Here is a 56,507-nt window from a genome sequence, read left to right as displayed (position 1 = left end):
GAGTAACGCAATGATTCAGACAGAAAGTATGCTGGAAGTTGCAGACAACAGCGGTGCAAGACGTGTTCAGTGCATTAAAGTACTGGGCGGGTCGCATCGTCGTTATGCATCAGTTGGCGATATCATTAAAGTAACCGTAAAAGAAGCCATTCCTCGCGGCCGTGTCAAAAAAGGCGACGTGATGAATGCAGTAGTCGTCCGTACCAAAAAAGGCGTGCGCCGTCCTGACGGTTCAGTTCTTCGTTTTGATGACAATGCAGCTGTTTTGCTGAACCAAAACAAAGCGCCGATTGCAACTCGTATTTTTGGACCGGTAACTCGTGAACTACGTGGTGATCAGTTTATGAAAATTGTATCACTCGCACCAGAAGTACTGTAGAGGTAACCCATGGCAAAATTACGTAAAGGCGACTCGGTCATTGTTATTGCTGGTAAAGACAAAGGCAAGCAAGGTACCGTTCAAGCCGTAAAAGGTGATCGCATTAAAGTTGAAGGTATTAACATTGTCACTAAGCACCAAAAGCCAAATCAGGCTGCTGGTACTGAAGGCGGCATCGTTAAGCAAGAAGCTTTTCTGCATATTTCTAACGTCGCAATTTATAATGCGCAAACCCAAAAAGCAGATCGTATTGCTTACCAGATCGGCGAAGACGGCACTAAAAACCGTGTTTACCGCTCAAATGGTGAAGTAGTGGCGACTGCGTAAGACACTAAGGGTGTAATGGTAATGGCAAGATTAAAATCTCAATACAACGACAAACTTAAGCAGCAAATTCAGCAAGAGCTTGGTTTAGAAAACGTAATGGAAGTGCCTAAAATCACTAAAATTACATTAAACATGGGCGTTGGCGGCGCATCTCAAGACAAGAAATTGCTTGAAGGCGCAGTAGCTGACATGACTGCAATTGCCGGTCAGAAGCCTGTCGTAACTAAAGCTCGCAAATCTGTTGCTGCATTTAAGATTCGTGAAGAATGGCCAATTGGCTGTAAAGTAACGCTACGCGGTGAGCAGATGTACGAATTTTTAGATCGTCTCATTGCCATTGCGATTCCACGTATCCGTGATTTCCGTGGTTTTTCACCTAAAGCATTTGATGGCCGTGGTAACTACTCATTAGGGATCAAAGAACAGATCGTATTCCCTGAAGTAGATTTTGACAAGATTGATCGTATTCGCGGTCTTGATGTCACCATCACCACCACAGCAAAAACTGATGAGCAAGGTCGTGCGTTACTTAAAGCATTCGGCTTCCCATTTAAATAAGGTAAAGACGTTATGGCAAAAAAGAGCATGATTAATCGCGAATTAAAGCGCGAGAAAATGGTTGCTAAGTATGCTGAAAAGCGTGCGAAGCTAAAAAGCATCATCAGTGACATGAGTGCAAGTGACGAAGAGCGTATGGATGCGATGTTAGAGCTACAAGCTCTACCACGTAACTCATCACCAGTTCGTCTACGCAATCGCTGTGCAATCACTGGTCGTCCTCATGGCTATTTCCGCAAGTTTGGCTTATCACGTAATATGCTACGTGAACGTGTCATGCAAGGCGATGTGCCTGGTGTTCGTAAAGCTAGCTGGTAAGGAGTAACTACATGAGTATGCAAGATACAGTGGCGGATATGCTAACGCGCATCCGTAACGCCCAAATGGCAAATAAAGTCTCAGTTGATATGCCAAGCTCTAACTTACGTAAGTCAATCGCTGACTTATTAGTAAGCGAAGGTTTTGTGACTTCTGCTTCTGTAACAGAAGAAGATAATAACAAGGCAACATTATCAATCGAGCTTAAGTACTATCAAGGCAAGCCGGTTATTGAAAGCATTCAACGCTATAGCCGCCCAGGTCTTCGTCAGTACCGCGGTAAAGATGCGATCCCAACGGTAAAACAAGGTATGGGTGTGGCTATTGTCTCAACCAGCCAAGGTATTATGAGTGATCGTGCAGCACGCGCAGCTGGCATCGGCGGCGAAATCATTGCGTTTGTAGCGTAAGCTGCATAATTTAATTCTAACAACATCATCAATTAGATGTTGTTAGAATAGAAGTCTGTTTTCCGGATTCACCATTAGTAAAATTCTGATAAATCCGGTCAATTATGCTAAACTAGCAGGCTTTTCGCTTGTTAGTTTTTTCGCAAATTTATAGTTGTTAATTTTTTAAGGAATACTCCTATGTCTCGTGTGGCTAAAGCCCCAGTAGCGCTCCCTAAGGGTACTAGCGTTACTTTGAACGATCGGCAGGTCGAAGTTAAAGGCAAGAATGGTACTTTGTCTTTACGCCTGCATGATTTGGTCGAGCTGAATCAGGAAGATGATACATTGCTTCTCTCACCTGCCGTAGATTCTAAAGAAGCTATGATGCACACTGGTACTGTTCGTTCTTTATTGAACAACATGGTCCACGGTGTGTCTGAAGGCTTCGAGAGACGTCTACAGCTCATCGGCGTCGGTTACCGTGCTCAAGTAGCAGGTAACAAAGTGAACTTAAATGTGGGTTATTCACATCCTGTTGAATACATCCTACCTGAAGGTGTGACTGCTGAAACGCCAAGCCAAACTGAAATTATCTTGAAGTCTAGCGACAAGCAAAAGCTAGGCCAGGCAGCGGCTAAGATCCGTAGTTTCCGTCCACCAGAGCCTTATAAAGGCAAAGGTATTCGCTATAGCGACGAACATGTGGTTCGTAAAGAAGCTAAGAAAAAATAAGGTGAGATGACATGTTTGATAAAAAAGCAGCTCGTCTGCGTCGAGCTAAGAAAACCCGTGCCCATATCCGTCATTTGGGCGTTCATCGCTTGACGGTTAACCGCACCCCTAAGCACATGTATGCTCAGATTATCTCTCCAACAGGTGGTGAAGTGATCGCTCAAGCATCTACATTAGATGACTCATTGCGCTCAGGTGCCACTGGTAATATTGAAGCAGCTACTTCAGTAGGTGCATTAATCGCTGAACGTGCTAAAGCAGCTGGTATTACTAAAGTTGCCTTTGATCGTAGCGGTTTTAAATATCATGGTCGAGTAAAAGCCTTAGCAGATGCTGCTCGCGAAAATGGATTGGAGTTTTAATCATGGCTAAAATTGAACAATCAGACGGTTTAGTAGAACGCTTGGTTTCTGTTGACCGTGTTGCAAAAGTTGTTAAAGGTGGTCGAATCTTCTCTTTCACTGCACTTACTGTCGTGGGTGATGGTAATGGTCGCGTTGGTTTTGGTCGTGGTAAAGCACGTGAAGTGCCTGCGGCGATTCAAAAAGCTCTAGAAGCTGCCAAGCGTAATATGATTACGGTTGAGCTTAATGATGCGACTTTGTTTCACCCAATCAAAGCCCGTCATGGCGCTAGTAAAGTTTACATGCAGCCTGCTTCTGAAGGTACTGGCGTTATCGCTGGTGGCGCAATGCGTGCTGTATTAGAAGTTGCTGGCGTTAAAGACGTATTGACTAAATGTTATGGTTCTACCAATACTGCTAACGTTGTTCGCGCAACGTTTAACGGTTTACGTGATATGTCTACTCCTGAAAAGATGGCAGCAAAACGTGGTAAATCTGTAGACGAAATTTTGGGCTAGCCTTTTTTAAACAGTTAAGCAGGTGAGTATTGATGAAAACTATGAAAGTTACTCAGATTAAATCAGGTGCCCATCGCCTTAAGAGCCACAAAGCGTGCTTGAAAGGTCTGGGACTACGCCGAATCAGACATACTGTAGAAGTTGAAGACACCCCTTCGACCCGTGGTATGGTTAATCGCATCAACTACATGGTCAAAGTGGAGGAAGCGTAATGGGTCTTAAATTAAACGAATTAGCACCAGCACCAGGTTCTAAGAAAACTGCTCAGCGTCGTGGACGTGGTATCGGTTCAGGCCTTGGTAAAACTGGTGGTCGTGGTGTAAAAGGTCAGAAGTCGCGTTCAGGCTCTAGCATTCGTAGCGGATTTGAAGGTGGTCAAATGCCTTTGTACCGTCGTGTGCCTAAGTTTGGTTTTACCAGTCAAATGGCAATGACTACTGCAGAAGTTCGTCTGTCTGAATTGAACAAAATTGACGGCGACGTGGTCAGTGTTGAGACACTAAAAGCAGCTAACATTATCCGTAATGATATGAAGCGTGCTCGTATTATCTTGTCTGGTAACGTTACTAAAGCTTTTACCTTTAAAGGCGTAAAAGTAACTAAAGGCGCTAAAGAAGCGATCGAAGCTGCCGGTGGTAGCGTCGAGGAGCTAACGGGCGAGGAGTAAGACTGTGGCTAAACAATCAATGACCCAAGCGGGAATTCCACTCAATCCCATTGCTTTTATCCGCAAGTATGATGAGCTTTGGAGTCGACTGCTGTTTTTAATCGGTGCATTGGTTGTTTATCGCCTAGGCTCTCATATCCCAGTACCTGGTATTAATCCCGTTAATCTTGCTGATCTATTTTCTCGAAATGAGAATACGATTTTAAGCATGTTTAATATGTTCTCTGGCGGGGCACTTGAGCGTATGTCGATAATGGCGTTAGGCATTATGCCATATATCTCAGCGTCCATTATTGTACAAATGATGTCGGCAGTACTGCCGTCTCTTGAGGCTCTCAAAAAAGAGGGTGAAGCTGGACGCCGTAAGCTCAATAAGTACACCCGTCAAGGAACTTTGGCATTAGCCCTAGTACAGTCTTTTGGCATGTGCGCGGGGCTGATTAGTCAGAATTTGACGTTATCAACGGGACTTACATTCTACATTCCCGCAGTGACTTCTTTAGTTGCTGGGGCGATGTTCTTAATGTGGCTCGGTGAGCAGATTACTGAGCGCGGTGTGGGTAATGGCATTTCAATGTTAATTTTTGCCAGTATCGTCGCCGGTATGCCAGGTATGATTTCGCAATCTATTGAACAAGTCAATCAGGGTCAGATGAACCTGATTGTGCTATTTATCTTTGTAGTATTAGGGATAGCGGTTACCGCTGGTATCGTCTATATCGAACGGGCGCAGCGCCGAGTACCGGTTAACTATGCACAAAAGCAGCAACAAGGTCGTAAGATCTATGCTCAGCAACAATCGCATTTGCCACTCAAGATTAATATGGCAGGGGTTATCCCAGCGATTTTTGCCAGCTCTTTGCTGTTATTCCCCGCGAGTTTGGGCCAGTGGGTAGGGCACTCAAGTGATCCTACTTTTATCCAAAAAATACTACAAAATATAGCGCTTGTATTGTCACCAGGCCAACCACTTTATCTGGTATTGTTTGGGGCAATGATTATATTTTTCTGTTATTTTTATACCGCATTGGTCTTTAGTCCACGTGAGGTAGCAGAGAATTTAAAACGTAGTGGGGCGTACATCCCGGGCATTCGTCCAGGTCAACAAACCCAGCGCTATTTAGATCATGTACTGAATCGGTTGACCTTTATTGGTGCTATTTATATGACAGTGATCTGTCTAATGCCAATGATTATTCAATCGTCTTTTGGGGTGCCTTTCCACTTAGGCGGTACGTCATTACTTATTATGGTCGTCGTCGTGATGGATTTTATTTCTCAGATGCAAGCGCATCTTATGACCCATCAATATCATGACCAGACGTTAATTCAGTCACCTGCGCGATAGTTAACCTTAGGTTAATAGCGCGTGACTTTTTAAGGAGTATGCTATGAAAGTTCAAGCATCAGTTAAGAAAATTTGTGGCAGCTGCAAAGTAGTTCGCCGTAAAGGCAAGGTTCATGTTATCTGTAAAGCTGAGCCTCGTCACAAGCAACGTCAAGGCTAATCGTTAACGCTACGATTTAGCACTTGATATTTAATGGCGGATGCGATATCATCCGCCACTTGCCGTGGTTTGTACATTTTAGTATAGCGATTAGTCGCTTACAGTGTATTAACAGCAACAAATCTGAAAGATAATTAATGTCAGGGGTCTGTAATGGACTTATCTGTCATTTTATTTTTCATCAATGGAGAGAAATCAATGGCTCGTATTGCCGGTGTCAACATTCCGGATAATAAGCATGCTGTGATTTCACTAACTTACATTTTTGGTATCGGCCGTACAACTGCTAAGCAAATCTTAGAAGCAGTGGGTATTGCTCCTACTACCAAAATCAGTCAGTTAGATGATTCACAACTGGATGCTATCCGTGCACAAGTTGCAAACTATACGACAGAAGGCGATCTTCGTCGTGAAGTTTCAATGAATATTAAGCGTTTGGTTGATCTTGGTAGTTACCGTGGTATTCGCCATCGTCGTAACCTACCGGTAAGAGGTCAGAACACCAAGAACAACGCTCGTACTCGTAAGGGTCCGACACGCCCTCTCAAAAGATAATTAACTTAGGAAGCTAAAAGATGGCAAAAGACACTCGTAGTCGCAAAAAGGTGACTCGTCGTTCAGTATCGGAGGGCGTTGCCCATATCCATGCGTCTTTTAATAACACCATTGTAACTATTACCGATCGTCAAGGTAATGCATTGGCTTGGGCCACCGCTGGTGGACAAGGCTTCCGTGGTTCACGAAAATCTACACCATTCGCCGCTCAGGTAGCAGCTGAAGTTGCTGGTAAAGCAGCTCAAGAATATGGTGTTAAGAATGTCGACGTTTTGGTCAAAGGACCAGGACCGGGTCGTGAGTCTGCGGTAAGAGCACTAGGTGCATTGGGTTATAAAATTAACAGCATCTCTGATGTTACCCCAATTCCACACAATGGTTGCCGTGCGCCCAAAAAGCGCCGCGTCTAATATTAAAGACGAAGCTTTTATACGATTTATATTTTTATACTATCGATGTATAGAAAGCTGAAGGAGACAGTTACATGGCCCGTTATATTGGACCAAAATTAAAGCTATCACGTCGTGAAGGCACAGACCTAGGTCTTAAGTCTGGCGTGAAACCGTACGATGTAAAAACGAAGAAAGCAGCTCGTCCACCAGGTCAGCATGGCGTTAGCCGTAATAAGACCTCTGAATACGCGCTTCAGCTTCGTGAAAAACAAAAAGTTAAGCGTATGTATGGCGTGCTAGAGCGTCAATTCGCCAACTATTATAAAGAAGCAGCACGTATGCGCGGCGCTACAGGTGAGAACCTGCTAGTGATGCTAGAGCGTCGTTTGGATAATGTTGTTTATCGAATGGGATTTGGCTCAACTCGTGCAGAAGCACGTCAGTTGGTCAGTCACCGCGCTGTTATGGTCAAAAAAGCTGGCCGTGATGAGTTCGTTCGTGTGAATATTCCTTCTATTCAACTACAAGATGGTGATGTCATCGCTATCCACGAAAAAGCCAAAGAGCAGCTGCGTATTAAGAATGCTATCGAGCTTGCTACTCAGCGTGGTATTCCTGAATGGCTAGACGTTGATCACAGCAAACTTGAAGGCTCGTTTAAGCAAGCACCAGATCGTATTGATCTTCCTGCTGAAATTAACGAAAGCTTAATCGTTGAGCTGTATTCTAAATAATTGCTGCTAATATTATTAGTTAACTATATCGAGGTGACATCATGATGCTAAATGCAACTGAGTTTCTAACGCCGAATGCCATTAACGTGGATACGGTAAATGAAACAATTGCGAAAGTCACGCTCGAACCGTTAGAACGCGGCTTTGGTCATACCTTAGGGAATGCCCTTCGCCGTATCTTATTATCTTCATTACCTGGTGCGGCAGTTATTGAAGCTGAGATTGATGGCGTGGATCATGAATACTCAACTTTAGAAGGCCTACAAGAGGATGTGCTTGATCTACTTCTTAACTTGAAGGGATTGGCCATTACTCTACATGACCAAAATGAAGTGTTTTTGACCTTGGATAAACAAGGTCCAGGTACTATTACTGCCGCAGACATCGAACTACCTCACAATGTAGATATTATCAACCCTGAGTTGGTTTTGGGTACATTAAGTGATCGTGGTCATCTAAAAATGCGTCTGCGTGTGGTGATGGGTCGTGGCTATGAGCCTGCTAATCAACGTCGTGAAGATGGTGATACCAAAGCTATTGGCCGTCTAAAGCTGGATGCCAGTTTTAGCCCAGTACTTCGTGTTGCCTATCAAGTTGAAAATGCGCGTGTTGAGCAACGTACTGATCTTGACAGATTGATTGTCGAGCTTGAAACCAACGGTACTATCGATCCAGAAGAAGCAATTCGTAAAGCGGCTACTATCCTACAACAACAGATTTCTATCTTTGTTGATTTAGAAGCCGAAGAAGCGCCTGAGCCTGTAAAAGAAAAAGAAGAGGTTGACCCTGTGCTACTACGCCCAGTGGATGACCTTGAACTAACGGTTCGCTCAGCCAACTGTTTAAAAGCTGAAAACATTTACTATATCGGTGATTTGGTACAGCGTTCAGAGACTGAACTGCTAAAAACCCCAAATCTTGGTAAGAAATCATTAACGGAAATCAAAGACGTTCTTGCGTCTAAAGATTTAGAGCTGGGAATGCGCCTTGATAACTGGCCACCAGCTGACTTACGTGTTGATGATCGTTTCTCTTATCGTAGCCGTTAAACTTTAAGGATATTTGACCATGCGACATCGTAAGAGTGGAGTCAAGCTGGGTCGTACCGGCAGTCATCGCAAAGCAATGTTTCAGAACATGACCAATTCATTATTTGAGCATGAACTGATCAAAACTACATTGCCAAAAGCTAAAGAGCTACGCCGCGTTGCTGAGCCTTTAATTACTTTGGCTAAAGAAGACTCAGTGGCTAATCGCCGCCTAGCGTTCAGCCGTATGCGTAATAAAGAAATGGTAGGTAAACTATTCGGAACGTTAGCTCCGCGCTATCAAGACCGTCCAGGTGGCTACCTTCGAATCATCAAGTGCGGTAACCGCGATGGTGATAATGCGCCAATGGCTTATGTAGAATTAGTTGATCGTGACTAATTTTACCGCTTAATTTATACAATCAAAAAATCCCCAATCTAATATTGGGGATTTTTTATTGGTTGTGTTAAATGCTTCCCTAAGTCTCTCTTTGAAAGAGGGAGCTTTCTTCTTCCCTTTCTTAAAGGGACAAATATAGTGTATTGTTGCTTGTTTTAAATTTATACCAATTCGCTAACGTCCGCAGCACCCTGACGAATAATTTCAGCGCGGCTGCTGGTCATATCCACGATGGTCGTCAGCTTAGTCGTTTTGATGCCGGCATTGATCAGGCCATCGACCAAGCTACCGAGACGCTCTTCGATCTCGAATGGATCGTCCATTACTAGCTCTTCATCAGGTAATATTAATGAGCTGGTTAATATAGGCTCATCCATTTTCGCTAGTAGTGCTTGAGCGATAGGGTTACTCGGCACACGGATACCAATGGTTTTTTTCTTAGGATGGGCCAAGCGCTTAGGCACATCCTTGGTTGCGGGTAAAATGAAGGTAATTGGTGCTGGAGTATAGGCTTTCAATTGTTTGAACTGCGTATTATCGACAGTAGCATAAGTGGCAATTTCACTTAGATCGCGGCATAACAAAGTAAACTGGTGTTTGTCATCGAGCTGACGGATAAGCTTAAGTTGGGCAAGAGCGTCTTTGGCCCCTAAGCGGCAGCCAAAGGCATAGCTGGTATCAGTGGGGTAGATGAGTAGCTTATCATTGGCTAGCATTTGTACCGCTTGCTCAATTAGCCTAGGCTGTGGGTTTTCCGGATGGATATAAAATACTTGCATGATGCCTCCTTACTTATTAGAAATATATTTTGAATCAAGGTTTTTATAAATTTAGGCTTATGTCTTGACGGTAGTGGCTGAGACTAAGCTTGTTACTTCTAGAAGTCAAAGCAACATACCATGACTGCTCGCGGTGTTATGTACGGAGGTGATTCTAAGTTTATTATAAAGTTATCTATTACTGACTGCTCAATATTTCTGGTGGCTATTTGCAAATCTTAAGTAAGATGGCAAGTAGATATTTTGCATCCCTTGGTATTTGTTGAGGGTCTGCAATATAGTGCTGCACTTGGGTATAGACATCGTGCTCAAAGGTACTGTTGCTAGTATCAAAGGTGGCAAATAGATTGTCTTGCGATACTCGAAAAGGCTGATGACAAGCTAGGCTAAATAAGCACTCAAGAGCCTGCGGCTTGATTTCTACTTGCTCAAATGCTTTTTGCTGCGCCTCGGAGCGCCCATCAGCAGCATACCAATAGCCATAGTCAAGTAGCTGGCGGCGGCGTTTACCAGCGATGCACCAGTGGCTTACTTCGTGCAAAGCGCTAGCTAAGTAGCCATGGGCAAATACAATCTGTGCTGCTGAATTTTCACTCGCTGGGAAGTATTCAGGTTCATCGTCACCGCGCACTAACCGTACATTCAATGGTGAAAAAACACTGTTAAATAAGTCGATAAACCAATTAGTAATCTGGTAGTCGAAGTCAGGGTCATTATTGGCGGTCATGATATTTGGAGTAGCTCGAAGTTGTCGCGACTTAATTTGCTGCCATTGGTCTGCAAAACGCTGCAGTCGACTTGGAGGTATTGAAGCGATGGACAAGTCGTTGTCACCCTTATCACCATAAGATTTAAGCGTGGCATATAGTTGCTGCCGAATGTCAAGGGTAAGTAAGCTTGCAAAAGATGCAGAGGTAGAATAAGACGTAGTATAAGTCATGCAGTGCAATAGTAATGTGGTTAAGACGGTTAAGATTAAGAGCCAGTGCGCTCCAATAAGATGTTGGTAATAGTAACACGGTACAGCTAGAGCGCGAGCCTATACTTCGGTATAGTTAGGCCATAATTTAATCTATATAAAAAGCACGAATATCAGTTGCTCGCTCTATGGGCTGACTCGGCTTAGTTTACTATGGTTTATTTCGACCGGTTACATTGCCATACGTTTGGTTTATTTAAGGCATTGTTTTTTAGGTACTGTTTTACAAGGCGCTGTTTTGTTAAAGCACTATAGTATCGCAAGATAAAAGTTTTTCAATTACTAGTAAGTAGAAAAGGGGCAAATCATGTCAACTCAAAATATTCAGTCCTCACCATCGCGCACAGTAGATGCTAAGGCTGCAACCACATCACAGCTGCCAGCTAGAGTATCGCTTGATAAATGGGCGGATGCTGGGTTTACTTGGTCAGGTCAGGTGCTGCCGAGTGACTTTACACGGCTAGAGAGTTTGTTGACACCAGAGCATGAGCAATCAGTCATCGGGGTCGAGACGACCTTGTCTAAAACCAGTAATGTGTTAGGGCTGGACTTTGCTTTAGATGGCGAGGTTTGGTTCACTTGCCAACGCTGTCTGCAACCGGTCGCTGTCGATCTAAGCGGCGCGCATCACATTGATTTATTGGAGGATGAAGTCCAAGCTAAAATGCTCGATGATGACGATGAGTATCTATTACTAGAAGAAGTGGCGCAGAATGATGGTCCAGAGAGCTTTTTGCCTTTGGCTCGATTAATAGAAGATGAGATTCTCCTTAAAGCACCATTATCGCCTAAGCACGATGACTGTGAGATGATCATAGATCAAGTAGGAGAGATAGAGGAAGTGGAAGAAGAAAGTCCATTTGCTGCTTTAGCAGCTTTAAAGGGTAAACTGTCTTAACCTCTTACCTAAGCTGCTTTGTTAAACGCTTACGAGTCCCATTGTAATTGGGCTTAAGCTTTATACAAAATACTGGTATCTTTTCAAGATATGCGTGCAGATTGGTCTTTATTAATTTGACAAATATGCGTATAATGGCGGGTTTATTGCATTCCGGAAAGCGCGTTGTCGCTTTATTAAGTAGGTTATACCGCCTATTTATTTTTATTTTTCAGTAATGCGTCCGTGGGTAGGCAGGTGTCTAGCCATCGAATTTAGGTCAGGCTAAGGTTTTTATTGTCTGGGCTAATGACGTATCACTTATCGTACAGGAGCTATCTCATGGCTGTTCAAAAAAGTCGTAAAAGCCGTTCACGTCGTGACATGCGTCGTTCACATCATCACATGGACGTAGCAGAGCTAAGCATTGATAGTACTACTGGTGAAAAGCATCGTCGTCATCACCTGACTAAAGATGGTTTTTATCGTGGTCGTCAACTGTTCAAAGTTAGTCAAGACGACTAATCACTTAGATTTGGAGTTAACACTTATTATTGCTTAATAGTGAGCGTTTATTATCTAGATCTTGTGTTTATTAGACACTGATCGTTATTTAAAGTTGTTTATTATTCGGAGCTATGGACTTAAGATATTAATTCAAGATTGGTATCTTTATAGGCTCAAAAAGTAGTTTAATTGGTTATCAGCTAGAGTTAGTCTTGCTAATTCTACTTCTTCATTACGATGCTTTATCTGATGTTGTTACATCTTCTTAAGCGAGTTAAGTATGTTGGTCATTTTTACGGCCTTTTTGACGCCTAATACGCCCCATAGTTCCCCTTGAAGCCAAGTTGCTGAGATGTCGTTTGTTACGATGCTCTAGAGCTTGGCTTTTTTGTTATGCTGTCGATAGCTATCTTAACGGATTCGTATAATAATAGAAGACAGGCATACAGACTTACTATTAACTAGTCACGTTAGCCATAAATGGATATAGAATGCTGACAGTCATGATCAAGACTGCTGATTAGCATATAGGGATATAAATTTATCAACCCCCTCTTCTAAATTTAACTGCTGATTAGCTCATCGAGCGTTTAATCAGTGACTATTTAATATGGAATTAAATATACCAACTAGGCAATAAGAGAGACAGCTTATGGCGTCGGCAGCAGAAATGACAATGCACCCTAGAACCGCAGTTATTTTCCCTGGTCAAGGCTCACAAGCGCTAGGCATGTTACAAGAGCTTGCGCAGCAGTATCAGCAAATTGAACAAACCTTTTCAGAAGCCAGTGCGACAATTGATGTCGATCTATGGGCGGTTTGTCAGGATGAGCAGCGTCTGAGTATGACCCAATTTACGCAGCCTGCATTACTGACTGCTAGTATAGCAATCTGGCGTATTTTAGAGACCAAGCTTGCCAAGCCGCCCTGCTATCTAGCAGGACATTCATTGGGCGAGTATAGCGCGCTATGTGCCGCTGGGGTTATACCATTTGCAGATGCTGTGCCTTTGGTCTATCAGCGTGGTCAGCTAATGCAGGAAGCGGTAGAAGGTATACCGACTGCTATGGCCGCAGTTTTAGGCTTAGAGGATCAATGCGTGGTTACTTTATGTGAGCAAGCTTGTGAGCTAGTAGATGGAGCAGTGGTCAACGCGGCTAATTTTAATAGTCCTGGCCAAGTCGTGGTATCGGGAAATCAGCTGGGCGTCGACAAGGTCATTGATAGTGTTCAGAGTACCGGCAAAAAAGCCATTGCTCTAAAAGTGAGCGTGCCATCTCATTGTTCGCTAATGCAGCCTGCGAGTGATGCCTTGGCTCAAACTCTTGCTAAAATCAGCTTTTCGCTCCCCAATATTCCAGTTATCCAAAACCGTCATGCACGCGTTGAGCATAGTATCAATGACATCAAGCAGGCGCTAACGGAGCAGTTATGCGAGCCGGTATTGTGGTCGCAGACGATGCAGGCATTGGCAAGCAAGCAGATTACCAGTCTGATTGAATGTGGTAATGGTAATGTGCTGAGTAATCTGGCTAAGCGTCAGGCTCAGCCTATTCCAAGTTATCCAGTGGACAAGCCAACGCGCTTAGAAAAACTACTTAAGGAGCTGTCATGAGTCGAACAATTACACTAGTTACTGGGGCGAGCCGCGGTATTGGTAAAGCCATCGCTAAGCGCTTTGCTAAGCAAGGGCATTTTGTCATTGGGACTGCCACGACGGATAAGGGTGCTGAAGCTATTGATGAGTACCTTCATGATTCGGGTGGTATCGGCCGAGTGCTTGATGTCCGTGATCAAGAGCAGATCGACAAGCTATTTGAAGAGATTGAGAGCGTTTACGGCGCCGTGCAGGTGTTAGTTAACAATGCTGGCATGACTCAAGATGGTCTGTTAATGCGCATGAAAGATGAGGACTGGGACAGTGTGCTAGATACCAACCTTAGCTCTATTTACCGCATGAGTAAGCGTGCTGTACGCGGTATGATGAAGGCACGGCGGGGTCGTATCATTAATATCACCTCAGTCGTGGCGCAAATGGGCAATGCAGGTCAATCGAACTATGCGGCTAGTAAAGCCGGAGTTGAAGGATTTAGTCGAACTTTGGCGCGCGAAATTGGCTCACGGCAAGTCACGATTAACTGCGTCGCTCCTGGTCTTATCGAGACAGATATGACAGATGAGCTAGACGAGCGTCTATTAAACTCTATGCTAGATGCGGTGCCTATCGGTCGACTGGGCCAGCCGGAAGATATTGCAGCAGCGGTGTCTTTCTTGGCCAGCGATGAAGCCAGCTATATTACTGGCGCTGTAATCGCGGTCAATGGTGGTATGTATATGTAACTTCGTATATAATATTTGCGTGTACAAGTGTAAACTATTCAATTTAATGCTATAATTTAATTATAGTAAAATGCGTTAAAGATACGGCATTTTAATTTCCATAACTATTATCTACACGAAGGGAGTTGTCAATATGAGCAATGATATTGAGTTGAGAGTAAAAACTGCAGTAGCAGAACAGCTAGGCGTAAATGTTGAAGAGATCAACAATGAAGCGTCTTTTATGGAAGACTTGGGGGCTGACTCTCTTGATCTTGTTGAATTGGTTATGTCATTTGAGAGTGATTTTGGAATTACCATTCCTGATGAAGATTCAGCTGAGCTAACGACAGTTCAAAAAGCTATCGATTATGTTAAAGGCCACATCTAAAGCGATATAACTTATTGCAGGCTCATGGCTTTTGCGCCATAAAGTATTGTTAATTAAACCGCTATCCATTGATTGGCGGTTTTTTTATGGCCGTTCATACGGTTAGAATAATATTAAGAAGAATACCAATGGGGAAAAGCCTTAGCTCTTAACTTGGCCCTTAGCTAAATACCGGTGAACGTGTTTCAGATTAGGTCGGGTCTACAATCAAATAAATAGCTGTAAAATCAAGTAACAATATTCAACATACCACTGCTAGTCTAGGCAGGCAACTTTGTTATACTGAGTCGAGTCAACTAGATGAAAGTCAGTAATAGCGGTGGATAGTATCGACCAATATTTACTTTAATTACTGATAGTTAGCTCTACCAGATGTCTTAATAGATTTATCATAGCTGTCTTTGTAGTTAGGCTTGAAACAATAATATTTATTAAGCAAAACTGGTTGGTAAATGCTCGAGTTAATAAATCATATTGTTAAGTCGAACTAACTTATAGTAGACTGCGTTTTGACTGAGCATGCGTTATTTGCCGCTAATCAACTAACGACCCCAAAGACGGATCAAAGTTAGCATTTATTAATAATAGATGGCAGTATAGATAACCGATAATGCATGTTGATAGTTGAAACCAATAGTCCAAACTTATATGTCAAACAATAACGATACTTACGGAGAAAAACGATGGGAATTTTTAGTTTTGCCAAAGACATTGGGGATAAAATCTTCAACCGTGATGACGAAAAGCATCAAGCGAATAAAGAAACTCAAGCAGACTCAGCAGCGCCAGCCGCTACTACAGAGCCATCTGCGCAATCAGTAGCTAACTTGCTATTACGCCGTATTCAGCAACAAAACCTAAATATCAGCAACCTTAAAGTTAAATATAATGGTAGCACTGATACGGCTGAGATTAGTGGCTCTGCTAAAACTCAAGCAGATCGTGAGAAAGCGATTATTGCCATTGGTAACGTTCAGAATGTTGCTAAAGTCATCGATAACATCGATATCGAACAAGACGCACCAGAGTCTACTATGTATACGGTAAAATCAGGTGATTCGCTATCTAAGATTGCTCAAGACGTGTATGGTTCAGCCAATGAGTACATGAAGATCTTTGAAGCCAATAAGCCAATGCTTTCTGATCCAGATAAAATCTATCCTGGGCAAGTATTGCGTATTCCAAAGCCTTAGTTTTAAAAACTAAGTTAACTTACTTGCTTGATGTCCCGTATTCTATTGAGTAGATAGGTTAAAGCTAAGCAAAAAAACGCCTGATATTCAGGCGTTTTTTTATGACTGTCAATAAAATAATATAGAGGTAAAAAAATTAATATAGAGGTAAATAAATTAATAGTAGCCCTTATCGTAGAGCATAATGAACAAAAAAAATAGTAATTAGAATAGGCTGCCACCTCCAGTATCGATATTGGATAATGAGGGTTGGTGATTATGATTGTAATTTTAGTTTAGCCTTTTGCTCAGCTATCGCCCAGACGATATGCTCGTCTAATATCTCACCATGTTCACCTAAGCGCTGATTTAGTGCTTCTATTACTATTGTACTGGCAGTAGCATTGCCCAAGGCTATCGCTAAATTGCGTAAAAAGCTCACATAGCCGGTGCGACGAATTGGACTGCCTTGGGTGTTGTCCAAAAATGTCTGTTCATCCCACTGCCAAAGCTCCAGTAGAGTAAGTTGATCAAAGCCGTGCCGAGGTGCAAAGTCATCAATCTTTGCCATATTGGCATAGCGATTCCAAGGGCAAATTAATTGACAGTCGTCACAACCGAAGACTCGGTTGCCAATAGCGTGGCGGTACTGGACATCGATACTGCCTTTATGTTCGATCGTTAAATAAGAGATGCAAGCCGAAGCGTTCAGTTCGTGCGGTGCAACGATGGCATTGGTTGGGCAAATATTAATACAGGCGCTACAACTACCACAGTGCGAAGTGACTGGGCTGTCTTCTGGTAACAGTAAGCTCAAAAATAGCTCACCTAACACAAAAAATGAACCTGCCTTTTTATTTAATAGTAAGGTGTGTTTACCAGTCCAGCCCAGTCCAGCAGCATCAGCAATAGGGCGCTCAAATATAGGCGCTGAGTCACTAAATGGGCGAAAGACAAAAGGCTGATCTGCCCCGATATTAAGGTGCTGCCAATGGGGGAGCATTGACTCTATGCGCCGGGCGAGTTTTTTTAGGCGACTGCGCATGACTTTATGATAATCACGGCCACGAGCATAGCGGGCAATAATCGCATGATTGGGACGCTCATTATCTTCCACTCGTCGCGGCTTAGGTGCTACTGAGAGATAGTCCATCCTGACACTAATAATTGTCTTAGCGCCTTCTACCAAGAGTGCAGGGTTGGCCCGAAGATCATGATTATTATGCAAAAACTCGAGTTGTCCTTCATACCCTTTGGCCAGCCAAGCTTGTAGCTGCTTTATTTGTTTTTGAAACAGAGGATGATGGACCGATAAAAAACCGCAGTCGCCAAAACCCAGCGCCAAAGCTTCTTGATGAATCCAGCGTTTTACCGTCTCTGCATCCTCAAATTGCCAGTCGTTAGGGTCGGTACTGGTAATTACTGGGTTATTAGGTGGCGTATGCTGCTGGCGCGCGTCTTTGGACAATGGAAGACCTTGTTGGACTAAAAGTTGGACTGTAAGAAAAGCGGGAAGCTAGGCAAACCTGTAGTAAAGAATCTAAGAGAGTGATAAATAACCACTAGACTGTGGGCTTTGTAAGTAGTGTTTCAACTACGGTATAAATAGCTATGATAGTCGATAAGGCAAAAAAAATAAATTACTACGGATAACAGACTGAAGATATGTAACTATTACCGCTAAAGTTGCCTAATAATTAACGAGAAGGGGAAGAATATGACATATAACACTAACAAAAAGCCAATCTTAGCCGATAGAGCGTTATTAGCTATGCAGCCCAAAGCACTATTTAGCAGTGAGCAAGTGTATGCAATAGAGCAAGCTTGGTTTGATGCTGGTTATGATAGTTTTGCGCTTATGCAGCAAGCAGCTTGGCAGATGGCGCAGTATGTGATAGCGCATGCTAAGCAACGACTTATAAGTGATGGCTCCTCCATAGCATCTGTCCTTAGTGCGGTCGTTTGGACCGGGGCTGGTAATAATGGCGGTGATGGTTGGCTGATCGCCCATTATCTACATAGAGCAGGTTGGCAAGTCACAGTGGTCGATGTAGGGCCGGGTGATGCTGAGGCACAGTCTGATGCCGTTCGCGCGAAATGCATGGCAACTCAGCCTTCAGTACAGTCTAATGGTGCCACTAACACTGGCGCTGTCAATACTAAGACGGACAATATCAGTGATGCCAGTATTGTGGGCGCTCAAGACACTTTAGAGGTGATTGATTTTTGTACAGATAAGATTAAGTTAGATACCCTGCGAGCCGACTACCACATCGATGCTTTATTCGGCATAGGTCTGGACCGAGCGCCAAGTGGTGCCTACGCCGAAGCTATCGAACGCTTTAATGCCATCGTCCATCGCGATAAGGCAACTGGCGTCGCCGTTGATATTCCAAGTGGGGTGGTCGCTACGACAGGTCAGGTGTTCTCCAAAACCGCAATCAAAGCCGATATCACTTTATGTTTGGTAGCGCCAAAGCTTGGACTCTATATCAAGGATGGCATAGATTATAGTGGTCAAATCATTGATATACCACTCATCCCTTACTTGGATGCGCCTCAGCCAAAAGCTTGGCGCTTAGCTTCGCCATTAGCGCTACCACAGCGTCAGCAGAACAGTTATAAAGGTAGCTATGGTCATGTCATGATCATCGGGGGCAATCAAAGCAAAGGCTCGCAAGGGATGGGCGGCGCTGCTATTATGGCGTCAGCAAGTGCTTTAGTTAGCGGTGCTGGCAAGGTGACGGCTGCTTGTCACTCTACCTTTCACGGGGCGTTATTATCAGGTCAGCCTAACGCTATGGTGGTTGATTTACAAGATATCGAATCAGTGGATGCTCTGATTGCAGGCGCGGATATCGTAGCGATAGGGATGGGGCTAGGACGAGACGATAACGCACTGTCGTTATTTAAGCATTATCTTCATACCACTATCTCTAAGCACAAGCCTTTAGTTATTGATGCTGATGGCTTGTATCATCTAGCGACCCTAGCGCAGGCAAGCGACCCTATCATCAAGCAGCTAAAAGCCCATACTAAGAGTTACCAAGTTTGTTTAACGCCGCATAGCGGAGAGGCCGCGCGACTATTAGATACAGATAGTGAGAGTATAGAGACGGATCGGCCAGCAGCTATTTATGAGTGTGCCAAGAGGTTTGGTGGTGATTGGCTGCTAAAGGGAGCAGGCTCACTGGTATTAGTTCAGGGTATTTGTTATGTCTGCGCTGCAGGTAACGCTGGGATGGCAACGGCAGGTATGGGGGATGTGTTATCTGGATTAGTTGCAGGTTTAATGGCTCAGCCCGATCTATCAGAGCCTCAACGCAGCCTTTATCAAGCAGTGATGATCCATGCGCTAGCAGGGGATTGTAAGGCCGGTTTACTTAATACTATAGACCAACCTGCGACTACTACAGAGCGCTCATTGGCTAAGCGTTTGTCTGATTATCCACTATCCGCTGTGGGCGCACGCGGACTGCAAGCGCCAGATATGGTAGCAGCCATAGCCGTAGTAATGGCTGCCTTGACACAATAGCTTGGCTACTCGTTACGGCTAAGTCGCCGCTACATTGGCGGCTGGCCTTCCCCTGCCGTACTTACAGTAACGTGGCAATAGTAATGTCCCAAGACGATTACTCAAATGTCCATACAGCTATGATTGAACAGCTATTGCCGAGTCAATCCTATTAAGACAGTCTGAGAGTATTAAGTGGTCTGACCGCTACAGTACTGAGTAATCGCTTTTTGCATGCGTTCTCGTTTTAGCTCAATCTCGCGGTTGTCTAGATACTTGCGATTGCCATCAGCGTCCATCTCATAGATGCGGCCATCGGCGTTAAGGTTGGTCAAGTTATTGCGTAATGACTGGCATCGGGCAGCATTTTCTTGCTTAAGCTGTTCTTCTTGTTCTTTTACACGCGCTTCTAGCTGGTTTGCTCGCTGAGCTTCAGGACTTTGAGCCTCGGGCTGTTGATTGGCTGCCGTTTGCTCAGCCATTTGTCCTCGATTGACTTGGCGTCCATCGCTACGGAACTCAATGACCTCGACTCTTTTGGCATCACGTGGCATATGCTGAGAGTATTTTACCTCACCATACGCCCCGACAGATTTGTACACCTCAATAGCTTGGCTACTGTTCATAATCAGCCCAAACATACCAACAATACCTGCATAAGGTACTATGGCAGTAATTAACTTTAGAAAAGACGTTTGTTGCATAAATCTAACCCTCAAAAAACACGTAACGAGCAAGGATGACAATAACTGTCTCGATGATCTTATAAATTAATTTGAATTTTATCATTATTTTTGTCTAAAGCGTGAACTACCTGATTGTCTTCTCTAGAATTATTGGCCGCAGCGGTAATTTGCCACTAACCAAGTTATTCTCAATTGATTTTAAACGGTTTCACAGTAGCAGTATTAGCGCTATGAGTGTATCAAAGCCGTGAGTAATAATGAATTAAATTTCGCATGACTAAGCTCCCATGACACTAAGAACTTTTGTTGAAGTAATAGAATAAAATAGCTTATAGCGCTTCTGTAAGCTGGTTATTATTAGTCAATGGGGCGCTATCGACGGATTTAGAACAAAACTGTATAAAAATACCGTAAGTTTTTGACTTTGATAACAAAGAGTTAAGGGTAAAAACGATAATTTTTTCTTGACAATGGCTACTAAACGTCGGACTATACAAGGGTTGATTGGTCAGTGTGGTCTGCTTATCGTTGTAGGCTGCGCTTGAGACTTGAAGGTTAAGTAAATTATCATTTGCTAATAATTTTGAGTCTCTTTGTGATGATAAGTGTGCTTTATCAAAGACTATGACGGTTCTTTTTATTATAAAGTTGCATGTTGCCTTTAGGTAATAGTGTTTTTTAATGATAAGACTACCTATAGTTAGATATAAGAGGCTTATTATCTCGGACTTATCGGTCTACAATGACTAAGTAGAATTTCGAGGGTAACCTCCTTACAGTAATAATACTTTAAAGTAAGTGTACTTTTATATGGCTTGTAAGCAAGCGCATTGTAAAAACTTAAAAGTATAGGTACCGAAGTATAGGTACTTAAAAGTGGTTATTGCCTAGGGGCTACAGCTTAAGACCAGCAGTACTCTAAAAGCTGGTTCTAACTTCGAATACTACGACTATATAATGAATATTTATAGCCAACCAGCACAGTCTGACATTGCAGTAAGTTAGCTAAAGAGTAAGTCGGCTAAAGTAAGGTGTGGTTTTATTGTGATGTAACTCGAGTCGCGACAGTGACTGCTATGTTTAGGTTTGATCGCTACTTATGGTCCAAGCTATTTAACAAGCTTTTCAGTTATAAGTAACTTAATCACCACTTAAACATTGTCCACTTAATCGTAAGCGCTCAAAGTGATAGCATAATATTAATGACAATATTACTGGCACATTCACGATACGATGACTGACTTGTGACTCTATAGCTACAGATTGTGAGATATCTAAAGTTTGTGGTTGGATAACTATGCATGCTAAATAACGATGCAACTTTTGCGTTATTTTGTCTATTTTTTATATAGCAGGATTGCTTATTTGACTGCAAGGTCGATAACTTCCCTTCATTAATGCACGTCGGCTCACCAGACGCTTGCTTTCTGTCATTTAGATCCGTACTCCCTGACTAATCAATAAATTGCCACTTGGTGGGCGATATAAATTGTGCTGCCAAAAACATAGTGGCTACGCTAAGTCGCGTAAATCAAGGAACGACTCTAAGAGTAATTCAGCTTTTAATGACCTAAGAAGGTGATGACAGTGACGCAGACTACCCAAGCTCCGAAAATGACCGGACATACGCAGACGGACAATGCTGCCAAGAACTTTGAAGACAAACAGCAGCAGTTGGCAAGCAATAGTAATGAGCCGGTGATGCTCTCAGGTGCTGAGATGCTGGTGCAAGCGCTGACCGATGAAGGTGTCGAATATATATTTGGCTATCCAGGCGGTGCTGTACTGCATATCTATGATGCATTATTTCAGCAAGAGGCTATTGAGCATATCTTAGTGCGCCATGAGCAAGCAGCAGGTCATATGGCCGATGCTTATTCGCGGGTTACTGGTAATACAGGCGTGGTACTGGCGACCTCTGGACCTGGTGCTACTAACACCGTAACGGCTATCGCCACAGCCTTTATGGACTCTGTACCTATGGTGGTTATTGCCGGTCAGGTACCTACCAGTCTCATCGGCGATGATGCTTTTCAAGAGACGGATATGGTAGGGGTGTCACGTCCTATCGTCAAACACAGCTTCCAAGTCCGTCATCCAAGCGAAATTCCAACAATCGTTAAAAAGGCCTTTTATATCGCACAGTCAGGTCGACCAGGTCCAGTGGTTATTGACGTGCCTAAAGATATGACCGCGCCTAATGAAAAGTTTGCTTATGAATACCCTGAAGAGGTATTTGTGCGCTCATATCAACCTTCTATCAAAGGTCATGGCGGTCAGATCAAAAAAGCAGTCGAGACACTACTAGCTGCTAAGCGACCAGTCGTCTATGCTGGCGGCGGTATTATCTGGAGCAACGCATCTGATGAGTTAACTACGTTGGCACATAAGCTAAATTTGCCAGTGACCAATACGCTCATGGGGCTGGGTACTTTCCCAGGATCAGATCGTCAGTTCCTAGGTATGCTCGGTATGCATGGTACTTACGAGGCCAATATGACTATGCATCATGCGGATGTTATCTTGGCCGTTGGCGCTCGCTTTGATGACCGAGTTACCAATAATGTCAAAAAGTTCTGTCCAAATGCCACGATTATCCATATTGATATCGACCCTGCGTCTATTTCAAAGACCATCTTCTCGCATATTCCTATCGTCGGTGATTTAAAATCTGTACTGAGCGATATGTTAGAGAGCATTGGTGATGACAAGCAATTAGAGCAGCATGCACTACAAGACTGGTGGTCACAGATTAATGAGTGGCGTAAACGTCATGGTCTGCGCTATGACACCAGTACCGAGCATGGTATTAAGCCGCAAAATGTCGTCCAGACCTTGTGCAAATTGACTGAAGGCAAAGCCATCATCACTAGTGACGTCGGTCAGCATCAGATGTTTGCAGCGCTATATTACTCTTATGAAGAGCCGCGCCAATGGCTGAACTCAGGTGGCCTTGGTACCATGGGTGTCGGGTTGCCGTACGCTATGGCTGCTAAGCTGGCACGGCCTGAGCGTGATGTGGTTTGTATCACCGGTGAGGGCTCTATCCAGATGAATATTCAAGAGCTGTCCACTTGCTTACAATATGAATTGCCAGTAAAAATCTTGAACCTGAACAACGCTCAACTTGGTATGGTCAAGCAGTGGCAGGACATGCTCTATGAGGGTCGTCACGCACAGTCCTACATGCAGTCCTTACCAGACTTTGTGAAGCTGGCTGAGAGCTATGGTCATGTTGGCATTCAGATTACTGATCCGGATAAAATGGAAGAGCAGCTTGCTGAAGCACTCGCTATAAAGGATAAATTAGTCTTTATTGATGTTTTAGTGGATCGTCACGAGCATGTATATCCGATGCAAGTTGCTGGGCAAACTATGCGCGATATGTGGTTATCTAAGGGGGAGCGCACCTAATGAAAAAACATCTAATCTCTGTACTCATTGAAAACGAGCCAGGCTCTTTGTCGCGCTTGGTTGGGCTGTTCTCTCAGCGTGGCTATAACATCGAGACTTTAAACGTGGCCCCAACTGAGGACCCCACTTTGTCACGATTGACACTAACAACCGTTACCTCACCTGAGAAGATCGAGCAAGTCACTAAGCAATTGCATAAGCTCATTGAGGTGGTTAAAGTAATTAATTTAACGGACAATATCCACGTTGAGCGCGAGATGATGCTCATCAAAGTGAGAGCTACGGGCAGTGTCCGTGAAGAGATTAAGCGTAGTGCTGATATCTTCCGAGCGCAAATTGTCGATGTTACTGCCAATCTGTACACCATCCAAATCGTTGGTGACACCGAAAAACTAGACGGGTTTATTGAAATCATTGGTCGTGATCGGGTCTTAGAAGTGGTCCGTTCTGGCGTCATTGGTATCGCCCGCGGTGAAAAGACTCTAACTGTTTAAAGCAGACTATTAATAATCAATCATTAGGGCTTGCCTAAACGTTAATCGCGTTAAGGCTCCTTAATTAACCTAGCAAATAGCTTAAATAAATCAAAATTAACGATAATGTCTCTAAATACTTTGAGCATTATCACCATGAAAAGGAAGCGTTTATGAACATTTATTACGACAAAGATTGTGATTTATCCGTTATTCAAGGCAAGAAAGTCGCCATTATCGGCTATGGCTCTCAAGGCCATGCGCATGCATTGAACTTAAAAGATTCTGGCGTTGATGTCACGGTAGGACTGCGTAGCGGTTCAGGCTCTTGGAAAAAAGCTGAAAATGCAGGTTTAAAAGTTGCTGAAGTTGCCGATGCTGTAAAAGCTGCTGATGTTATTATGATCTTGACCCCAGATGAGTTCCAAAAACAGCTCTATCTCGAGGTCATCGAGCCAAATATTAAAGAAGGTGCAACGCTAGCCTTCGCACACGGATTTGCCATTCACTATAACCAAGTCGTGCCACGCAGTGATCTAGATGTCATTATGGTTGCACCAAAAGCACCAGGTCACACTGTTCGCTCTGAATTTACCAAAGGTGGCGGTATCCCTGACTTAATCGCCGTCTATCAGGACGCCTCAGGTCAAGCCAAGCAAGTGGCATTATCGTATGCTGCAGGCGTGGGCGGCGGTCGTTCAGGTATCATTGAGACAACCTTTAAAGATGAGACTGAGACCGATCTCTTTGGTGAGCAAGCCGTATTATGCGGCGGCGCCGTTGAGCTGGTAAAAATGGGCTTTGAGACCCTTACCGAAGCTGGCTATGCCCCAGAGATGGCTTACTTTGAATGTCTGCATGAGCTTAAACTTATCGTCGACCTCATGTATGAAGGCGGTATCGCTGATATGAACTACTCTATCAGTAACAATGCTGAGTATGGTGAGTACGTGACTGGTTCTGAGGTCATCAATGAGCAATCTCGTGAAGCCATGCGTAATGCGCTAAAACGTATCCAATCTGGTGAATATGCCAAGATGTTCATCAATGAAGGCTCTACCAACTATCCTTCTATGACGGCGCGTCGCCGCAACAACGCTGATCACGAGATCGAAAAAACTGGTGCTAAACTTCGCGCCATGATGCCTTGGATCGGTGGCAACAAAATCATCGATAAAGAAAAGAACTAAATGGCTCAAAGCACCTCAATGTGATAATAGACTTAAGTGTCTTAGTCAGCTTGAGCGTAATTAGTCTTTAGACAAAAGCCTTATGATGATTGTCATAAGGCTTTTTTATTTGGCTGTAGAGTAGCGGGTGGTTAATTATTCTGATGCAGAGCTTGAAAATACGTCTTAACCCCCAACATATTAACTTTAATAATTCTTGTCTATCTAGAAAAGCCAATCAGAAAAAGCTGATGATTCAGTAAAAAAGGCTAAAAACTTCGTATAGACACTTTGACGTTATCATTCATTAAAAGACAGGTGATATTCTGTGGTATCTTTTGCCCTTACTTCTTATGCCGACTGGTTAAAACCAGAGCTTATCTACATTGCCCTTAGTGTCATGGTGGCTATCTTGATTTGGTGTGAGGGGCAAATGCTAAAAAAATCAGATGGCAAGCTTCCTAAATCGAAGTTTTTCCAGTTCAGCTCCTTTTTTGATACCTTTTGGTTTTTTATCTCTTTAGTCGCTCTATACTTTTTAGATTTTTCGCCCTTGGCATTATCAGTGCCTGCCGCTTATGGTATCTATACGGTATTTGGTTGGGTCTATGGCACCAGACTGCTCAAGCGCCAAGGTCTACCAGACTCGCCTAAAGAGCTGGTCATTCCTGTTAAATACATAGCGTATAGTCAGTCATTTGCCTTGATATTCTTTGGCCTGTGTTTGTTCGTCCTATTCAGGAGTATATTCCCAACATTGAATTTAACTGCGTAACGATGATCTATTGATAAGAAAAAAGCAAAGAGTCGTCATTATTGATTCAAATTGTAAATTTACAAAAGAATAGAAATAAATGCATGACAATCGCATTAAAACTGTTATACTTCGATTTAGAAATCTGGCAAAGTTTTATCCCTCGGAATATTGAGGATATGTTTTCCAGATTCTTTAAACCCCAAAATTAGTATTTGTAGGATAAGTTATGTCAGAACGTGTTCAAGGCACTGTTAAGTGGTTCAACGAAGCAAAAGGTTTCGGTTTCATCGCTCAAGACGATGGTGGTCAAGACGTATTTGCCCATTACAGCGCCATTCAAGGTAGCGGCTTCAAAACTTTAGCCGAAGGCCAAAAAGTTACTTTTGTTCTAGGTCAAGGTCAAAAAGGACCACAAGCCGAGCAAATTGAATCAGCAGAGTAATTATTTAGCCAACACTTTGCTAATAAAGTAGACTCCTCCCTGTAGTGGAGATTGAGTTTCAAGATTAGCCAAAGGTCTTACTAAATAATATGCACGCTGTATAATTATAATAAGATATAAAAAGCAACCTAACATTAGGTTGCTTTTTTACTTTTAGCGCTATTATTTTTGTAGCGACGCAACTTTAGAGTTAATTACCTTTCGAGATAGGATATATTAGTGCGATGTGACTGCTAAGCATTATGACCTGCTCAAAGGTTTTGACTATAATTTGTGGGTTAGTTAGAGTGCATTACTGCTAGCTGAGATAAATTACAAATGGAAGCGTAGTAGGAGAACAAGATGGATTGGAGTGCATGGTTAAGCATTGATTGGCAACAAGTAGTGGGAATATTAGTCTCCGCATTGGGGATATACATCGGACTATTGTTATACACACGATTGATGGGCCTTAGAAGTTTTGCGAAGCTATCGAGCCATGACTTTGCAATGACAGTTGGTGTGGGTAGTATTCTGGCATCAACAGTGTTGTCAAAGTCGCCTTCATTACTTCAAGGTTTAGTGGCTATTGCCGCACTGTTTATTTTACAAGCCAGTATTTCTTTTTTACGGCGCACCGTAAAGCCGTTCAAGGCACTGGTTGATAATAGAGCGATTATCTTGATGGCGAATGGTGACTACTTTTGGGACAATTTAAAAGAGGCCAATTTAACTAAAAGTGATGTCCAAGAGGTCCTGCGTAAAAATGGCCTAAAATCTAAGTCAGAAGTATTCGCTGTCATCATGGAGACAACCGGTGATATGAGTGTGATCAAGACCAATGATGTGACCCCTGATATGTCATTATTCGATGACATTCGCGATAGTCAGTTACTCATTAAAGACAATAACTTTAAACACTGACACAGAGAATGGCTAAGAATATTGTTATCTTAGAAGACAACTGAAATAATAATTTTATTGGTGCCAAGGATTGCTATTTTGCCAAAAAATTTGGGATTATTAACGAAAATATTAGGCGTTAAAGGCTGCTGAGAATTCGATTGTGGCTCTCGCAGCAACTATTTTTAGATTGAATCCACTATAAGTAGATAGGCCTAGTGATTACACAATAAAAACCCCATATACAAAGGGGGTTAAAGTGATTTGTTATTGTTTCAAGATACGATTTTTAGTTAGCTAAAACTATGACGCATTGTTCACGGCGGTGTCTTGACCTAACCTGATTGCTCACGCAAGATATATGGGTTTTAATATCTGGCCTGTTAATAAGTAATAACCTACCTGACATTCATATTCAGGATTGCTGTATTTTTGACTGACCGTAGCTTTCTATTAAGTCATGTCAATTTTTATTCTATCCATAACACAAAGTAAACGAGGAACGTATGAAAGCATTAGTCGCGGTAAAGCGTGTGATTGATTATAACGTAAAAGTTCGTGTAAAAGCTGACAACTCTGGCGTTGATCTTAGCAACACTAAGATGTCTATCAATCCATTTTGTGAGATTGCAGTAGAAGAAGCGGTACGTCTAAAAGAAGCTGGTGTCATCGATGAGATTATCGTAGCTTCTATTGGCCCAAAAGAAGCTCAAGAGCAGATTCGTGCCGCTCTAGCTTTGGGCGCTGACCGTGGCGTTCTCGTTCAAACTGACGAAAAACCATATCCTTTGCAAGTTGCTAAGATTCTAAAAGGTATTGCAGAGCAAGAAGGTACGGATATTATCCTTCTTGGTAAACAAGCGATTGATGACGACAATAACCAAACTGGCCAGATGCTTGCTGCATTGATGGGTGTCGGTCAAGGTACTTTTGCTTCTGAGGTCAATGTCGAAGGTGATAAGGTTAATGTTAAGCGTGAGATTGATGGTGGTCTACAAACTGTCGCCTTGAGCTTACCTGCGGTCATCACCACTGATTTACGTCTTAACGAACCGCGCTACGCTAAATTGCCAAATATCATGAAAGCGAAGAAGAAACCGTTGGATGAAAAAACGCCAGCTGATTTTGGTGTTGAGATGGGTTCTAAGCAACAAATCCTTAAGGTCGAGCCACCTGCTGAACGTGCCGCTGGCGTAAAAGTAGCTTCTGTCGATGAGCTGATTGATAAGCTTAGAAATGAAGCAAAAGTTATCTCATAAGGCATTAAGAATGCCCGATAACGATTGAGCTTTTCTTTGATAGTAAATGGTTTAAATTACTTTTTATGGCGCTTTAAGTTCTACTTATTCTAAGTAAGCTAATAGGTTTACTGATATGTATAATTTGCTTTAAAGCTGCCGTAACGACAAAATTTTAAGGATTATAATAATGGCAATTTTAGTATACGCAGAACATGACAATGCTAGTCTTAAAAAGGCGACTCTTAGCACGGTAGCAGCCGCACAAGCTATGGGTGACGATATCCACGTATTAGTAGCTGGATCAGGCTGCCAAGCTGTCGCTGATGAAGCTGCTAAAGTAGCTGGCGTCAGTAAAGTACTGTTAGAAGATGATGCGGCTTATGAGTATCAATTGGCCGAAAATGTCGCACTATTGGTAAAAGACTTGGCGGCTGATTACAGCCATATCGTTGCTCCAGCGACCACCAATGGTAAAAACTTCATGCCGCGCGTTGCTGCTCTATTGGACGTAAGCATGATCTCTGAAGCTTCAAAAGTCATTGATGCTAAGACTTTTGAGCGCCCAATCTACGCGGGTAATGCGACAGCGACTGTACAGACTAGTGAAGACAAAGTGCTGGTTACTGTCCGTACGACAGCCTTTGATGCCGTAGCTGCTGAAGGCGGATCAGCCAGCGTTGAGACTCTTAGCAACGTCCATGACGCCGGTAAATCAAGCTTCGTTAGCGAAGAGCTTGCTTCCTCTGATCGCCCAGAGCTAACATCAGCTGAAATCGTAGTCTCAGGTGGTCGCGCCCTAGCCAATGGTGAGAACTTCACTAAGTACATCGAGCCACTAGCTGACAAGCTAAGTGCTGCCGTTGGTGCGTCACGTGCTGCTGTTGATGCAGGCTATGTACCTAACGATATGCAGGTCGGTCAAACAGGTAAAATTGTAGCACCGCAGCTGTACATCGCTGCTGGTATCTCAGGTGCTATTCAGCATTTAGCAGGTATGAAAGACTCTAAAGTCATTGTCGCGATTAACAATGACCCTGAAGCCCCTATTGCTAGTGTTGCAGACTATTTCTTAGAAGGCGATCTATTCGACGTCCTGCCTGAGTTGACCAGTAAGCTTTAATCTTAGACTGTTGTTTTTAGTGTTTTTTTGACCAGTTGTCATTAGATAGAGGGTCTTAAAAGGCGATAATTAGTTTAAGAGGATTAATATCCTATCAAAGCCTCCAACCCTATAGGGTTGGAGGCTTTTTTATGGTTAACTGACTATTTTTTGGCAGCCCTATATTTTAATGGCATTGAATTTTAGCTGGCCTTTGTAGTGCCATGTCACTGTCTGATCCATGCTCTAGAGTCCCAGTAATTAGAACAACACAGTATCTCGCAGCAAAATAACTCAAAATAGTATGGCTGCGTTAAAGCGCTTATGTGACTTACTTTAGGTCTTTTTAAAGTCAAGAATACTGGTCATGAATCACGAGGGTTAGAGATAGCTTGCTAACATAGTAAATAAGTATCAGTTATTTTTATCGTTTAGTTGTTGTAGGATTACATAATAAAAGGGCGATGAGGAACAACGCGAACATTATTTCCTCATCGCCTTTTTGGTTTTTCATAGGCTGCAATTGAGTCGATTTTTTAGCTCTTTTGATTAATGCTATTGAGCATAGTTTCTCTGGCGCAGCGTCTCATACAAGCAAAGCGAACCGGCTATAGCGACATTCAAGCTCTCTTGGCCATTGGGCTGCGGTAGGGCAACTGGAGTAGCAGATTGCATAATTGTATCGCAGACGCCTTGACCTTCGTGGCCCATTACCCAAGCAACAGGTCGATTCAGGTTTTGCTGATAGATAATGTTGTCCGTATGCGAGCTGGTCGCTAGCACTGGGACTTTAAGATAGGCAAGCACCTCATCTGCGGCTACGCCCTCATAAATAGTAAGACCGAACTGTGCACCCATGCCAGCACGCATCGTCTTCGGTGACCAAGCTTGAGCAGTCCCTGTCGTACAAATAATGGTCTTTATACCAACTGCCGCTGCCGTACGCAATAAAGTACCGACGTTGCCATTATCTTGTACATCATTCAAGATTAAGCAATCGGTAGTGATGGGCGATTTAAGTGAGTAGATATCCATCTCGGGGATATTGATAATCGCCATAATATCTAGCCCTGTCCCTAAGGTCTTAATAGAGTCATAAAGGCTGTCACTAAGTACCATAAGGCGATTGTCGATTTTATGATCACTGATAAGAACTAATAACGACTGAACGCCCGGGTGGGTTAATGCTGAGTAAGAAACTAGGATTTGTACAGGGACAATATCATTTTGAATCATGGACTCTAAAAGATGAACCCCTTCTAGGACCGTCTGCGCTGCCTTTTTACGCTGGCGTGATTGACTAATGAGGCCCTTAGCCAGTTTAACCGTAGGGTTTTTATCTGAGGTAATCACTGGGTTATTCGCGAATTTGTCTGCTGGAATGAAGGTCATAAGGCGTTATCCGTGATGGTGGTTATTCTATGGGTTCCACTATAGTGAGTTACTCAACTATAGCAACTGTTATAGTCTAGTTTAAAATAACAAGACCATGCTGCCGCTGCTGCATGGTCTTGTTAGGGTCTCAGCTATGAGACGTCGCCTAGCTAAGCTGAGCAAGTCATACCAATTGCTCGTTAATATAGCGTTTTTAATAAGATTAGTGATAAGTATCGTTAGGCAGGGTTGTGCTGCTTGTGTAAGTCGCGGACCCGATTAACCTCATTCTCGCACCCTAAGACAACAGGAACGCGCTGATGAATATTGGTCGGCTCAATACTCATAATTCGGTTGATTGCATCAGTAGAAGCGCCGCCTGCCTGCTCAATCAAAAAGCTCATAGGGTTGGCTTCGTACATTAGGCGTAGCTTGCCAGCCTTCTTAGCGTCTTTGGTATCGTAAGGGTACATAAAGATACCGCCGCGACAAAGAATGCGGTGAACGTCGCCGACCATTGCTGCCACCCAGCGGGTGTTGAAGTTGCGACCACGTTCGCCATCCTTACCCGCGACCAGCTCGTCAATATATTGCTGCATCGGAGCTAGCCAATAGCGATGATTGGAGCTATTGATCGCATATTCACTAGTGTCTTTGTCAATTTGAATATTGTCTTTGATGAGGACATAGTCGCCACTATCAGGGTCAAGACTGAACATGACTACGCCATGACCTAAGGTCAGGGCTAATATCGTCGAGGCACCATACAATAGGTAGCCTGCGGCCAGCTGCTGATCGCCATTTTGCAAGAAGTCATCATCGACCGCGCTTTGGCCTTGGTTGTTATACGGTAGTATGGAAAAGATGGTCCCTACCGCCATATTGATATCGATATTGGAAGAGCCATCAAGTGGGTCAAATAACACCAGTAGGCTGCCATCAGCACTAGCAGCAGTTGAATTATCCAACTCTTCACTAGCCACACCTGCACAGTTAGGGTTACTGCTGAGGGCCTCAAGTAGTAAGTCATTGGCAATGACATCAAGCTTCTTTTGCGACTCGCCTTGGATATTCTCGTTGCCAGCTTCACCTAAGATACCGGCTAATGCGCCGCGCCGCAGCAATGCCGAGATGTTTTTCCCCACGTCTGCTATGGTCAAGATGACATTGCTAACAGCAGTAGCATTATCGGTGTGAGTAGCATTGTTAAGGTAAGTGGATAAGGTGGTCATGATTGACTCCGTAAGATATAGGTAATGAGCGTTTGGGCGGTTGATGACTGCGAGTAAGCGTCGTTATTATTAGCGTATAATTCTATTAGCTTAGGTTCTCGTTATATTTTGTACAAGAAGCAGTGGATGTTTAAACAAGAAACAATATTTTTGCTTTTTGCGACATTTAAAATCGGCTACACTATGGATACCTTAAAATACGCATGCAATAATCATCAGGATTGAATAACGATTGATGTACGGGCTTGAATAGACAGCGCTAAAGGTGTCATTTAGCTGGCACTCGCAGGCTGAACCAATGCAGCACGACTATAGCAAAAATGTACTGACATGTCCTATATCGAGTGCTAAAAATAGCTTAATTTCGCGAGTCTTGCTGATTATCTTGTCGATTGCTTTACTGATTTAGTAGCTAAAATAATTACTGGATCAATCAAGGGTTGTTTTTGTCAGTGTTTGGTTAAGCGTGAAGTCGACCAGCAAGACAGCTGCAATCTGGGCAAGTGCATAAGCGATTAACTTAATATTAACGGTTATCCCTCCATCCATACTCTTAAAAAAAGAAGGCTGACTATGCCAACCTCGCTAAGCGACTCTTGTCGCCCCTATGACTCTGACTCCATTCATCAGCGACTTAACTCTTCACTCAGCCGGCCACAGCTTAATAAAGACGGTCACTTACGTCACTTTTTGGGCGTAGAAGGGCTTAATAAATCTCAGCTACAGACTATTATTGCTAAAGCCGAGACCTTCTTTGATGAGCAAGGCCAGCTGATCAATAGCCCTGAGCTTGAAGGCTGTACGGTGATGAATCTGTTTTTTGAGCCGTCAACGCGAACGCGAACCACCTTTGAAGTCGCCGAAAAGCGCTTAGGCGCTAATGTGCTCAACATCGATATCGCTCGCTCTAGCACTAAAAAGGGAGAGAGCCTTCGCGATACCCTATGGAACCTTCAGGCGATGACTGCCGATATCTTTGTCGTGCGACACTCAGCATCAGGGGCGGCGCACTTCATGGCGACGGAAGTGACCCCAGATATTGCTATTATTAATGGCGGTGATGGCTGGCACGCCCATCCGACCCAAGGTATGCTCGACATGCTGACCATTCACAGAGAAGCACCGAGACCTTTTGAGGAGTTGTCTGTAGCCATTATCGGCGATATCAAGCACTCTCGCGTCGCTCGCTCTGATATTAGCGCTCTACAAACCTTAGGAGTGACGGATATTCGTGTTATCGCCCCACGAACCTTGTTACCAAAAGGTATTGAGCGCTATGGCGTGACAGTATTTGAAGATATCAATGAAGGGGTCAAAGACTGCGATGTGATTATGGGACTAAGAATACAAAACGAACGCATCGGCTCACCACTACTGGCCACCTCTAGTGAATACTATAAGCATTACGGTATCACTCCTGAGCGCGTGGCTTTAGCGAAACCGGATGCTTTAGTCATGCACCCAGGACCGATGAACCGCGGCGTTGAAATTGCTTCGAGCGTCGCTGATGGCGCGCAGTCAGTCATTCTTAAACAGGTCAATAATGGTATTGCCATTCGTATGGCAGTACTGTCGCTTGCGATGCAAGGTCAACGTGAGTATCAGCTGGCTAGACGCCAAACCCAGACTCAGAATAATCCGCAAACGGGAGTTTAACCGATGCCAGAACAGAAGTCACAATTGAGCAACCATGGCGAAGCTATACTCAGTGCTGGGCCTGATAATAGTCTTAACATTAAGCCTAGCAACACGGTTAACTTACTTCCCGATGCTTTTAATACCGAGGCCATTCGTGAACGCTTTAGTGGCGCGCAGACAGTGCCTGTGGACCAGATCTCTGAAGCAGAAGTAGAGTCCATGTATTGGCTTATTCCGCCACTATTTGATTTATGCGCTCGTCTGCGTGAGCCTGGCAGTCAGCAGCACGGCACACTAAAATCTGAGGGCAGGGCGGCTTTGAAAAACGGCTTTTTACATGTGGTCGTGCCTCCAGATACCGATCCGGTATTAGAGAATGGCTCTTTATTAAAGGGACTGCGTGAGCGTGCTTGTCAAGATGGTGGTATCCACCTACATGTACTGGGTGCCTTAACAGCCGGATTAGCGGGTGAGCGCCCAGCCAATGTAGCTGGATTGCAGCGAGGGGGCTGTATCGCAGTCTCTAATGCAGGTAAGCCCTTTACCAATGATATGGTGATGCTACGCACGTTAGAGTACACCGCGACCTTTGGACTTAAAGTCTTTTTTTATCCCAATGAGCCAAGCCTAGCTGCAGGCGGCGTTGCTCACGAGGGTTATATTGCCTCGTACCATGGTCTGCAAGGTATCCCGTGGATTGCCGAAACAGTGGCACTATCTAAGCAGCTCTTGATGGTAGAGGAGACAGGTATCGCCGCACACTTTAGCCAACTGTCATGTAAGTCCTCAGTAGACTTGATGCGCTGGGCTAAGGGTAAGGGTCTACCAGTGACTTGTGATGTCGCTATGCATCAGTTGCACTTAACCGATGACAATATCGAAGGCTTTAACGCACTGGCCTATGTCCTCCCACCACTACGCAGTAATACTGATCAGCAAGCCCTACGTGATGGGCTAAAAGATGGGACAATTGACGCCATTTGTAGCCATCATGAGCCCCTGAATTTAACCGCTAAAAAAGCTCCCTTTGCAGAGACTACCCCAGGTATCTCAAACTTCGATACCTTTATGGCATTAGCTTGTGACTTAGTCAGAGATGGGGTATTGACTCCGCAGACACTGGTCGAAAAAATATGCTTAAACCCTGCTAAGATAGCAGGCGTGAATGCAGATTATGAGCGCATTGGCGGGGCAGTTGTGGTCGATCCTGACAAGGCATGGCAAGTTACCCCTGAAGCCATGTACTCACAAGGTAAGAATACGCCATTTATCGGACAAACGCTGAAAGGACGGGTGGTGGAGACAGTATTTGACTGATTTACTATCCAAGCACGCCAAAAAAATAGCCAGTCATGGTGGTCACGCCGAGGCGGCTACCATGTCAGCATCACCACACTCTGCCAGTGGCTCTATCAAGACAGTCGCTATCTATGAGGTGGTTAAAGGGATAGGGGCGTTACTTGCTGCTATTGCTCTATGGCTCTGGCACAGTGACCTCAAGACTTGGCTTCATAGCGCAGTACAACTATGGCAGCATTATTTTGACCGCTTCCTTATTGTTCAAGTCGATAATATGGTGGAAGTGGCACTAAAGGCTAGTGAGCACTGGCATATCTTTTTAGGACTGGTAATTGGCTATGCCAGTCTTCGCTTTATCGAGGCATATGGGTTATGGACCGACAAGACATGGGCTTATTGGTTTAGCGTCCTTGGCTATGGTATCTTTATCCCTGTAGAGCTGTATTACTTAATAGTGCGCCCTCTTGATGGCTTTAAAATAGCCATCTTTTTGCTTAATGTGGTTATTGTTATTGTGGTCTATCGTAATATGAAGCGAAAAGGTCTGATATAGTTGGCATTGGTGTGATGGGTCCGTTATATAGTTGTTTATTCTATAGATGTCTATAAAGAAAACGTCAGCTAAAAGAGGCATTAAGCGATCGCTTAGTGCCTCTTTTTTGATGAGTGCTTAAATTAAATACCTGAGTAGGTGATTAGTTGCTAAGAGTTTTATGACCACTTGGGTGAATGCTTTGGGCGACCTTGCCAATAGTAAGGCCTTGAACCAAGATAGAGAAAATGACGATCGCATAAGTCAGTGCGAGCAGGACGTCACGCTCATCGCCGCTTGGCAGCTGCAGTACCAAGGCGACGGAGATACCGCCGCGAAGCCCGCCCCAAGTCAGGACCTTCCACGCTCCTTTGGGCAGCTCGAGTTGTTGATTAAAGGTCTTGGTGGTAAGTCCAACTACGATAAAGCGTGCTGCTAAAGCAATAACAATGGCCAAAATCGCGGCAATAAATAAGTTCACTGAGTAGGCGATAATCACCACTTCAAGGCCAATTAATACAAATAAAATAGCGTTTAGAATCTCATCGATCAGCTCCCAGAATAGATCAACATAATGACGTGTCTGGTCACTCATGGCATAGGCTCGACCACGATTGCCTAACATCAGTCCCATCATTACCATGGCTAGTGGGCCTGATAGATGCCAATGGCTAGCCAGTGCGTAACCGCCCAATACTCCCGCTAGGGTCAGCAGTACCTCTTCTTGATAGCTATCGATGCTTTTGAGCAGGTAATATAAGATAGTACCTAAGACAAGACCGAAGAGAATACCGCCACCGGCTTCTACTGCCAGACTGTGACCAATAAACCCTGCAGATGGAATCTCACCACTGGCCAAGATGCCAAGTAAGATGACGAAGATAACAACGCCGATACCATCATTAAATAGTGACTCACCAGCAATGACGGTCTCTAGGCTCTTGGGCGCTCCAGCAGAGGCTAGAATGCCCATCACCGCGATAGGGTCAGTAGGCGAGATTAAGGCACCAAATAATAGACACCAGATAAATGATAAGTCGAACCCCAACCATGGTAATAGCAGATAAATGGCTGAGGCTATCAAAAAGGCAGACACAAGCGTACCTAAACAGGCCAAGATACCAATCGGCAGCTTATAGCGTCTTAGATCACCGATATTGACATGTAAAGCACCGGCAAAGAGCAGCATGGACAACATGCCATCTAACAATACTTCGGTAAAGTCGAGCTGATCTAGTAGACCGACTTCATAATCTACCAACTGATCAAAGCCTAATAAGCCCAAAAATATAGCAAGTATCGAAACTGCTAGGGATATAACCATGACACCGATAGTCGTTGGCAAGCCAATAAAGCGGTGATTAATGTAGGCGAGAAGCGCTGTAATGGTCAAAAATATGGCACCGACTTCAAGCACGGTTAGGCTAGCAGCATGTTGCATGTCTAAGGTCTCATAGTAATTAGGCAGTAAGAGTCAAGCGTGTTATTTAATGTCTTTCAGGGTTGTCTGCTTCAGTAATAATATTGCCAAGCTCTGAGCTGATTAACCGTGGCTTATCTCTTTTACGTTGGTGGATTTCTTCCTGCTGGTCATCGTCAGGGATCAGGATTTCGCGGTCATGGTTGTCCTTAACGCTATCTGCATTACGCTCAAAAGCTTCTACGTTATCCATACGCTCGCGTTTTAGCTCAAGAGGGTCTTGAGCAGTACTATCACTATCGTCAGCTCTATAGTCCGACTTTTTGCGTGGCTCACTATGGGCAAAGATGGTCGCTAAAGGCAGATCAAGCTCGCTTTTGGCATAGTTTTCGGTATGGATAAAGCGCCCAATTAGCAAGCTAAGCCAAGGCTGTATTGTATTTTCATCTATTTCCTCTAGCTCATCCTTGATAGGCAGCGGATAGGGTAGTGTCTTGTAAAAGTCCCATAAGGACATTTGATTGAGATCTCTTTTGAGCACATAGTCATCATCTTCAGTGGTGGTGATGAGATCGCTATCTTGAAGGTAATTTAGGTAGGTATACCACTTGGGAAGCTCTTTACGACCCAATACATCACGCAGTTCTTGCTCACTGACGCCTTCGCCTTGTTGATGATGGCTATAGACTAGATTAAGCATGTCTAGCAGGCTAAGCAGCGGATGACGAGGATAAACTTCCTTGGTCTCAAAGATGGTCAAAGTATAGCTTATCTCAACCCCAAGTAAGATGAGGTTCCATGACAGATAAATCCACAGTAAAAAAATCGGTAGCGCCGCAAATGCCCCATAGATGGCCTCGTAACTGGTAAAGTTGGTCATCACTACGCCAAAGGTTTGCTTTAGCAATTCAAAGACTACAGCGATGATAACCCCAGCGATGGCCGCGTTTTTGACAGGGACGCGCGCTTTAGGGATAAACCAGTACATACCGATAAAGCCGGCCATGGTCACGCCAATAGAGACTATCTGAACCCAAAAAGACCAGTCGATACCGTAGCCTGCGACTTGACGGTTTAAGAGACTGATACTTTGCACGGCACTAGAAGCAATAAATGCTGTACCAAGTACTAAAGGCCCTAAGGTGACAATCGTCCAATAACGCACAATGCTTTTGAAGCCACCGGAGCGGTCTTCAACACGCCAAATCTGGTTAAAGGCCTTCTCAACCGTGGTCAAGGTCATGATGGTGGTAATAAATAGCACCATGATACCGATGGCAGTGAGGTTGGTAGATTTTTCGGCAAAGTCATTGATATATTGACTGACTTGCACACTCGATTGCGGCAACAGATTGCTATAAATGACGTCATAAATCTGGGCGCGAACCGAGGCTAGTGCTGGTACTGATGATAGAATCATCAATAGCACTGTCAAAATGGGGACGATAGACAGCATCGTGGTATAGGTCAATGAAGCCGCTTTTTGCTGACAGTCATCTTCAAAGAAGTGACGCATTAAAAAGCGAATAAACTGAAACCAGCGATGGTTATAAAAAGGCAATTTTTTTAGTAGTTTAGTCATGGCTCTAAAGATTAAGTCGATAAAAAGTCATCGTAGTGTAGCAAAATTCACTTGAAGGTACTCACTCAATCAACACACTCGTGCAATTATTGTCATTGAAATTAAGTGATGAACCTTTGCAAGGTTGCTTATGGCTCGGCATAATAGCGATGGACCACATAACTTTTAAATTATAAGTCATCTTACTCTTAGTAATCGTATTAAAAGGAAACTTTATGAGCTCCTCTTCTTATATTTTAGTGCTCTATTACTCTGCTCATGGCACCACCAAAGAGATGGCTTACGCTATCGCTCAAGGTATCGAAGATGCGGGTATGACAGCGCGAATTCGTACGGTTCCGACAGTGGCAGCTGAGACTACGACAGTGAAACCTGCTATCCCTGAAGAGGGTGACTTATACTGTACGATGGACGATCTTAAAGACTGCTCAGGACTGGCACTTGGTAGCCCCACCCACTTTGGCAATATGGCCGCGCCTATGAAGTTCTTTTGGGATAATACGGTGACACTTTGGCTAGCAGGAAACTTACAAAACAAACCCGCCAGCGTCTTTACGGCCACCGGCTCTATGCACGGTGGGCAGGAGACGACTTTACTCACAATGATGCTACCGTTAATTCATCACGGTATGATGATTCTCGGTATTCCCTATTCAGAACCCGCATTGAACCGCACCAATCGTGGTGGTACACCGTATGGCGCATCCCATGTCAGTGGGGCGGCTCATGACCAACCAGTGACTGCTGATGAGCGTACCCTAGCCGTAGCTCAAGGTCAGAGATTAGCCATAGCAGCGCGCGCTATGGCGACAGCCAACTGGAAATAACATTTAGGAAACTATTGTCATGCAAGATGCTAGCAACTCGTCTGCCAAGGCTCAGGCCAGAGTAGACAGCAAGCCACAAAAGCCTATACTGCCAATATTACAGCGATTAAGGATGGTGTGGGTAAGTTGGTTTATTTATCGGCTGCTGGCACTACCGATATTGATATCCTTACTCAGTCCGCAGAACCCAGATATGCTCGGCGGTATAGCTTGGCAAGCTTTATGGCTTATTCCGGCCTTGCTGATGACTCCTGCTATCTGGCGTGGCCGCTCCCCGTATGTGCTACTGATTAGCAGTATGTTTACTTTGGTGTATTTAGGGGCTAGTGGGGTGGTGTTATTTGCCCGTGCTTACGCCGTAGAGTGGTCTGTACTTTGGGTTTACATCGTGGATGTGCTGCTATTGTTTCTTATTAACGGTTGGTTATTTATATTATTAAAACGGCTGCCATCAATGAATAAATCGTTAGGCTCCTAACCGAATAATCTGTGTTGCATCGCCAAATGAAAAAGCCCCGCTATCATTCATTAAGCGGGGCTTTTATGTCTAAGGGGGTTTTATTATGAAATCAATTAGCGAATCTTAGTCAGTTCTAAATCCATCTTTTTACCATCATTGACTTGCATCACTTTAACTGGGAGATAGTCTAGGCTTGGCGCTAACCAAAAACTGGTTGAGCGACTATTGTCATCGTGGATACGATCCACACGGACGGTATCAAAAGTGCCGGCCGGCACAGTAATTTTAGAGCTGCCAGACTTCTTAAATGGTGTCTTCTCAATCTTATCTTTTTTAGCCATATAATAATTGCCAGTGAATTTACCATTCAGTAAATCTTGACGAATCTGCACCTCAAGGCTCAGGTCGTCAAAGGCTTGCTGTGCCATGGATAGGGTGGTAGATTTGCCCTTATAAGAGCTGACCACTTGTTTTTTACTGGGAGCAAAGCTTAAGTTATGAGTACGACCAACGCCAAAGATTTTATAAGTGGTACTGGCGCTACTAGGTATCACGTTAGTACCTGACAAGCTAAAGCTACTATTTTGCGTCGCAGAAGCCACTCCTGCCACTCGAGCTTTTACGTTATATCTCCAAGAGTTGCCTGATTTAGTTAGCTGGCGAGTGGCGCTGCCTTTGTATTTGTTTTCAATGGTAAAGCTGTAGTCCGCTGAGGATGGCTGGATATTTTTGGCATTAGCAAGGGTAGGGGCAGTCATCGATAGGGCTCCTATCACAGCTGCGGCTGAAGCAGCTCTTAATACAGCTGTTGAAGTGTTGTTATTGAGAAATTTAGCAAATATGGTCATGGTAAATCCTTTTTTAATTTATTGAGCTCATCAGGTATTTAGCTGCGCTGATTGATAATTAACATAGGGGCAGCTAAAAGATGAGTAACTAAAAGGTATCACTGACAAATAACTACTGACACTATTAATGGTCATATTCTGTTACATTTTCAAGAGTGTGGCTAGATACCCTCTGTTGAGCGATGTTGCTAACCTTGCCAAGTAGTAACGTCCTGTGACTAATGACAGTACGCTACATATTATTAATAGACTCAATGTGTTGATGATAGATTGGCTAACAAATATGAATGTCAGCTAGAGTGACTATATGCTAAATATTAGCGTTCATTTACGGATGAGTTACCGATTAACGCGATAAATTAGAATTTTTATAAAAATTTACACAGCTGACCTTGAAGCCATTTGCTACTGCCCCCATTTTTGAGGGCAAGCCTAAGCTGCAATGGCAGTTATTTAATTCTAAAAATATTAACTGTTATTTGGATTAGGTCACTTAATTCAACTAAAACTTAATTTGGAGTCATATCGATGAATATTCGTCCTTTACATGACCGTATCGTTGTCCGCCGCGTGGAAGAAGAACAAAAAACTGCAGGCGGCATTTTATTGCCAGGATCGGCACAAGAAAAACCATCTCAAGGCGAGGTTCTCGCTGTTGGTAATGGTCAAATCAGTGACAGCGGTGAAGTCCGTGCCCTTGACGTCAAAGTCGGCGACAAAGTTTTATTTGGTCAATATGCTGGTCAAACTGTCAAAGTAGACGGCGAAGAGCTGCTCATCATGAAAGAGTCTGACGTACTAGGCGTACTAGAAGGCTAATGATGAGCTTCAGATGGCTGTTCAGCTGGCGCTAGTCAAGAGGCAGCTATCTAAAGCTGTAACTTAGTTTAGAACAATATTCAGTCCAACTAATAGAATTATTCATAATAAAACGGAGATTATTCTCATGGCAAAAGACGTAAAGTTTGGCATTAATGCCCGTAAACAAATGATGGATGGCGTCAACATCCTAGCAGACGCAGTAAAAGTTACTTTAGGCCCAAAAGGTCGTAACGTCGTCATCGACAAGTCATTCGGTGCACCGACCATCACTAAAGATGGCGTCTCTGTGGCCAAAGAGATTGAACTAGAAGACAAGTTTGAAAACATGGGCGCGCAGCTTGTTCGTGAAGTCGCGAGCAAAACCAATGACGTCGCTGGTGATGGTACAACTACTGCTACCGTATTGGCTCAGTCTATCTTGCAAGAGGGCATGAAGTCTGTTGCTGCTGGCATGAACCCAATGGATCTTAAGCGCGGTATCGACAAAGCCGTTCGCGCCGCTGTTGAGCAAATCCATCAGCTATCTACCCCTGCTAACGATTCAAAAGCGATCGCTCAAGTCGGCTCTATTTCTGCCAACTCAGACACTAAAATCGGTGAGCTGATCTCAGAAGCGATGGAAAAAGTCGGTAAGCAAGGCGTCATCACGGTAGAAGAAGGCTCAAGCTTTGAAGACACACTAGAAGTCGTCGAAGGTATGCAGTTCGATCGTGGCTACATCAGCCCATACTTCGCCAATAAGCAAGACAGCCTAACCGCTGAATTTGAAAACCCATTCATCTTGCTTGTTGACAAAAAAATCAGCAATATCCGTGAGATTGTGCCATTACTTGAGCAAGTGATGCAGCAAAGCAAGCCATTGCTAATCATTGCTGAAGACGTCGAAAACGAAGCGCTTGCGACTTTAGTCGTCAACAACATGCGCGGTGGCCTGAAAACTTGTGCGGTTAAAGCCCCTGGCTTTGGCGATCGTCGTAAAGCCATGCTTCAAGATATCGCAACCCTAACAGGTGGTACGGTTATCTCTGAAGAGATCGGCCTAAGCTTAGAGACTGCGACTATCGAGCAGCTCGGTACTGCTAAAAAAGTCACCGTCGGTAAAGAAAATACTGTCATTGTAGATGGTGCTGGGCAAAAAGCAGACATCGATGCACGCGTTGATTCAATCCGTCGTCAGATCGAAGAGTCTACCTCTGACTATGACAAAGAAAAGCTTCAAGAGCGTGTGGCTAAGCTTGCTGGCGGCGTGGCAGTCATCAAAGTTGGTGCAGCGACTGAAACTGAAATGAAAGAGAAGAAAGACCGTGTTGACGATGCATTGCACGCGACTCGAGCTGCTGTTGAAGAAGGTGTAGTCCCTGGTGGTGGTGTGGCTCTAGTTCGTGCTATGGCTGCATTGTCTGAGCTAACAGGTGACAATGACGACCAAAACGCCGGTATCAATATCCTTCGCCGTGCGATGGAAGCGCCGCTACGTCAGATCGTTACCAACTCTGGCGAAGAAGCTTCTGTGGTGGTGAATGAAGTGAAAAATGGCTCAGGTAACTATGGTTACAACGCAGCTTCTGGCGAATACGGCGATATGCTTGCTATGGGTATCCTTGACCCTGCAAAAGTTTCCCGTTCAGCCCTTGAGCATGCTGCCTCTGTCGCTGGTCTCATGCTGACTACTGAAGCCATGATTACTGACAAGCCTGAAAAAGATGACCCAATGGCTGGCATGGGCGGTGCCGGTGGTATGGGCGGCATGGGTGGTATGGGCGGCATGATGTAATGTCATGACATTACTGACCCCTTATGCTTTACTTAGTTAATGGCAGTATCAGCCCGCTAAAACAGCAATAATCTATAATTGCTATTTGTAGTTTGTAGATATTTGCCGGTAAGTAAGTCATAAAGTTCAGCTACTGCTAAGTCCGGTAGCTGACTTAGCTACAAAAACAAACCCCGATAAGCTTAGCTTATTGGGGTTTTTAATGATTATTCATTAATACTTAGGTAAGATATGTGATAAAACAAATGTTTAATGGTGTTAAAAATGAGTTTTATCGATAAATTGAAAGCCACTTGCCCTCATTGTCAGCACCAGTTTGTGCGGCTTGTCAGCCTTAAAACTATCAAATTCTGTCCCCAATGCCGGTTGAGCTTGTATAAAGCGCCTATAGTAAAAAACAGTTTGTTTTATCAAGACGACGTCCTAAATGGCGCCACCTTATTTATCGCTGTATATCTACTCCAGCAGGACAATAGCACGGCTTCGATGCTACTGATAGGCCTTGTTTTTGACGCGGTTATCTTACTGGTCGGGGTGACTTTGGCCTTGCTGATAGTCAAAAGGTTATTCTTTGATGATTTTACTTTTTTTGTCCGCCGTTATGAGCCAGGCGTGGATAAATTTGAAGAGGTAAAAAGGGACATAGGCAACTATGACGGAAATATCAGCTCAGCCAACAATAAAGTAGTGAGCTGTCTGTCCTGTCATTCGCAGCGATTACAAGTTACCCGTTGGCGACCATTGCCAATGACTAACAAAACGTCACGTAGTGCTCTAACGCCAAGCCAAGATGCTGACAATATTAAGTCGTATTTAAGGTGCCTTCACTGTCATACACACTATCAAATCTATGATCGGCAGACGCCTGTGTATTATTCAGTTTGCTGGTATATTCCTGCCTTACTTTTATATGGTATATCGCTATTTAACATTGATAGGCTAATCTTTAGTCGCTTGAGCTTAGACTTACCCGAGCATGACCAGTATCTATTGATAGCTTGTCTGATAGGTTTGGCTGCCTATTTTATTATCGTGGCCTTCAATTACCATCAGCAAGATAGAGTAAATAACCTTAAGCTGGTTAAAGATAGCAAGACAGCACAATGACCGATCGTTTAGTCAAATATGAGTAGTGATTTGTTATAGACTGCTATAGATAGCGGCGCTTCAAGGAATAGTATGAAAAAGGCGGCCTTTACAGAGACCACCTGATATTGTTAGTTATCTTACACTTATCCCGATAGTGTTGGTTGAATGCTACTGATCCGCCTCATCACGGCGAAACGTCCAAGTCTTATCATCGGATGCTTCTGCACAATAGTAATAACCATCCAAATTAAACTTTTTTAGCTCCTCAGCATCAGTCAGTTTATTATCTGCCGCATATTTCACCATCAAGCCGCGCGCTTTTTTGGCATAGAAGCTAATCACTTTATACTTGCCATTCTTCTCATCTTCAAAGCGCGGGGTAATAATATCCGCGTTTAGCGCTTTTTTCTTTACTGCTTTAAAGTACTCGTTTGAGGCCAAGTTAACTAATATTTTATCATCATTATCCGCCATTCTTGCGTTAATCATTTTAGCAATCTGTTCGCCCCAAAATTCATAGAGGTTGTCGCCTTGTGAATTCTTGAGCTTAGTGCCCATCTCTAGACGATACGGTTGAATTAAATCTAGTGGTTTTAGCACGCCGTAAAGACCTGACAAGATACCTAGATGCTCATTGACATAGATTGCCGTGTCTTTGTCCATGCCATACATACCAAGGCCTGTGTAAACATCACCGTCAAACAGATAACCGGCCGGCTTGGCATTATCGTCGGTAAACGGCTGCTCATTACTCCAAGACCAGTCTTGATTGCGCTTGGCGTTAAGCTGCGCTAGCTCATCCGATATCCCCATCAGCTCTTGTAAGTCCACTGGTTCACAAGATTTCAATATTTTCATTAAGTCCTGAGATTGCTGTATAAGTTCGGGCTGACTGTAATAGTTTCCGATATTCACAGGTACATCATCGGTCTCGTTGAGGCTTTTGGCAGGAGAGAGTACAAAGTACATAAGTTATCCTTTTTATAGGTTACGAAGGTTGATGACAACAATTCTAAAAAGAGCAAAGTACTGTTTATGACAGTTGGCAGTGATGACTAGAGTATGGAGATTGTTTCATTGAATTTATACGATGAAGTATAACTAAGTCATAGATGTCATGCATCTGCGTCTCATTAAAGAATACAGTTGAAATTTCCTATTAATATTCTGAGCGATATAGTCAACCATTATTCGCGAATCTGAGATTACTGTAGAGAGTTATAAAGTATTAGCACGAGGTTTAAGTGGTCTATTTTTCATCATAAAAGCTGTCTATTGCTGATCATAAAAGAGGTCTAGTTTTAATAATAAAATAAGAAAAAATATATCAATATATCAATTATTTGTACCGATAACGTCAACTTTTCTATCATTTATATTACTTATCAGTCATAAATTATCGCTGATTAATTCCAAACGCTGTTACTATAATAAATAACAGTGATGGCATTCTTTTAGTCATTTATTATATTTATAGCCTTTGGTTTTGCTATATGTGACCAAAGGTTTTTTAGCGAGAAATTATCGTCAGCTATAAGTAGCCATAAGGGTTGCGCTTGATCATGACGATCTATAGCAATGACACACTAAGCAGCAGAGTAATCGAACAGGTATGTTCTGATTCATTAATACTGCCACTGAACTTACCAAAATAATGTCAAAACAAGTAAGGAGACTGTATGAAAATCGGCGTTATAAGTGTCACAGCCGCCCATGAAAAACGAGTGGCTTTGACTCCAGATGGGGTAAAAAAGCTAAAAAAGCTCGGATTTGAGATTATTGTGCAGTCAGGTGCTGGCAAGGAAGCCTATTACACCGATATGGCCTACGAGAAAGCAGGCGCTTCAACAGCCGCAACTGACTCAGAGGTGCTCGCACAAGCAGACATTATCACTGTGGTTCACGATCTGAGTGCTGAGCAGATAGGTCAATTGGCAGCGGGTACAGTAGTTATTGGCATGTTAGACCCTTACCGCAATGAGCAGCTAGAGAGCTACGCCAGTCAAGGGATTACGACATTTGCTATGGAGCTACTGCCACGGACGTTATCACGCGCTCAAAATATGGATGTTTTGTCCTCACAAGCCAACCTTGCAGGCTACAAAGCAGTGTTGTTGGCTGCCAACGAATATGTCCGGCCTTTTCCTATGTTTATGACTTCAGCAGGAACGGTAAAACCCGCTAAGGTCGTCATCTTAGGTGTTGGTGTCGCAGGGCTTCAAGCGATTGCGACTGCTAAGCGCTTGGGAGCAGTGGTTGAAGCTAGCGATCTTCGGCCGTCAGTCAAAGATCAGGTAGAGTCCGTTGGCGGAAAATGGCTTGATGTGCCAATGACTGAGGAAGAAAAAGCCAAAGCCAAAGCGACGGGGGGCTATGCTTGGACGCCGTCTGAGCAGTACATGAAAGACCAAGCCATCGTAGTAGATAAGGCCGTATCCAATGCCGATATCGTCATCACCACTGCCCAGATACCGGGCCGTAACGCGCCAAGACTGATTCATCAGGCCACGATTGACAAAATGAAAGCAGGCTCAGTGATCATTGATATGGCAGCGAGCACAGGTGGTAACGTCGAAGGCTGCATCTGCGGCGAGACCATCATGACGGATAACGGCGTTCGAATCATTGGTGCGGCCAATATCCCCGCCATGCTCGCCGCCCAGTCCTCCGACCTCTATGCCAATAATCTCGTAAATTTTATAAAAACGTTAGTAGACGCAGATAGTGCGGCTGCTGCTGGCACAAGAAAACTTGCAATAAACATGGACGATGAAATTCAAGGTGCGCTTGCCGTAACTCATAACAGCCAGGTAAGGCTACAAAAACGCTAGCTGAGCAGTTAGTTTCAAACTGCTGGCAAGCAAAATTGCACATTTTAAAGTTATATATTACGAGGCTATAAACCAAGAAGCCTACGAATTTAGGAGAACAAGATGATAGCCACTGTCTTAGCCGTCGCTGCTATGGCTGCCGACGGCGCAGTCGCCGCCACGCCATTTGTGGCGATTTTTACGATATTTATACTGGCGATATTCGTCGGTTATTACGTCGTCTGGGGCGTGACCCCAGCGCTACATACCCCGCTTATGGCGGTGACCAATGCCTTGTCGAGTATTGTCATCGTCGGGGCGATGCTACAGACCGTTTATATTGGCGGTGAGCAGATTACGGCCACTAGCTTACTAGGTGCCTTTGCTGTGTTTCTCGCCAGTATTAATATCTTCGGTGGCTTTGCAGTGACTGAGCGGATGCTAGCAATGTTTAAACCCAAAGACAAAAAAGTCAAAGCCGTTACGGATGCCTCAGTGAAGTCTGGAGGTGACGTATGAATGATGTCACTTATATGAATTGGATTGCCGCACACGCTGATTGGTTTTATCTAGTTGGGGCGATTTTATTTGTCCTAACCTTACGCGGATTATCTAGTCCGAAGACCGCCATTCGTGGTAACCGCTTTGGTATGGCGGCCATGGCCATTGCCGTTGTCACTACGTTTTTCTTAGCAGAAGGACCAGTATTATGGCTGATTATTGGGGCTATGGTACTAGGCGCGCTAGTCGGTATGTGGCGCGCTAGAACTGTGGCGATGACCCAGATGCCAGAGACAGTCGCCTTGATGCACTCTTTCGTCGGATTATCCGCAGTTGCCATTGCTCTGGCCACGGTGCTGCACGTTGAGCAAGAGCATAGTGCTATCGCCCGAATTGAGCTGTTCATCGGTTGCTTTATCGGAGCGATAACCTTTTCAGCCTCTGTGTTTGCCTTCGGAAAATTGGCGGCCAAAAAATGGGCAAAAACTATAAGTGGTGGCTGGGTCAAACCTGTTCAAGCTCTGCTCTTTTTGGCGATGATAGGCTTCGGTGCGCTATATTTTGCTACTGACTCCCTGCCTGCTTTTTATGCGATGACCGCTTTAGCAGTGATATTTGGCTGGTTCTGGATCGCCCCTATTGGCGGCGGCGATATGCCAGTAGTGGTATCACTGTTGAATTCCTTCTCGGGTTGGGCGGCGGCAGGTATTGGCTTCACCTTAGGTAACTCCATGCTGATTATCGCCGGCTCGCTCGTGGGCTCATCCGGTGCGATTTTGTCTTACATCATGTGTAAAGCGATGAACCGCTCACTATTGAATGTCTTGTTCGGTGGTATGGGAACAGCAGCGGTAGTCGCTGGCGACGACGACGGCGCGCCAAAGAACTATAAGTCAGGCTCCCCTGAAGATGCAGGCTTCTTAATGTCCAACTCTAGCGATGTGATTATCGTACCTGGCTATGGTATGGCACAGGGCCGCGCCCAGAATGCAGTCAAAGAGCTGTATGACATGCTAAAAGAAGAGGGTGTTAATGTTCGTTTTGCCATTCATCCTGTAGCAGGGCGGATGCCGGGTCACATGAACGTCTTACTTGCCGAAGCAGATGTACCTTACGATGATATTATCGAAATGGATGAAATCAACTCTGACTTTGCCAGTACGGATGTGGTGTTGGTTATCGGTGCTAATGACGTCGTCAACCCCTCAGCGAAGGATGATACTGGCTCACCAATCTATGGTATGCCGATTTTAGAGGTCTCCAAAGCGCAGACGGTCATGGTAATCAAGCGCTCGATGAGTACCGGTTATGCGGGTCTGGATAATCCATTATTTTATATGGATAAGACCATGATGATATTTGGTGATGCTAAGAAGATGGTCGAAGAGATGGTGCGTACCGTCAGCGATTCGGGTCACTAAGACTGCCTGATTTTATCTTAAGTCAAGACGGCTTCGGTCGTCTTTTTGCCCTCTGGCATTTTTTGCGCTCCAGTACATTTTTGCTTTCTAACATGATAGTCCTAGTCGCTTTTTCTCGTTACAGCTTAGAAGCTTACGCTCACTACAAAACTTATTAAAATACGTTGAATTCTTAATCGTTGAGATATATTTATGAACATGCTCATTCGTTTTTTTATTATGATGGCATTACTGAAGTCGCAGTTAAAACAGCAAGAGCAAAGCCGATCTATTGACCAAGAGCAGTTATTCGCGCCCATTGAACGTCAATATCGTATCTTGCCGCATGACATGGGCTTTCGCAATCATTTGCCCAACTATCGCTACCTGTCTTTTATTGAGCTAAATATCACCAGCTGGTTGACCCAGTTGAGTCATCATAAAGGGATAAGTGGCCTGATGTGGATCATCTCTATGCAAGAGGTCGTCTATCTAAAAGAGGTAAAACTCTTAGATAAGCTACAAGTAAAAAGTAAACTTGAGGGCTGGGATGAGAAATACGGCTATTTTCAGCATTACTTTTTTGTCAAAAATACGCTGATGGCGATTGGGATGACTAAGTTTATACTGATTGATAAGTCTGGGAAGCAGTCGCCTGAGGTGTTAGACATGCAGGACACTCATATCAGCCCAGTCATTGAAACGTGGAATCAGCATCAAACTGCGATAAAATCGCAATAGCAACTGCTGCCCAATTGAGCTAAGAGTGAGGAGCAACTATCTCAAACTAAGAAAGTTTGCTACGATAAGTCATTAAGTCAAAAATATAATCTTTAATTGCAAGGAAACATTCATGACCCCGCAACCATTAAAATGGACCGACAGCTTAGATATCGCCATCGAACTGAGTGAAAAATTCCCTGATACAGACCCACGTTATATCCGATTTACTGATTTGCACCGCTGGGTGACTGAGCTAGAAGGCTTTGCTGATGATCCTAATAAATCCAACGAAGGTATCTTAGAGTCGATTCAAATGAACTGGATTGACGAGGCGGACTAACTCTTATTTCTGAAATGTCATACGAGAACGCTACGAGAGATACCAACACGAAATTCACCACTAGGAAGAATAAGATGAAGGTAGACAATAGTATGACAGTTGAATCATGTACTCTAATCACAGAAACTATTTGCCAAGGTATTAGCGTACGCACGACCAATCACGATGAGCTAAGTCCGCAGAGCGCTAAGATTGGTAGTCTTTGGCAGCATTTCTATCAGAATCATTTTAATAGATTGAAGCCGAATAGTGATCTTTATGGTATTTACCATAACTATGAAAGCGATGCACTTGGGGCGTTTGATGTCACTGCCAGCTGGCGAGTCAATGACTATCAAGGCGATGTTACAGCCATTGATAATCTCGAAACGGTGATTATTCCTACTGGGAAATATCTGATATTTTCAGAAAGCGGCGAGATGCCAGGGGCGGTTATTAACGCTTGGCAAGCCGTTTGGCGATACTTCAATGAGTTAGATTGCCGCTTCGAGCGGCGCTATGACGTTGACTTTGAACACTACGTCAATGAGTCCCAAGTGGATATCTATATCGGGGTAAATTAATCTTTTGGTTGCTCTCTAACTAAGGTCTTGTTACCGTTCTGATTAAAAAAATAAAGGAAAAATTAGACCAAGATGGCAGCTGTAAGCATCACTTATTAGATTAATATGCCCATTACTCCTGAGCAGTTTATTGAACTATTAAACAAGTGCAGTTTGGGCGCATCTGATTGCAGAAGAAGTGGGAGAGGGACAGGTGTTAATCGGTGTGGCGCGCTGCGTCACCGACTCTGCCTAATAGATATGGACTTCAAAGAAAAATGAGAAATTCAGTTAGGATGCAGGTCTAAATAGGCCTCTTCAGAAATCTTCGATTTAACATCTATTAATACCTACAGGTTTGATATTTACGGGTTTGAGCAAGGATAGCTTGTCATTAATTGTTATAATATCTGTGACCAGTAGTCATTAAACCCAGCAAAGATTAAGAATAGTTCCTGCTATATTTAATGATAAATAAAAAGCGCTAAAAGCTGAATAGCGCTTTTTAAGTTAAGAAAGTTTCTTTAATAAGCGCTTTATCTTAACAATAAGCCCTCAAGCATCTTCTCGTAAATCTGCGCCAACTTACCGATATCATCCACTTCTACCTTTTCATCAACCTGATGAATCGTCGCATTGCGCACGCCTAGCTCAACCACTTGCGCACCCGTTGGCGCGATAAAGCGACCGTCAGACGTACCACCAGAGGTCGATAGCGTGGTATCAATACCTGTTACTTCTTTGATCGCATGTTGGCAGGCGGAGACAAGTTTGTCCTCAGCGGTTAAGAAAGGATTGCCAGAGAGTTTCCACTCAATCTCATAACTAGCGCCACTATCCTTAAAGTGCTTGTCTAATATTGCATGCGTCTTAGCACGTAGCTCTTCTTCAGTAGTCTCAGTCGAGAAACGAAAGTTAAATACCACCTCTACTGTCTCGGGGATGACGTTATTAGCGCCTGTACCGCCATTAATATTAGAGATTTGCATGGAGGTAGCAGGGAAGTAGTCATTGCCATTGTCCCACTTCGCGTTGACAAATTCATTTAGGGCGGGCATGAGCGCATGGATGGGGTTGACCGCCAGATGCGGATAGGCGACATGACCTTGCTTCCCTGTGACTGTTAACACGCCACCAAGTGAACCCCGGCGGCCATTTTTGATAATATCGCCTAAGGTATCGGTACTCGATGGTTCACCGACGAGGCAATAGGTTATTTTTTCATTGCGTGTCTCTAAAGTCTCGATGACCTTTACCGTACCATTTACTGACGGGCCTTCTTCATCAGAGGTAATAAGTAGGGCAATTGAGCCCTGGTGGTCAGGATGATTGGCGACGAAACTTTCTGTAGCAACAGTAAAGGCTGCGATGGCAGTTTTCATATCTGCCGCTCCGCGCCCCCAAAGGAAACCATCTTTAATGGTTGGCTCAAATGGCGGGTAGCTCCAGTTTGCCACATTACCCGTCGGCACTACATCGGTATGACCAGCGAAGCAGACCACAGGGTCGGCGCTACCACGGCGCGCCCATAAGTTTTTTACTTGGGCATCACGACCTGTCGCTTCTTTATCACCGAAGTAGATAAACTCACAGTCAAAGCCAACTGTCTTTAAACGCTCAGCTAAGACATCTTGGCAACCGGAGTCATCAGGTGTCACAGAGTCGCGGCGCATCAGCTCTATGCTTAAATCCAAGGTAGCTTGCTGATGGTTTACGCCAGCATTATCAATATCAATGTTATCGGTATTAGCGTTACTATTATTAGGGGTCATTATTACCTCAAAAGAAAAGCGAAATTAATATAGAGTTCAGTCGCTAGTAGAGGCGGCTGAAAAGGTGAAGCGATGTAAAATTTTAAGCGACCAGTCTGACTGGATCATCACGCCTTAGCCATGTCGCAATAGAGTAGCGTTGCCGATGGGCAATTTCGACTTGATGCTGCAGGTTGCTATCGAATACGACCAACCGATTGGCCTTAGGTATAATTTTGTGCTCATTGCCATGATTATCTACTATGGCCAGCTCGCCGCCATCGGTTTGGCGCCAATCATCGTTGAGATAAAACACGGCTGATACCACGCGCTCATCACGACCGTTTGGGTTATCGGTGTGCCACTGATAACCAAAGCCAGGTGGGTAGCAAGCATAGTGTGCCTCGCTGTGGCGAATACCAGCAAATAGGGTGCGATTAAGCCACAGTGCCAGTGCTTCAATACTTTGCAAATAGTAAAATCCTGCAAAGAAATTATCCCCAATCCAGCGAATCCTGTCACCACGAATATCTGGCTGCCGAACCCCTTCCGCCAGTTTGGCATCTCGATAGTTGACAAAGCCACTTTCGGCTTGTAGTGCTAATAACGCGGTATTAGAAAATAATGCATCTAAAACCACAAAACCATCTCTAGTGAAACTATCAAGCGCATCATCATTAAAATACAGTGACCAGTCTATCTCAAACTCTGACTGATTGAGCACCGCTTGCGTGGCCTGAGCTGCTATCGGTCTATCCTGATCTAACAAATCTGGCGTTAGTGGCGGCGGATTATGAGTACCGATAGGAGCAGACGCCAGATTATCTGATAAGGTCAATTCATTAGATCGTTGCGACATCTCGGCTATTCCTTAGGTAAGGTCTCGCGACTTTATATAGATAGTGTAACTAGCACCTTGTCTTAAGTACCGACTGTGATAAGTACAAGGTGAGTATAATATAAAGAAGTATTGGGCTGATGATTATTCTTGCAATAACCAGCCGTGACTAAGTGCTAACTTCGAGTCAGTATAGCTTTTATCCGAATGTTAAATAGGTCGTTAGCATGTAAAAATTGTGCATTGCCGTGTTAAAGCTGCTTATTTTTTACGCGCTTATGCTACCATAGAAGCCATTTTTATTAACGATGCAATAATTACCATGAATTATAAACACGCTTATCACGCTGGCAATTTTGCCGACGTCGTCAAACACATACTGCTGGTTCAATTGCTGAATCAGCTTAGCCAAAAGGGCAAACCCTTTTACGCGTTAGATGCTTATGCTGGGCGCGGATTATATTCTTTGACAAGCGAAGAAGCGCGCAAGACCAAAGAGGCAGAAGGCGGCGTTCAAGCGCTACTAGATGCTGATATGAGCACTGCACCAGAGGCCGTTCAGCAGTACCTTAATGACCTTAAGCTGGCGCGCAAGACCTATGATAAGCATGTCTATCCAGGGTCACCTTGGTGGATAGCCCATCATGTAGAGAGCCATCCGGATGCTGGTATCCGTGCTGAAGCTTTCGAGGCCAAAGCTAGTGAGTACGATGCCCTAAACTATCAGCTGTATCAGCTGCCCATCGGCATTCACCATCGTGATGCTTTTGAGGGTATCCGCGGCGTCATTCCACCGGCGGAGCGCCGTGGGCTAGTACTAATAGATCCACCATTTGAGCAAGAGCATAAAGACTTTAGCCGTCTTGTCGATCTGCTAGCAGTAAACTATGACAAATGGCCGCAAGGTATCTATGCACTTTGGTACCCTCTCAAGAATATCGATGCTGTCGAGCTGTTCCATAAAAAAATGAAGCGTACCGGTATCAAGCGTCAGCTTGTCTGTGAGCTGAATATCTATCCTAACGATGTGGCTGTCGGTCTAAACGGCACAGGGATGCTTATTATTAATCCGCCTTGGCAGTTTGACAATAAGGCGCGTGAGATTCTGCGCTTCATTCAGCCCTATCTAAAAGTGGCTGATGCACCAGAGCTAAGCCCTGATAGTGCCACTAATGTACGTTGGTTAGTAGGAGAGTAGTTATGTCGTCGATGTCATCCCAGTCACCCAAACCGTCTGTTAACCCTGAGACTGACAGCGTAACTGCTCATGCTGCGCCCCCTTATGTCGACGACAGCTTGGGTGATAGTGAGCATAATCTTATGCTTGCAGACAACGACGACTATGATGGTCTTACTTTTGAAGTTATCGAAACAGAAGTCACAGATGGCACTCCGGTCGTCAGTCGTGGCGTTTACCTTGCGCCCAACCTTATTACTACCATGTCATTATTGTCTGGCTTTTTCTCCATCCTAGCCAGTACCCAAGGCGACTTCTACAAGGCTTCGTTAGCGATATTTCTATCGGCAATTTTGGATGGTGCCGATGGCCGTGTGGCGCGAATGCTCAATGCCCAAAGTCCATTTGGCGAGCAGTATGACTCTTTAGCCGACTTACTTGCCTTCGGTATTGCGCCTGCCATCTTGATTTATAGTTTTGCCCTTGTACCATTGAGCCGTATTGGCATTGCCTGCGCCTTTGTCTTCACTGCCTGTGCAGCATTTCGTCTGGCTCGGTTTAATGTGCAGATTGGCGTGGTGGATAAGAAATACTTTGTTGGTCTGGCTAGCCCGTTGGCGGCTATCTTAGTTACTAGCGCGGTCATGGTGGCGCTCGATCACAATCAGTGGCTCGGCATCTACGATACCCATGTGATGATAGCTTGCGCTATTTGGGTCGTGGTTTGTGGCCTACTAATGGTGAGTAACATCAAGTACTACAGCTTTAAAGAGTTTGATAAAAAGAAAGTTCCTTTTGTGGCGCTCATTATTGGTGTACTGGTGATGGGTATTGTGCTATATGACATCCCTGTTGGTATCCTTGCGATCGGTATTATCTATGCGCTATCGGGAATATTCTCTACGCTTAGAGCCAAATTGAAGCACTAGGGACGTGAGACAAAGACATCATATAAGTGCGATGCAGCCAGCTCGACGCAAAAAAGCCAACTAATTTAGCAGATTAATAACTTAGACTTTTTACAACGTTACCTATCGCCCCAATCTCTATCATCTATTAATTTATAAACCAGCCGTTATCCTCTGATAGCGGTTTTTTTGTAGCCAATCCCGCTATCCGCTTGTATCTCCTCAGCTAGGCGGAGCGAGGTCACGGTTTGAGCCGTTCCTGTTACCTCGAGACCATCTCAAAACCTAGACCTCGCAATCCGCCTAGCCGAGCAGGATACCGCTGCTATCGGGGCTAAGAAGCCTTGTTTGCCGTAAGTTCTATTATTTAATCAAGTAAGTGTTGGGTATCAGACTTTTAGAAAATCCCCGTTAAGGCTAATTTAAAAAATAGCTCTCTTGCACTCGGAGCAAAGCAGTGCTTTGCTTTAGTCCTCGTTCAGGGCTAAACCGCACTCCAAGGTGACCATCAAACACTAATAACCGCTAAAAATTCCTATTTAAAGGAATTTTCCTTGCGAGCCTAAAATTGCAGTGCAATTTTTATACGGCTCTCATATCGGGGCTAAAAAGCCTTGTTTGCCGTAAGTTCTATTACTTAATCAATTAAGTGTTGGGTATCAGACTTTTAGAAAATCCCCTTTAAGGCTAATTTAAAAAATAGCTCTCTTGCTAGCACTGCGAGCATCGCTCTTTGTCTTGCTGCGCTAAAATAAGCCACTGAACTATTTATTAACGCTCTTTAGGAGCAAAGTAGTGCTCTAGTCCTCGCTCAGGACTAAACCGCACCCAAAGCACCAAAGATCTAACTAATTTGAAACAAACTTAAAAAAGTTCTTGACGGTGAATATAAACCGTATATAATACGCCACCTATCGAGAGGGAAGCGAGTCGAAGGTTGGCCGAATGGGTTAATTTTGAGGCAAGCGAAGTGAGGAATTTGAGGGGTTGGTGATAACCAAGCTTTTCAAATAAATCAAAAAACTTCTTGACAGATAAAATAAAGCGTCTATAATACGCACCTCATC

Annotated in this window: 60 protein-coding genes; 48 read left to right on the top strand and 12 right to left on the bottom strand. The window is 44.0% G+C overall.

Features of this window, described 5'->3' with window-relative positions:
• Positions 1 to 10: 10 nt before the first annotated feature.
• The 17 genes from rplN (at position 11) to rplQ (ending at position 8,852) form a co-directional block, all read left to right on the top strand.
• Positions 11 to 379, top strand: coding sequence for a 50S ribosomal protein L14 (gene rplN, locus EGV92_RS05050; RefSeq protein WP_131668169.1), 369 nt, complete (start codon positions 11 to 13; stop codon positions 377 to 379).
• 9 nt (positions 380 to 388) lie between these two features.
• Entirely contained in the window at positions 389 to 706 is a 318-nt protein-coding gene (gene rplX, locus EGV92_RS05045) for a 50S ribosomal protein L24 (RefSeq protein ID WP_131668168.1), read from the top strand.
• Between the two features lie 21 nt (positions 707 to 727).
• Positions 728 to 1,264 carry a 50S ribosomal protein L5 gene (gene rplE, locus EGV92_RS05040; RefSeq protein WP_131668167.1) on the top strand — a complete coding sequence of 179 codons (537 nt, stop codon included), beginning with the start codon at positions 728 to 730 and terminating at the stop codon, positions 1,262 to 1,264.
• A 12-nt stretch (positions 1,265 to 1,276) separates the two neighbouring features.
• Positions 1,277 to 1,582 (top strand): 30S ribosomal protein S14, encoded by a 306-nt coding sequence (rpsN, locus tag EGV92_RS05035; protein ID WP_131668166.1) that lies wholly within the window; start codon positions 1,277 to 1,279, stop codon positions 1,580 to 1,582.
• 11 nt (positions 1,583 to 1,593) lie between these two features.
• A complete protein-coding gene (gene rpsH / locus EGV92_RS05030; RefSeq protein ID WP_131668165.1) occupies positions 1,594 to 1,992 on the top strand; it encodes a 30S ribosomal protein S8 in 399 nt (132 codons plus the stop codon).
• Positions 1,993 to 2,172: 180 nt separating this feature from the next.
• Positions 2,173 to 2,706, top strand: coding sequence for a 50S ribosomal protein L6 (rplF, locus tag EGV92_RS05025; RefSeq protein ID WP_131668164.1), 534 nt, complete (start codon positions 2,173 to 2,175; stop codon positions 2,704 to 2,706).
• 11 nt (positions 2,707 to 2,717) lie between these two features.
• Complete coding sequence (gene rplR, locus EGV92_RS05020; protein ID WP_131668163.1) at positions 2,718 to 3,068, top strand: 50S ribosomal protein L18; 351 nt, start codon at positions 2,718 to 2,720, stop codon at positions 3,066 to 3,068.
• A gap of 2 nt (positions 3,069 to 3,070) precedes the next feature.
• Positions 3,071 to 3,568, top strand: a complete 498-nt coding sequence (rpsE, locus tag EGV92_RS05015; RefSeq protein ID WP_131668162.1) for a 30S ribosomal protein S5 — start codon at positions 3,071 to 3,073, stop codon at positions 3,566 to 3,568.
• Positions 3,569 to 3,600: 32 nt separating this feature from the next.
• Complete coding sequence (gene rpmD / locus EGV92_RS05010; protein ID WP_131668161.1) at positions 3,601 to 3,780, top strand: 50S ribosomal protein L30; 180 nt, start codon at positions 3,601 to 3,603, stop codon at positions 3,778 to 3,780.
• Positions 3,780 to 4,235, top strand: coding sequence for a 50S ribosomal protein L15 (gene rplO, locus EGV92_RS05005; protein WP_131668160.1), 456 nt, complete (start codon positions 3,780 to 3,782; stop codon positions 4,233 to 4,235). The genes rpmD and rplO overlap by 1 nt, the downstream gene beginning before the upstream one ends.
• Positions 4,236 to 4,254: 19 nt before the next feature.
• On the top strand, positions 4,255 to 5,583 hold the full coding sequence (secY, locus tag EGV92_RS05000) for a preprotein translocase subunit SecY (RefSeq protein ID WP_165525585.1): 1,329 nt from the start codon (positions 4,255 to 4,257) through the stop codon (positions 5,581 to 5,583).
• Positions 5,584 to 5,626: 43 nt separating this feature from the next.
• Complete coding sequence (gene rpmJ, locus EGV92_RS04995) at positions 5,627 to 5,743, top strand: 50S ribosomal protein L36 (protein WP_007394227.1); 117 nt, start codon at positions 5,627 to 5,629, stop codon at positions 5,741 to 5,743.
• 198 nt (positions 5,744 to 5,941) lie between these two features.
• Complete coding sequence (gene rpsM, locus EGV92_RS04990) at positions 5,942 to 6,298, top strand: 30S ribosomal protein S13 (protein ID WP_131668755.1); 357 nt, start codon at positions 5,942 to 5,944, stop codon at positions 6,296 to 6,298.
• 20 nt (positions 6,299 to 6,318) lie between these two features.
• Positions 6,319 to 6,708, top strand: coding sequence for a 30S ribosomal protein S11 (gene rpsK, locus EGV92_RS04985; protein ID WP_131668158.1), 390 nt, complete (start codon positions 6,319 to 6,321; stop codon positions 6,706 to 6,708).
• Between the two features lie 74 nt (positions 6,709 to 6,782).
• The gene (gene rpsD / locus EGV92_RS04980; protein ID WP_131668157.1) at positions 6,783 to 7,424 is read left to right on the top strand and encodes a 30S ribosomal protein S4; all 642 of its coding nucleotides are present in this window, start codon (positions 6,783 to 6,785) and stop codon (positions 7,422 to 7,424) included.
• A gap of 41 nt (positions 7,425 to 7,465) precedes the next feature.
• Positions 7,466 to 8,473, top strand: a complete 1,008-nt coding sequence (locus tag EGV92_RS04975) for a DNA-directed RNA polymerase subunit alpha (RefSeq protein WP_131668156.1) — start codon at positions 7,466 to 7,468, stop codon at positions 8,471 to 8,473.
• 19 nt (positions 8,474 to 8,492) lie between these two features.
• Entirely contained in the window at positions 8,493 to 8,852 is a 360-nt protein-coding gene (gene rplQ, locus EGV92_RS04970; RefSeq protein WP_131668155.1) for a 50S ribosomal protein L17, read from the top strand.
• A gap of 161 nt (positions 8,853 to 9,013) precedes the next feature.
• Here rplQ and EGV92_RS04965 read toward each other — a convergent pair whose 3' ends face one another.
• Entirely contained in the window at positions 9,014 to 9,631 is a 618-nt protein-coding gene (locus EGV92_RS04965) for an L-threonylcarbamoyladenylate synthase (protein WP_131668154.1), read from the bottom strand.
• Positions 9,632 to 9,836: 205 nt separating this feature from the next.
• A complete protein-coding gene (locus EGV92_RS04960) occupies positions 9,837 to 10,571 on the bottom strand; it encodes an elongation factor P hydroxylase (RefSeq protein ID WP_131668153.1) in 735 nt (244 codons plus the stop codon).
• Positions 10,572 to 10,917: 346 nt separating this feature from the next.
• On the opposite strand from EGV92_RS04960, the gene EGV92_RS04955 reads away from it, so the two are divergent.
• The 6 genes from EGV92_RS04955 (at position 10,918) to lysM (ending at position 15,897) form a co-directional block, all read left to right on the top strand.
• The gene (locus EGV92_RS04955) at positions 10,918 to 11,508 is read left to right on the top strand and encodes a YceD family protein (RefSeq protein WP_131668152.1); all 591 of its coding nucleotides are present in this window, start codon (positions 10,918 to 10,920) and stop codon (positions 11,506 to 11,508) included.
• A 321-nt stretch (positions 11,509 to 11,829) separates the two neighbouring features.
• The gene (gene rpmF / locus EGV92_RS04950; protein WP_131668151.1) at positions 11,830 to 12,012 is read left to right on the top strand and encodes a 50S ribosomal protein L32; all 183 of its coding nucleotides are present in this window, start codon (positions 11,830 to 11,832) and stop codon (positions 12,010 to 12,012) included.
• Positions 12,013 to 12,646: 634 nt separating this feature from the next.
• Positions 12,647 to 13,609, top strand: a complete 963-nt coding sequence (fabD, locus tag EGV92_RS04945; RefSeq protein WP_131668150.1) for an ACP S-malonyltransferase — start codon at positions 12,647 to 12,649, stop codon at positions 13,607 to 13,609.
• On the top strand, positions 13,606 to 14,334 hold the full coding sequence (gene fabG, locus EGV92_RS04940) for a 3-oxoacyl-ACP reductase FabG (RefSeq protein WP_131668149.1): 729 nt from the start codon (positions 13,606 to 13,608) through the stop codon (positions 14,332 to 14,334). Before fabD ends, fabG begins: the two co-directional genes overlap by 4 nt.
• 133 nt (positions 14,335 to 14,467) lie before the next feature.
• Entirely contained in the window at positions 14,468 to 14,704 is a 237-nt protein-coding gene (gene acpP, locus EGV92_RS04935) for an acyl carrier protein (RefSeq protein ID WP_131668148.1), read from the top strand.
• A gap of 683 nt (positions 14,705 to 15,387) precedes the next feature.
• The gene (lysM, locus tag EGV92_RS04930; RefSeq protein WP_131668147.1) at positions 15,388 to 15,897 is read left to right on the top strand and encodes a peptidoglycan-binding protein LysM; all 510 of its coding nucleotides are present in this window, start codon (positions 15,388 to 15,390) and stop codon (positions 15,895 to 15,897) included.
• A gap of 256 nt (positions 15,898 to 16,153) precedes the next feature.
• Here the strand turns inward: lysM and queG are convergent, their stop codons facing one another.
• Positions 16,154 to 17,296 carry a tRNA epoxyqueuosine(34) reductase QueG gene (gene queG / locus EGV92_RS04925; protein ID WP_207401760.1) on the bottom strand — a complete coding sequence of 381 codons (1,143 nt, stop codon included), beginning with the start codon at positions 17,294 to 17,296 and terminating at the stop codon, positions 16,154 to 16,156.
• A 297-nt stretch (positions 17,297 to 17,593) separates the two neighbouring features.
• Here queG and EGV92_RS04920 point away from each other — a divergent pair, with 297 nt between their 5' ends.
• Positions 17,594 to 19,411: an NAD(P)H-hydrate dehydratase gene (locus tag EGV92_RS04920; protein ID WP_165525566.1), complete on the top strand. Its 1,818-nt coding sequence runs from the start codon at positions 17,594 to 17,596 to the stop codon at positions 19,409 to 19,411.
• A 170-nt stretch (positions 19,412 to 19,581) separates the two neighbouring features.
• Here EGV92_RS04920 and EGV92_RS04915 read toward each other — a convergent pair whose 3' ends face one another.
• Positions 19,582 to 20,094: a DUF4124 domain-containing protein gene (locus EGV92_RS04915; protein ID WP_131668145.1), complete on the bottom strand. Its 513-nt coding sequence runs from the start codon at positions 20,092 to 20,094 to the stop codon at positions 19,582 to 19,584.
• A 1,683-nt stretch (positions 20,095 to 21,777) separates the two neighbouring features.
• Here EGV92_RS04915 and EGV92_RS04910 point away from each other — a divergent pair.
• The 8 genes from EGV92_RS04910 to EGV92_RS04875 all read left to right on the top strand — a co-directional run bounded on the left by EGV92_RS04910 (position 21,778) and on the right by EGV92_RS04875 (position 29,574).
• Complete coding sequence (locus EGV92_RS04910; RefSeq protein WP_242678657.1) at positions 21,778 to 23,490, top strand: acetolactate synthase 3 large subunit; 1,713 nt, start codon at positions 21,778 to 21,780, stop codon at positions 23,488 to 23,490.
• Positions 23,490 to 23,984 carry an acetolactate synthase small subunit gene (ilvN, locus tag EGV92_RS04905; RefSeq protein ID WP_131668144.1) on the top strand — a complete coding sequence of 165 codons (495 nt, stop codon included), beginning with the start codon at positions 23,490 to 23,492 and terminating at the stop codon, positions 23,982 to 23,984. Before EGV92_RS04910 ends, ilvN begins: the two co-directional genes overlap by 1 nt.
• A gap of 152 nt (positions 23,985 to 24,136) precedes the next feature.
• Positions 24,137 to 25,153 (top strand): ketol-acid reductoisomerase, encoded by a 1,017-nt coding sequence (ilvC, locus tag EGV92_RS04900; RefSeq protein WP_131668143.1) that lies wholly within the window; start codon positions 24,137 to 24,139, stop codon positions 25,151 to 25,153.
• A gap of 307 nt (positions 25,154 to 25,460) precedes the next feature.
• Complete coding sequence (locus tag EGV92_RS04895; protein WP_341352800.1) at positions 25,461 to 25,907, top strand: hypothetical protein; 447 nt, start codon at positions 25,461 to 25,463, stop codon at positions 25,905 to 25,907.
• 208 nt (positions 25,908 to 26,115) lie between these two features.
• A complete protein-coding gene (locus EGV92_RS04890; protein WP_007394029.1) occupies positions 26,116 to 26,331 on the top strand; it encodes a cold-shock protein in 216 nt (71 codons plus the stop codon).
• Between the two features lie 342 nt (positions 26,332 to 26,673).
• Positions 26,674 to 27,234 (top strand): DUF421 domain-containing protein, encoded by a 561-nt coding sequence (locus EGV92_RS04885; protein WP_131668142.1) that lies wholly within the window; start codon positions 26,674 to 26,676, stop codon positions 27,232 to 27,234.
• 485 nt (positions 27,235 to 27,719) lie between these two features.
• Positions 27,720 to 28,472: an electron transfer flavoprotein subunit beta/FixA family protein gene (locus EGV92_RS04880; RefSeq protein ID WP_131668141.1), complete on the top strand. Its 753-nt coding sequence runs from the start codon at positions 27,720 to 27,722 to the stop codon at positions 28,470 to 28,472.
• Between the two features lie 169 nt (positions 28,473 to 28,641).
• The gene (locus EGV92_RS04875; RefSeq protein ID WP_131668140.1) at positions 28,642 to 29,574 is read left to right on the top strand and encodes an electron transfer flavoprotein subunit alpha/FixB family protein; all 933 of its coding nucleotides are present in this window, start codon (positions 28,642 to 28,644) and stop codon (positions 29,572 to 29,574) included.
• 534 nt (positions 29,575 to 30,108) lie between these two features.
• Here the strand turns inward: EGV92_RS04875 and EGV92_RS04870 are convergent.
• Together EGV92_RS04870 and EGV92_RS04865 are read right to left on the bottom strand one after the other, a co-directional pair.
• The gene (locus EGV92_RS04870) at positions 30,109 to 30,945 is read right to left on the bottom strand and encodes a TrmH family RNA methyltransferase (RefSeq protein WP_131668139.1); all 837 of its coding nucleotides are present in this window, start codon (positions 30,943 to 30,945) and stop codon (positions 30,109 to 30,111) included.
• A 221-nt stretch (positions 30,946 to 31,166) separates the two neighbouring features.
• Positions 31,167 to 32,159 (bottom strand): class 1 fructose-bisphosphatase, encoded by a 993-nt coding sequence (locus tag EGV92_RS04865; RefSeq protein ID WP_131668138.1) that lies wholly within the window; start codon positions 32,157 to 32,159, stop codon positions 31,167 to 31,169.
• A gap of 573 nt (positions 32,160 to 32,732) precedes the next feature.
• Between EGV92_RS04865 and EGV92_RS04860 the strand changes: the two genes are divergently transcribed.
• The 3 genes from EGV92_RS04860 to EGV92_RS04850 all read left to right on the top strand — a co-directional run bounded on the left by EGV92_RS04860 (position 32,733) and on the right by EGV92_RS04850 (position 35,649).
• Positions 32,733 to 33,815, top strand: a complete 1,083-nt coding sequence (locus tag EGV92_RS04860) for an aspartate carbamoyltransferase catalytic subunit (RefSeq protein WP_131668137.1) — start codon at positions 32,733 to 32,735, stop codon at positions 33,813 to 33,815.
• A 201-nt stretch (positions 33,816 to 34,016) separates the two neighbouring features.
• On the top strand, positions 34,017 to 35,114 hold the full coding sequence (locus tag EGV92_RS04855) for a dihydroorotase (RefSeq protein WP_131668751.1): 1,098 nt from the start codon (positions 34,017 to 34,019) through the stop codon (positions 35,112 to 35,114).
• Positions 35,107 to 35,649 (top strand): DUF2127 domain-containing protein, encoded by a 543-nt coding sequence (locus EGV92_RS04850; RefSeq protein WP_242678626.1) that lies wholly within the window; start codon positions 35,107 to 35,109, stop codon positions 35,647 to 35,649. The genes EGV92_RS04855 and EGV92_RS04850 overlap by 8 nt, the downstream gene beginning before the upstream one ends.
• Before the next feature lie 142 nt (positions 35,650 to 35,791).
• Here the strand turns inward: EGV92_RS04850 and EGV92_RS04845 are convergent, their stop codons facing one another.
• Both EGV92_RS04845 and EGV92_RS04840 read right to left on the bottom strand, forming a co-directional pair.
• Positions 35,792 to 37,069, bottom strand: a complete 1,278-nt coding sequence (locus EGV92_RS04845; RefSeq protein ID WP_131668136.1) for a cation:proton antiporter — start codon at positions 37,067 to 37,069, stop codon at positions 35,792 to 35,794.
• 46 nt (positions 37,070 to 37,115) lie between these two features.
• Entirely contained in the window at positions 37,116 to 38,630 is a 1,515-nt protein-coding gene (locus tag EGV92_RS04840; protein WP_131668135.1) for a YihY/virulence factor BrkB family protein, read from the bottom strand.
• Positions 38,631 to 38,845: 215 nt separating this feature from the next.
• Here EGV92_RS04840 and wrbA point away from each other — a divergent pair, with 215 nt between their 5' ends.
• Together wrbA and EGV92_RS04830 are read left to right on the top strand one after the other, a co-directional pair.
• Entirely contained in the window at positions 38,846 to 39,457 is a 612-nt protein-coding gene (wrbA, locus tag EGV92_RS04835) for an NAD(P)H:quinone oxidoreductase (RefSeq protein ID WP_131668134.1), read from the top strand.
• Between the two features lie 19 nt (positions 39,458 to 39,476).
• Entirely contained in the window at positions 39,477 to 39,935 is a 459-nt protein-coding gene (locus EGV92_RS04830; RefSeq protein WP_131668133.1) for a hypothetical protein, read from the top strand.
• Between the two features lie 95 nt (positions 39,936 to 40,030).
• On the opposite strand, the gene EGV92_RS04825 is transcribed toward EGV92_RS04830, so the two are convergent.
• Entirely contained in the window at positions 40,031 to 40,765 is a 735-nt protein-coding gene (locus tag EGV92_RS04825; RefSeq protein WP_131668132.1) for a DUF3108 domain-containing protein, read from the bottom strand.
• 528 nt (positions 40,766 to 41,293) lie between these two features.
• Between EGV92_RS04825 and EGV92_RS04820 the strand changes: the two genes are divergently transcribed.
• The 3 genes from EGV92_RS04820 to EGV92_RS04810 all read left to right on the top strand — a co-directional run bounded on the left by EGV92_RS04820 (position 41,294) and on the right by EGV92_RS04810 (position 44,468).
• Entirely contained in the window at positions 41,294 to 41,584 is a 291-nt protein-coding gene (locus EGV92_RS04820; RefSeq protein ID WP_131668131.1) for a co-chaperone GroES, read from the top strand.
• Between the two features lie 127 nt (positions 41,585 to 41,711).
• Positions 41,712 to 43,361, top strand: a complete 1,650-nt coding sequence (gene groL, locus EGV92_RS04815; protein WP_131668130.1) for a chaperonin GroEL — start codon at positions 41,712 to 41,714, stop codon at positions 43,359 to 43,361.
• 264 nt (positions 43,362 to 43,625) lie between these two features.
• On the top strand, positions 43,626 to 44,468 hold the full coding sequence (locus EGV92_RS04810; RefSeq protein ID WP_131668129.1) for a hypothetical protein: 843 nt from the start codon (positions 43,626 to 43,628) through the stop codon (positions 44,466 to 44,468).
• A gap of 150 nt (positions 44,469 to 44,618) precedes the next feature.
• Here EGV92_RS04810 and yaaA read toward each other — a convergent pair whose 3' ends face one another.
• Positions 44,619 to 45,419 (bottom strand): peroxide stress protein YaaA, encoded by an 801-nt coding sequence (gene yaaA / locus EGV92_RS04805; RefSeq protein ID WP_131668128.1) that lies wholly within the window; start codon positions 45,417 to 45,419, stop codon positions 44,619 to 44,621.
• 710 nt (positions 45,420 to 46,129) lie between these two features.
• On the opposite strand from yaaA, the gene EGV92_RS04800 reads away from it, so the two are divergent.
• The 6 genes from EGV92_RS04800 to EGV92_RS04775 all read left to right on the top strand — a co-directional run bounded on the left by EGV92_RS04800 (position 46,130) and on the right by EGV92_RS04775 (position 50,787).
• A complete protein-coding gene (locus EGV92_RS04800) occupies positions 46,130 to 47,281 on the top strand; it encodes a Re/Si-specific NAD(P)(+) transhydrogenase subunit alpha (protein WP_131668127.1) in 1,152 nt (383 codons plus the stop codon).
• Positions 47,282 to 47,413: 132 nt separating this feature from the next.
• On the top strand, positions 47,414 to 47,779 hold the full coding sequence (locus EGV92_RS04795) for a proton-translocating transhydrogenase family protein (RefSeq protein WP_242678656.1): 366 nt from the start codon (positions 47,414 to 47,416) through the stop codon (positions 47,777 to 47,779).
• Positions 47,780 to 47,793: 14 nt separating this feature from the next.
• The gene (locus EGV92_RS04790) at positions 47,794 to 49,182 is read left to right on the top strand and encodes an NAD(P)(+) transhydrogenase (Re/Si-specific) subunit beta (RefSeq protein WP_131668749.1); all 1,389 of its coding nucleotides are present in this window, start codon (positions 47,794 to 47,796) and stop codon (positions 49,180 to 49,182) included.
• Between the two features lie 192 nt (positions 49,183 to 49,374).
• The gene (locus EGV92_RS04785) at positions 49,375 to 49,902 is read left to right on the top strand and encodes an acyl-CoA thioesterase (protein WP_131668125.1); all 528 of its coding nucleotides are present in this window, start codon (positions 49,375 to 49,377) and stop codon (positions 49,900 to 49,902) included.
• A gap of 112 nt (positions 49,903 to 50,014) precedes the next feature.
• Complete coding sequence (gene iscX, locus EGV92_RS04780; RefSeq protein ID WP_131668124.1) at positions 50,015 to 50,224, top strand: Fe-S cluster assembly protein IscX; 210 nt, start codon at positions 50,015 to 50,017, stop codon at positions 50,222 to 50,224.
• Between the two features lie 92 nt (positions 50,225 to 50,316).
• The gene (locus EGV92_RS04775; RefSeq protein WP_131668123.1) at positions 50,317 to 50,787 is read left to right on the top strand and encodes a GyrI-like domain-containing protein; all 471 of its coding nucleotides are present in this window, start codon (positions 50,317 to 50,319) and stop codon (positions 50,785 to 50,787) included.
• A gap of 515 nt (positions 50,788 to 51,302) precedes the next feature.
• Here EGV92_RS04775 and dapE read toward each other — a convergent pair.
• Positions 51,303 to 52,538, bottom strand: a complete 1,236-nt coding sequence (gene dapE / locus EGV92_RS04770; protein ID WP_131668122.1) for a succinyl-diaminopimelate desuccinylase — start codon at positions 52,536 to 52,538, stop codon at positions 51,303 to 51,305.
• A gap of 82 nt (positions 52,539 to 52,620) precedes the next feature.
• Positions 52,621 to 53,376: a 2OG-Fe(II) oxygenase gene (locus tag EGV92_RS04765; RefSeq protein WP_131668121.1), complete on the bottom strand. Its 756-nt coding sequence runs from the start codon at positions 53,374 to 53,376 to the stop codon at positions 52,621 to 52,623.
• 301 nt (positions 53,377 to 53,677) lie between these two features.
• Here EGV92_RS04765 and EGV92_RS04760 point away from each other — a divergent pair, with 301 nt between their 5' ends.
• Together EGV92_RS04760 and pssA are read left to right on the top strand one after the other, a co-directional pair.
• A complete protein-coding gene (locus tag EGV92_RS04760; protein ID WP_131668120.1) occupies positions 53,678 to 54,553 on the top strand; it encodes a 23S rRNA (adenine(2030)-N(6))-methyltransferase RlmJ in 876 nt (291 codons plus the stop codon).
• 122 nt (positions 54,554 to 54,675) lie between these two features.
• Positions 54,676 to 55,461, top strand: a complete 786-nt coding sequence (gene pssA, locus EGV92_RS04755) for a CDP-diacylglycerol--serine O-phosphatidyltransferase (RefSeq protein ID WP_131668748.1) — start codon at positions 54,676 to 54,678, stop codon at positions 55,459 to 55,461.
• The last annotated feature ends 1,046 nt before the right edge of the window (positions 55,462 to 56,507 follow it).

The sequence above is a fragment of the Psychrobacter pygoscelis genome (genome assembly GCF_004335015.1).
Taxonomy (GTDB): domain Bacteria; phylum Pseudomonadota; class Gammaproteobacteria; order Pseudomonadales; family Moraxellaceae; genus Psychrobacter; species Psychrobacter pygoscelis.
Note: the sequence above shows the minus strand (reverse complement) of the source record. Positions and strands in the feature narration are given on the sequence as shown.

Bases quoted from the DNA above. Each gene is read 5' to 3' on its own strand.
- EGV92_RS04820 (WP_131668131.1), top strand. From the start codon at position 41,294: ATGAATATTCGTCCTTTACATGACCGTATCGTTGTCCGCCGCGTGGAA.
- EGV92_RS04975 (WP_131668156.1), top strand. From the start codon at position 7,466: ATGATGCTAAATGCAACTGAGTTTCTAACGCCGAATGCCATTAACGTG.
- fabG (WP_131668149.1), top strand. From the start codon at position 13,606: ATGAGTCGAACAATTACACTAGTTACTGGGGCGAGCCGCGGTATTGGT.
- EGV92_RS04965 (WP_131668154.1), bottom strand. From the start codon at position 9,631: ATGCAAGTATTTTATATCCATCCGGAAAACCCACAGCCTAGGCTAATT.
- EGV92_RS04870 (WP_131668139.1), bottom strand. From the start codon at position 30,945: ATGACCTTCATTCCAGCAGACAAATTCGCGAATAACCCAGTGATTACC.
- EGV92_RS04860 (WP_131668137.1), top strand. From the start codon at position 32,733: ATGCCAACCTCGCTAAGCGACTCTTGTCGCCCCTATGACTCTGACTCC.
- rplQ (WP_131668155.1), top strand. From the start codon at position 8,493: ATGCGACATCGTAAGAGTGGAGTCAAGCTGGGTCGTACCGGCAGTCAT.
- EGV92_RS04885 (WP_131668142.1), top strand. From the start codon at position 26,674: ATGGATTGGAGTGCATGGTTAAGCATTGATTGGCAACAAGTAGTGGGA.
- rpmF (WP_131668151.1), top strand. From the start codon at position 11,830: ATGGCTGTTCAAAAAAGTCGTAAAAGCCGTTCACGTCGTGACATGCGT.
- EGV92_RS04790 (WP_131668749.1), top strand. From the start codon at position 47,794: ATGAATTGGATTGCCGCACACGCTGATTGGTTTTATCTAGTTGGGGCG.
- rpsN (WP_131668166.1), top strand. From the start codon at position 1,277: ATGGCAAAAAAGAGCATGATTAATCGCGAATTAAAGCGCGAGAAAATG.
- ilvN (WP_131668144.1), top strand. From the start codon at position 23,490: ATGAAAAAACATCTAATCTCTGTACTCATTGAAAACGAGCCAGGCTCT.
- EGV92_RS04955 (WP_131668152.1), top strand. From the start codon at position 10,918: ATGTCAACTCAAAATATTCAGTCCTCACCATCGCGCACAGTAGATGCT.
- rplE (WP_131668167.1), top strand. From the start codon at position 728: ATGGCAAGATTAAAATCTCAATACAACGACAAACTTAAGCAGCAAATT.
- groL (WP_131668130.1), top strand. From the start codon at position 41,712: ATGGCAAAAGACGTAAAGTTTGGCATTAATGCCCGTAAACAAATGATG.
- EGV92_RS04775 (WP_131668123.1), top strand. From the start codon at position 50,317: ATGACAGTTGAATCATGTACTCTAATCACAGAAACTATTTGCCAAGGT.
- EGV92_RS04765 (WP_131668121.1), bottom strand. From the start codon at position 53,376: ATGTCGCAACGATCTAATGAATTGACCTTATCAGATAATCTGGCGTCT.
- EGV92_RS04915 (WP_131668145.1), bottom strand. From the start codon at position 20,094: ATGCAACAAACGTCTTTTCTAAAGTTAATTACTGCCATAGTACCTTAT.
- EGV92_RS04880 (WP_131668141.1), top strand. From the start codon at position 27,720: ATGAAAGCATTAGTCGCGGTAAAGCGTGTGATTGATTATAACGTAAAA.
- EGV92_RS04855 (WP_131668751.1), top strand. From the start codon at position 34,017: ATGTATTGGCTTATTCCGCCACTATTTGATTTATGCGCTCGTCTGCGT.
- wrbA (WP_131668134.1), top strand. From the start codon at position 38,846: ATGAGCTCCTCTTCTTATATTTTAGTGCTCTATTACTCTGCTCATGGC.
- EGV92_RS04845 (WP_131668136.1), bottom strand. From the start codon at position 37,069: ATGCAACATGCTGCTAGCCTAACCGTGCTTGAAGTCGGTGCCATATTT.
- rpsD (WP_131668157.1), top strand. From the start codon at position 6,783: ATGGCCCGTTATATTGGACCAAAATTAAAGCTATCACGTCGTGAAGGC.
- EGV92_RS04800 (WP_131668127.1), top strand. From the start codon at position 46,130: ATGAAAATCGGCGTTATAAGTGTCACAGCCGCCCATGAAAAACGAGTG.
- rplR (WP_131668163.1), top strand. From the start codon at position 2,718: ATGTTTGATAAAAAAGCAGCTCGTCTGCGTCGAGCTAAGAAAACCCGT.
- EGV92_RS04760 (WP_131668120.1), top strand. From the start codon at position 53,678: ATGAATTATAAACACGCTTATCACGCTGGCAATTTTGCCGACGTCGTC.
- rplN (WP_131668169.1), top strand. From the start codon at position 11: ATGATTCAGACAGAAAGTATGCTGGAAGTTGCAGACAACAGCGGTGCA.
- ilvC (WP_131668143.1), top strand. From the start codon at position 24,137: ATGAACATTTATTACGACAAAGATTGTGATTTATCCGTTATTCAAGGC.
- secY (WP_165525585.1), top strand. From the start codon at position 4,255: ATGACCCAAGCGGGAATTCCACTCAATCCCATTGCTTTTATCCGCAAG.
- rplO (WP_131668160.1), top strand. From the start codon at position 3,780: ATGGGTCTTAAATTAAACGAATTAGCACCAGCACCAGGTTCTAAGAAA.
- EGV92_RS04960 (WP_131668153.1), bottom strand. From the start codon at position 10,571: ATGACTTATACTACGTCTTATTCTACCTCTGCATCTTTTGCAAGCTTA.
- fabD (WP_131668150.1), top strand. From the start codon at position 12,647: ATGGCGTCGGCAGCAGAAATGACAATGCACCCTAGAACCGCAGTTATT.
- EGV92_RS04865 (WP_131668138.1), bottom strand. From the start codon at position 32,159: ATGACCACCTTATCCACTTACCTTAACAATGCTACTCACACCGATAAT.
- EGV92_RS04795 (WP_242678656.1), top strand. From the start codon at position 47,414: ATGGCTGCCGACGGCGCAGTCGCCGCCACGCCATTTGTGGCGATTTTT.
- iscX (WP_131668124.1), top strand. From the start codon at position 50,015: ATGACCCCGCAACCATTAAAATGGACCGACAGCTTAGATATCGCCATC.
- EGV92_RS04875 (WP_131668140.1), top strand. From the start codon at position 28,642: ATGGCAATTTTAGTATACGCAGAACATGACAATGCTAGTCTTAAAAAG.
- pssA (WP_131668748.1), top strand. From the start codon at position 54,676: ATGCTTGCAGACAACGACGACTATGATGGTCTTACTTTTGAAGTTATC.
- lysM (WP_131668147.1), top strand. From the start codon at position 15,388: ATGGGAATTTTTAGTTTTGCCAAAGACATTGGGGATAAAATCTTCAAC.
- rpsK (WP_131668158.1), top strand. From the start codon at position 6,319: ATGGCAAAAGACACTCGTAGTCGCAAAAAGGTGACTCGTCGTTCAGTA.
- EGV92_RS04825 (WP_131668132.1), bottom strand. From the start codon at position 40,765: ATGACCATATTTGCTAAATTTCTCAATAACAACACTTCAACAGCTGTA.
- dapE (WP_131668122.1), bottom strand. From the start codon at position 52,538: ATGACCCCTAATAATAGTAACGCTAATACCGATAACATTGATATTGAT.
- rpmJ (WP_007394227.1), top strand. From the start codon at position 5,627: ATGAAAGTTCAAGCATCAGTTAAGAAAATTTGTGGCAGCTGCAAAGTA.
- rpsH (WP_131668165.1), top strand. From the start codon at position 1,594: ATGAGTATGCAAGATACAGTGGCGGATATGCTAACGCGCATCCGTAAC.
- yaaA (WP_131668128.1), bottom strand. From the start codon at position 45,419: ATGTACTTTGTACTCTCTCCTGCCAAAAGCCTCAACGAGACCGATGAT.
- rpsE (WP_131668162.1), top strand. From the start codon at position 3,071: ATGGCTAAAATTGAACAATCAGACGGTTTAGTAGAACGCTTGGTTTCT.
- EGV92_RS04830 (WP_131668133.1), top strand. From the start codon at position 39,477: ATGCAAGATGCTAGCAACTCGTCTGCCAAGGCTCAGGCCAGAGTAGAC.
- EGV92_RS04890 (WP_007394029.1), top strand. From the start codon at position 26,116: ATGTCAGAACGTGTTCAAGGCACTGTTAAGTGGTTCAACGAAGCAAAA.
- rpsM (WP_131668755.1), top strand. From the start codon at position 5,942: ATGGCTCGTATTGCCGGTGTCAACATTCCGGATAATAAGCATGCTGTG.
- rpmD (WP_131668161.1), top strand. From the start codon at position 3,601: ATGAAAACTATGAAAGTTACTCAGATTAAATCAGGTGCCCATCGCCTT.
- EGV92_RS04785 (WP_131668125.1), top strand. From the start codon at position 49,375: ATGAACATGCTCATTCGTTTTTTTATTATGATGGCATTACTGAAGTCG.
- EGV92_RS04810 (WP_131668129.1), top strand. From the start codon at position 43,626: ATGAGTTTTATCGATAAATTGAAAGCCACTTGCCCTCATTGTCAGCAC.
- EGV92_RS04840 (WP_131668135.1), bottom strand. From the start codon at position 38,630: ATGACTAAACTACTAAAAAAATTGCCTTTTTATAACCATCGCTGGTTT.
- EGV92_RS04920 (WP_165525566.1), top strand. From the start codon at position 17,594: ATGACATATAACACTAACAAAAAGCCAATCTTAGCCGATAGAGCGTTA.
- rplX (WP_131668168.1), top strand. From the start codon at position 389: ATGGCAAAATTACGTAAAGGCGACTCGGTCATTGTTATTGCTGGTAAA.
- rplF (WP_131668164.1), top strand. From the start codon at position 2,173: ATGTCTCGTGTGGCTAAAGCCCCAGTAGCGCTCCCTAAGGGTACTAGC.
- EGV92_RS04910 (WP_242678657.1), top strand. From the start codon at position 21,778: ATGCTCTCAGGTGCTGAGATGCTGGTGCAAGCGCTGACCGATGAAGGT.
- acpP (WP_131668148.1), top strand. From the start codon at position 14,468: ATGAGCAATGATATTGAGTTGAGAGTAAAAACTGCAGTAGCAGAACAG.